At 64.8% G+C, this 47,562-nt stretch carries 42 protein-coding genes; 33 read left to right on the forward strand and 9 right to left on the reverse strand.

Annotation, left to right across the window (positions count from 1 at the left end):
• Positions 1 to 293: 293 nt before the first annotated feature.
• From cynS to PMI40_RS02835, 3 genes are all read left to right on the forward strand, one after another.
• Entirely contained in the window at positions 294 to 737 is a 444-nt protein-coding gene (gene cynS, locus PMI40_RS02825) for a cyanase (protein WP_008111906.1), read from the forward strand.
• A gap of 122 nt (positions 738 to 859) precedes the next feature.
• Positions 860 to 2,269, forward strand: a complete 1,410-nt coding sequence (locus PMI40_RS02830) for a TAXI family TRAP transporter solute-binding subunit (protein ID WP_008111907.1) — start codon at positions 860 to 862, stop codon at positions 2,267 to 2,269.
• Positions 2,270 to 2,382: 113 nt separating this feature from the next.
• Complete coding sequence (locus tag PMI40_RS02835; RefSeq protein WP_040501581.1) at positions 2,383 to 2,613, forward strand: hypothetical protein; 231 nt, start codon at positions 2,383 to 2,385, stop codon at positions 2,611 to 2,613.
• Positions 2,614 to 2,726: 113 nt separating this feature from the next.
• Here PMI40_RS02835 and PMI40_RS02840 read toward each other — a convergent pair whose 3' ends face one another.
• Positions 2,727 to 3,800, reverse strand: coding sequence for an ABC transporter ATP-binding protein (locus tag PMI40_RS02840; protein WP_008111909.1), 1,074 nt, complete (start codon positions 3,798 to 3,800; stop codon positions 2,727 to 2,729).
• Positions 3,801 to 3,883: 83 nt separating this feature from the next.
• Here PMI40_RS02840 and PMI40_RS02845 point away from each other — a divergent pair, with 83 nt between their 5' ends.
• On the forward strand, positions 3,884 to 5,497 hold the full coding sequence (locus PMI40_RS02845) for an iron ABC transporter permease (RefSeq protein WP_008111910.1): 1,614 nt from the start codon (positions 3,884 to 3,886) through the stop codon (positions 5,495 to 5,497).
• Positions 5,498 to 5,555: 58 nt separating this feature from the next.
• Positions 5,556 to 6,932 carry a glutathione-disulfide reductase gene (gorA, locus tag PMI40_RS02850; protein ID WP_008111911.1) on the forward strand — a complete coding sequence of 459 codons (1,377 nt, stop codon included), beginning with the start codon at positions 5,556 to 5,558 and terminating at the stop codon, positions 6,930 to 6,932.
• A 67-nt stretch (positions 6,933 to 6,999) separates the two neighbouring features.
• Here gorA and PMI40_RS02855 read toward each other — a convergent pair whose 3' ends face one another.
• On the reverse strand, positions 7,000 to 8,316 hold the full coding sequence (locus PMI40_RS02855; RefSeq protein ID WP_008111913.1) for a phospholipase A: 1,317 nt from the start codon (positions 8,314 to 8,316) through the stop codon (positions 7,000 to 7,002).
• 370 nt (positions 8,317 to 8,686) lie between these two features.
• Here PMI40_RS02855 and PMI40_RS02860 point away from each other — a divergent pair, with 370 nt between their 5' ends.
• Positions 8,687 to 10,834 carry a bifunctional diguanylate cyclase/phosphodiesterase gene (locus PMI40_RS02860; protein ID WP_040501598.1) on the forward strand — a complete coding sequence of 716 codons (2,148 nt, stop codon included), beginning with the start codon at positions 8,687 to 8,689 and terminating at the stop codon, positions 10,832 to 10,834.
• Positions 10,835 to 11,040: 206 nt separating this feature from the next.
• A complete protein-coding gene (locus PMI40_RS02865; protein ID WP_008111917.1) occupies positions 11,041 to 12,612 on the forward strand; it encodes a methyl-accepting chemotaxis protein in 1,572 nt (523 codons plus the stop codon).
• A gap of 66 nt (positions 12,613 to 12,678) precedes the next feature.
• On the opposite strand, the gene PMI40_RS02870 is transcribed toward PMI40_RS02865, so the two are convergent.
• Genes PMI40_RS02870 through PMI40_RS02885 form a run of 4 tightly spaced genes read right to left on the reverse strand, consistent with a single transcriptional unit; the run spans position 12,679 to position 16,354 of the window.
• Positions 12,679 to 14,100 carry an FAD-binding oxidoreductase gene (locus tag PMI40_RS02870; RefSeq protein WP_008111920.1) on the reverse strand — a complete coding sequence of 474 codons (1,422 nt, stop codon included), beginning with the start codon at positions 14,098 to 14,100 and terminating at the stop codon, positions 12,679 to 12,681.
• A gap of 15 nt (positions 14,101 to 14,115) precedes the next feature.
• Positions 14,116 to 14,511, reverse strand: coding sequence for a DUF2069 domain-containing protein (locus tag PMI40_RS02875; protein WP_008111923.1), 396 nt, complete (start codon positions 14,509 to 14,511; stop codon positions 14,116 to 14,118).
• Complete coding sequence (gene wrbA / locus PMI40_RS02880) at positions 14,508 to 15,143, reverse strand: NAD(P)H:quinone oxidoreductase (RefSeq protein WP_008111925.1); 636 nt, start codon at positions 15,141 to 15,143, stop codon at positions 14,508 to 14,510. Before wrbA ends, PMI40_RS02875 begins: the two co-directional genes overlap by 4 nt.
• Before the next feature lie 41 nt (positions 15,144 to 15,184).
• Positions 15,185 to 16,354 (reverse strand): branched-chain amino acid ABC transporter substrate-binding protein, encoded by a 1,170-nt coding sequence (locus PMI40_RS02885; protein ID WP_008111927.1) that lies wholly within the window; start codon positions 16,352 to 16,354, stop codon positions 15,185 to 15,187.
• Positions 16,355 to 16,686: 332 nt separating this feature from the next.
• On the opposite strand from PMI40_RS02885, the gene PMI40_RS02890 reads away from it, so the two are divergent.
• Positions 16,687 to 18,063, forward strand: coding sequence for a YihY family inner membrane protein (locus PMI40_RS02890; RefSeq protein ID WP_040501582.1), 1,377 nt, complete (start codon positions 16,687 to 16,689; stop codon positions 18,061 to 18,063).
• On the opposite strand, the gene PMI40_RS02895 is transcribed toward PMI40_RS02890, so the two are convergent.
• Positions 18,055 to 18,381, reverse strand: coding sequence for a DUF962 domain-containing protein (locus PMI40_RS02895; protein WP_008111931.1), 327 nt, complete (start codon positions 18,379 to 18,381; stop codon positions 18,055 to 18,057). The two genes, PMI40_RS02890 and PMI40_RS02895, sit on opposite strands and share 9 nt — an antisense overlap.
• A gap of 207 nt (positions 18,382 to 18,588) precedes the next feature.
• Between PMI40_RS02895 and PMI40_RS02900 the strand changes: the two genes are divergently transcribed.
• The 14 genes from PMI40_RS02900 (at position 18,589) to trpA (ending at position 35,058) form a co-directional block, all read left to right on the forward strand.
• Positions 18,589 to 19,041 carry a CBS domain-containing protein gene (locus PMI40_RS02900; protein ID WP_008111933.1) on the forward strand — a complete coding sequence of 151 codons (453 nt, stop codon included), beginning with the start codon at positions 18,589 to 18,591 and terminating at the stop codon, positions 19,039 to 19,041.
• An 83-nt stretch (positions 19,042 to 19,124) separates the two neighbouring features.
• Positions 19,125 to 21,014 carry an MFS transporter gene (locus PMI40_RS02905; protein WP_008111935.1) on the forward strand — a complete coding sequence of 630 codons (1,890 nt, stop codon included), beginning with the start codon at positions 19,125 to 19,127 and terminating at the stop codon, positions 21,012 to 21,014.
• 132 nt (positions 21,015 to 21,146) lie between these two features.
• Positions 21,147 to 22,235, forward strand: a complete 1,089-nt coding sequence (gene aroC, locus PMI40_RS02910) for a chorismate synthase (protein ID WP_008111937.1) — start codon at positions 21,147 to 21,149, stop codon at positions 22,233 to 22,235.
• A gap of 184 nt (positions 22,236 to 22,419) precedes the next feature.
• Positions 22,420 to 23,244 (forward strand): M48 family metallopeptidase, encoded by an 825-nt coding sequence (locus tag PMI40_RS02915; RefSeq protein WP_008111939.1) that lies wholly within the window; start codon positions 22,420 to 22,422, stop codon positions 23,242 to 23,244.
• A 191-nt stretch (positions 23,245 to 23,435) separates the two neighbouring features.
• A complete protein-coding gene (gene leuC, locus PMI40_RS02920; RefSeq protein WP_008111941.1) occupies positions 23,436 to 24,836 on the forward strand; it encodes a 3-isopropylmalate dehydratase large subunit in 1,401 nt (466 codons plus the stop codon).
• A 21-nt stretch (positions 24,837 to 24,857) separates the two neighbouring features.
• On the forward strand, positions 24,858 to 24,989 hold the full coding sequence (locus PMI40_RS02925) for an entericidin A/B family lipoprotein (protein WP_008111943.1): 132 nt from the start codon (positions 24,858 to 24,860) through the stop codon (positions 24,987 to 24,989).
• Between the two features lie 103 nt (positions 24,990 to 25,092).
• Positions 25,093 to 25,740, forward strand: coding sequence for a 3-isopropylmalate dehydratase small subunit (gene leuD / locus PMI40_RS02930; RefSeq protein WP_008111945.1), 648 nt, complete (start codon positions 25,093 to 25,095; stop codon positions 25,738 to 25,740).
• A gap of 76 nt (positions 25,741 to 25,816) precedes the next feature.
• A complete protein-coding gene (gene leuB / locus PMI40_RS02935) occupies positions 25,817 to 26,884 on the forward strand; it encodes a 3-isopropylmalate dehydrogenase (RefSeq protein WP_008111946.1) in 1,068 nt (355 codons plus the stop codon).
• A gap of 58 nt (positions 26,885 to 26,942) precedes the next feature.
• A complete protein-coding gene (gene asd, locus PMI40_RS02940; RefSeq protein WP_040501601.1) occupies positions 26,943 to 28,055 on the forward strand; it encodes an aspartate-semialdehyde dehydrogenase in 1,113 nt (370 codons plus the stop codon).
• A gap of 425 nt (positions 28,056 to 28,480) precedes the next feature.
• Positions 28,481 to 31,252: a FimV/HubP family polar landmark protein gene (locus PMI40_RS02945; RefSeq protein WP_008111948.1), complete on the forward strand. Its 2,772-nt coding sequence runs from the start codon at positions 28,481 to 28,483 to the stop codon at positions 31,250 to 31,252.
• A gap of 104 nt (positions 31,253 to 31,356) precedes the next feature.
• Positions 31,357 to 32,274, forward strand: a complete 918-nt coding sequence (locus PMI40_RS02950) for a tRNA pseudouridine(38-40) synthase TruA (protein WP_008111949.1) — start codon at positions 31,357 to 31,359, stop codon at positions 32,272 to 32,274.
• Positions 32,275 to 32,320: 46 nt separating this feature from the next.
• Positions 32,321 to 33,001 carry a phosphoribosylanthranilate isomerase gene (locus PMI40_RS02955; protein WP_008111950.1) on the forward strand — a complete coding sequence of 227 codons (681 nt, stop codon included), beginning with the start codon at positions 32,321 to 32,323 and terminating at the stop codon, positions 32,999 to 33,001.
• Between the two features lie 14 nt (positions 33,002 to 33,015).
• On the forward strand, positions 33,016 to 34,239 hold the full coding sequence (gene trpB / locus PMI40_RS02960; RefSeq protein WP_008111951.1) for a tryptophan synthase subunit beta: 1,224 nt from the start codon (positions 33,016 to 33,018) through the stop codon (positions 34,237 to 34,239).
• Positions 34,240 to 34,260: 21 nt separating this feature from the next.
• Positions 34,261 to 35,058 carry a tryptophan synthase subunit alpha gene (gene trpA, locus PMI40_RS02965; RefSeq protein WP_008111952.1) on the forward strand — a complete coding sequence of 266 codons (798 nt, stop codon included), beginning with the start codon at positions 34,261 to 34,263 and terminating at the stop codon, positions 35,056 to 35,058.
• Between the two features lie 70 nt (positions 35,059 to 35,128).
• Here the strand turns inward: trpA and PMI40_RS02970 are convergent, their stop codons facing one another.
• A complete protein-coding gene (locus tag PMI40_RS02970; protein WP_008111953.1) occupies positions 35,129 to 35,479 on the reverse strand; it encodes a NirD/YgiW/YdeI family stress tolerance protein in 351 nt (116 codons plus the stop codon).
• Positions 35,480 to 35,651: 172 nt separating this feature from the next.
• Here PMI40_RS02970 and accD point away from each other — a divergent pair, with 172 nt between their 5' ends.
• The 6 genes from accD (at position 35,652) to PMI40_RS03000 (ending at position 42,426) form a co-directional block, all read left to right on the forward strand.
• A complete protein-coding gene (gene accD / locus PMI40_RS02975) occupies positions 35,652 to 36,524 on the forward strand; it encodes an acetyl-CoA carboxylase, carboxyltransferase subunit beta (protein WP_008111954.1) in 873 nt (290 codons plus the stop codon).
• Positions 36,525 to 36,601: 77 nt separating this feature from the next.
• Positions 36,602 to 37,915: a bifunctional tetrahydrofolate synthase/dihydrofolate synthase gene (folC, locus tag PMI40_RS02980; protein ID WP_008111955.1), complete on the forward strand. Its 1,314-nt coding sequence runs from the start codon at positions 36,602 to 36,604 to the stop codon at positions 37,913 to 37,915.
• 111 nt (positions 37,916 to 38,026) lie between these two features.
• Complete coding sequence (locus PMI40_RS02985) at positions 38,027 to 38,965, forward strand: SPOR domain-containing protein (protein WP_008111957.1); 939 nt, start codon at positions 38,027 to 38,029, stop codon at positions 38,963 to 38,965.
• A gap of 34 nt (positions 38,966 to 38,999) precedes the next feature.
• Positions 39,000 to 39,500 carry a CvpA family protein gene (locus PMI40_RS02990; RefSeq protein WP_008111958.1) on the forward strand — a complete coding sequence of 167 codons (501 nt, stop codon included), beginning with the start codon at positions 39,000 to 39,002 and terminating at the stop codon, positions 39,498 to 39,500.
• 79 nt (positions 39,501 to 39,579) lie between these two features.
• A complete protein-coding gene (gene purF, locus PMI40_RS02995; protein WP_008111960.1) occupies positions 39,580 to 41,097 on the forward strand; it encodes an amidophosphoribosyltransferase in 1,518 nt (505 codons plus the stop codon).
• Between the two features lie 87 nt (positions 41,098 to 41,184).
• Positions 41,185 to 42,426, forward strand: coding sequence for a cystathionine gamma-synthase family protein (locus PMI40_RS03000; protein ID WP_008111962.1), 1,242 nt, complete (start codon positions 41,185 to 41,187; stop codon positions 42,424 to 42,426).
• Positions 42,427 to 42,530: 104 nt separating this feature from the next.
• Here the strand turns inward: PMI40_RS03000 and PMI40_RS03005 are convergent, their stop codons facing one another.
• Entirely contained in the window at positions 42,531 to 43,127 is a 597-nt protein-coding gene (locus PMI40_RS03005; protein WP_008111965.1) for a TIGR00730 family Rossman fold protein, read from the reverse strand.
• Positions 43,128 to 43,344: 217 nt separating this feature from the next.
• Between PMI40_RS03005 and PMI40_RS03010 the strand changes: the two genes are divergently transcribed.
• The 5 genes from PMI40_RS03010 to PMI40_RS03030 all read left to right on the forward strand — a co-directional run.
• On the forward strand, positions 43,345 to 44,364 hold the full coding sequence (locus PMI40_RS03010; protein WP_008111966.1) for a patatin-like phospholipase family protein: 1,020 nt from the start codon (positions 43,345 to 43,347) through the stop codon (positions 44,362 to 44,364).
• A 72-nt stretch (positions 44,365 to 44,436) separates the two neighbouring features.
• Positions 44,437 to 45,324 carry an alpha/beta fold hydrolase gene (locus PMI40_RS03015; protein WP_008111969.1) on the forward strand — a complete coding sequence of 296 codons (888 nt, stop codon included), beginning with the start codon at positions 44,437 to 44,439 and terminating at the stop codon, positions 45,322 to 45,324.
• 70 nt (positions 45,325 to 45,394) lie between these two features.
• Positions 45,395 to 46,237 (forward strand): 3',5'-nucleoside bisphosphate phosphatase, encoded by an 843-nt coding sequence (locus PMI40_RS03020; RefSeq protein ID WP_008111971.1) that lies wholly within the window; start codon positions 45,395 to 45,397, stop codon positions 46,235 to 46,237.
• Positions 46,238 to 46,340: 103 nt separating this feature from the next.
• Positions 46,341 to 47,216, forward strand: a complete 876-nt coding sequence (gene htpX, locus PMI40_RS03025) for a protease HtpX (RefSeq protein ID WP_008111972.1) — start codon at positions 46,341 to 46,343, stop codon at positions 47,214 to 47,216.
• 75 nt (positions 47,217 to 47,291) lie between these two features.
• Positions 47,292 to 47,562: Sua5/YciO/YrdC/YwlC family protein (locus PMI40_RS03030; RefSeq protein ID WP_008111975.1), on the forward strand; the 271-nt coding region annotated here is incomplete at its 3' end.

The following is a 47,562-nucleotide window of genomic DNA, read 5'->3' on the forward strand; positions in this document are numbered from 1 at the left end:
ACATTACTGTTCCATGCCGGGTTGATCATCCCGATAAGTGGCGGGGAGTGAGTTGGTCGGTTCCTCGACCAAGCAATTTTCGGTTGCCGCGGCATGACTCCGTAACCACCTGGTCGATTTCCTGGTGCATCGGTCGCGGCAGATCCAGGCCGCGCAGGCCGACGGCGCCCCGGTCCCGGCAACCCGCGTGGTCAGGCCGGGGCTGGAGCAGCCGTCACCGGCCAGCCCCCAGGCAGTGGCCTGATTCCATCGACTTCACCGTCGTTTCACCATCCCCATCCAAGGAGAGCAGCATGGACCGCAACCAAGTCACCCAGAAGATCATCAGCGCCAAGGTCAGCCAGCAACTGAGCTGGGCGCACATCGCCGAGCGCATCGGCCAGAGCAAGGAGTGGACCACCGCCGCCATGCTGGGCCAGATGACGCTGACCGCGCGCCAGGCCGCGGTGGCCCAGGAACTGTTCGCCCTGACCGACGAAGAGACGCTGTGGCTGCAGATCGTGCCCTACAAGGGCTCGCTGCCCACGCCGGTGCCGACCGACCCGCTGATCTACCGCTGGTACGAGATCGTCAGCGTCTACGGCAGCACCATCAAGGAACTGATCCATGAAGAGTTCGGCGACGGCATCATGAGCGCGATTGACTTCAAGATGGATATCCAGCGCCAGGCCGACCCCAACGGCGACCGCGTCAACGTGATGCTGTCGGGCAAGTTCCTGCCCTACAAGACCTATTGACGTCCGACGCTGCCCGCACCGGTGGCCGGCCAGGACGACCGGGTTGATGGATGCCTGCCCGCGCATGCCGGGTGGGGCGAAGGACCTGCGGCCAGGTGCTGCGGCACAGGTAGAATAGGCGCATGCCAAACGATCATAAACTTTCCGCCTACAAGCCCTCCGCGCAGCGTATCAAGGCGCGCTTCGTCGCTATCTCATGGCGTGACCTGGCCGTCAGTTTCGGCCCCTTCGTGTTGCTGGTGCTGGTCGGCGCCTGGCTGGCGGTATGGCTGATCCGGCCGGCGCCGCCGTCGTCGATCACCATCGCCGCCGGTCCCGCCGACAGCAATTTCTGGCGCGTGGCCGAGCGCTATCGCACCATCCTGGCGCGCGACGGCATCCAGCTCAAGCTGGTCGAGACCGGCGGCTCGCTGGACAACCTCAAGCGCCTGGCCGACCCCGAGCAGAAGGTCGATGTCGGCTTCGTGCAGGGCGGGCTGGCCGAGAGCGTCAAGGGCAGCGATGCCCTGGTGTCGCTGGGCAGCATCTCGTATGTGCCGGTGACGGTGTACTACCGCAGCGTGCCACGCGAGGATGGCCGGCCATCGCCGCCGCTGCGGCAATTGTCGGAGCTGGTCGGCAAGCGCATCGCCATCGGTGGCGATGGCAGCGGCTCCAGCGTACTGGCCGCTACCCTGTTGAAAGCCAACGGCGTGCAGCAGGGCGGGCGCACCGAGCTGCTCAACCTGGGCGGCGACGAGACCGCCCAGGCGCTGACCTCGGGCAAGATCGATGCCGCCTTCCTGATGGGCGATTCGGTCTCGCTGGCCACCATCGGCAAGCTGCTGCGCGCGCCCGGCGTGCGGCTGCTCGATTTCACCCAGGCCGATGCCTATGTGCGGCGCTTTCGCTACCTCAATGCGCTCAACATGCCCATGGGGGTGTTCGACCTGGCGCGCAACCTGCCGGCGCGCGACACCAAGCTGATCGCGCCGACGGCCGAACTGGTGGCGCGCGACGACTTGCACCCGGCCCTGTCGGACCTGCTCATCGAAGCCGCCCACGAGGTGCATGGCAAGGCCAGCGTGATGCAGAAGGCCGGTGAGTTCCCGGCGCCGCTGGAGCACGAGTACCGCATCAGCGACGATGCGGCGCGCTATTACAAGTCCGGCAAGACCCTGGTCTACCGCACCCTGCCGTTCTGGCTGGCCAGCCTGGTCGACCGCGCGCTGGTGATCGTGCTGCCGGTGATACTGCTGTTGATCCCGGGCATCCGGCTGGTGCCGATGCTGTATGGCTGGCGCATCCGCTCGCGTATCTATCGCTGGTATGGCGAACTGATCGCGCTCGAACGCGGACTGGCCCGCGACGGCGCCAACGAGCAGGCCGACACCCTGCAGCGACTCGACGAGATCGAAGTGGCGGTCAATCGCATGAAGATGCCGCTGGCCTTCGCCGACCAGTTCTATGTGCTGCGCGAGCATATCGGCTTCGTCCGGGCGCGGCTGGTGCCGCCACCGGCGGCATCGGTGGATGCGGCCGGGATTGCCTGAGGGCAAGCCGTCGCGGCAAAACCACTGTATGGAAAATACTGGGTATTTGTACAGTACCTGTGCTACAGTGAAGCCTCTTAACGACAAGAAGAGGAACCACTGCCATGCGCTCCATGACCCAGTTCGATCTCGCGTCCACCGCGCGTTTTGCCATCGCTTCGTCCAACCCGTCGTCGTTTTCCGTGCGCCTGGGCCGTCGCGAGATCTTCGTCTGCCGCGACAGTTACGTACGCCGCTACCGCGTCAATCCGGTGATCGAATGCAGCGCCGGCATCGAGCCGGGCCATGTCGAGATCCTGCTGCTGCGCCGCTGGCTGGTGGTATTGTCGAAAGCCCGCATTTGATGCGTCGTGCGCTCGACTGGCTGGTGGTGGATGGGCAAGGTCATGCCATCCCTATCGTGCCTTCCGATACCGTTTTATCGGCTGCAGTCGCGTCATCCGTGGGCGCCAGCGCTTCAGGCGTGCACATCCTCGGCCTCGAAGCTCACCAGGTGCTTGACCTCGAGGCGAATGCCGATCCACTCGCCGATGGCATGATCATGGTGCGACGGCACCAGTGACACCAGGCGCTGGCCGCCATCGAGCGCCAGCGTGTAGAGAAACGCCGCTCCCCTGAACGACTTGCGCACCACCTGCGCCTTGAACGGCGAATCGTCGTCGTGGATCACGTCGTCGGCACGCAGCAGCACCGAGACCGGGCCCACCCGAGCGTTGTCGCCCGGCGGCACGGCGACGCCGCGCAGTACCCCGGCGGCGGTGTCGACCTCGATATCATCGCCACGGCGTCGGGCCTGGCCTTGCACCAGCACGCCATGGCCGATGAAGTCGGCCACGAAGCGGGTAGCGGGGCGATGGTAGAGCGTGGTGGGGGTATCCCACTGCTGCAGGTTCCCATCGCGCATCACCCCCACGACGTCGCCCACGGCAAAGGCTTCCATCTGGTCGTGGGTCACCATCAGCGCCGTGGTACCCGTACGCTTGAGGATCTCGCGCACATCGGCCGCCAGGCGCTCGCGCAATTCCACATCCAGGCTCGAGAACGGCTCGTCCAGCAGCAGCAGGCGCGGCTGCGGCGCCAGCGCCCGGGCCAGCGCCACCCGTTGTTGCTGGCCGCCGGACAGCTGGTGGGGGTACTTGCGGTGGGCATCGGGCAAGCCGACCAGCGTCAACATCGCGTCCACCGTCCGGTGGCGCTCGGCACGTGCCTGGTGGCGCAGTCCGAAGGCCACGTTGGTGGCAATGTCCAGGTGCGGAAACAGCGCGAAATCCTGGAACACCATGCCGATGCGACGCGCTTCGGCCGCGACCCGCTGTCGGTCGCCGTCGAGCATGCGCCCATCGAGCAGGATGCGGCCGGCGGCGACCTGTTCCAATCCGGCGATGGCGCGCAGCAGGCTGGTCTTGCCGCTGCCGGATGGGCCGATCAGCACCCCCAGCGCGCCAGCCGGCAGTTGCAACGACAGGGCACACACGGCGGCGACCCGGGCACGGGGATAGCGGATGCTGACCTGATCGACTTCCAGAAACATGAGGGACTCACTCAAATGGTTACAATTCGCGTTCGCGTGAAGTTTAGCGCATGCCGCCCAACCCTCATCGTCATTGCCTGCCCATGCATCTCATCGGATTGCTCGCCGTACTCATCGCCTTGCCGCTGATCGGCATCCTGTCGGCCTGGCTGGGGCTGGACGCGGCCGGACTCGACGCCTTGCGCCAGCAGGCCGCGACGGTCCTGCCCGGTTACCTGGCCACGTCCGGCTGGCTGGCCTTGATGGTGACGCTGGGCGTGATCGCGGTCGGCGGCGCCACCGCCGTGACGGTGGCGCTGTTCGAGTTCCCCGGCAAGCGCCTGCTGTCGTGGGCGCTGTTGTTGCCCATGGCGATGCCGGCCTACGTCTCGGCCTACGCCTACACCGACTTCCTGCAGTACGCGGGCCTGGTGCAGTCCACGTTGCGCGGCTGGTGGCCCGGCTTCAGGTTCGACGTGCGCGGCCTGCCGGGGGCCATCTTCCTGTTCGTCTTCACGCTCTATCCGTATGCCTACCTGCTGGCGCGCAACGCGCTCGGCGAGCGCGGCATGCACCTGATGGAAGCGGCGCGCATGCTGGGCACGCCCCAGCACCTGCGCATCCTGCGGGTGGCGCTACCGCTGGCGCGCCCGGCACTGGTGGCAGGCGCCGCGCTGGCGCTGATGGAAACCCTGGCCGACTACGGCGTGGCCGCCTATTTCGGCTTGACCACCTTTACCACCGGCATCTACAAGGCCTGGATGGTCATGGACGACCGCCTGGCGGCGGCCCAGTACGCATCGGCGCTGCTGTTGTTCGTGGCCGGGCTGCTGTGGCTGGAGCGGCGCGAGCAACGCCGCATGCGTTTTGCCAGCACGCGTGGCCAGCGTGGCGGCGATGGCGCCGAGGCGCGCCTGCCGGCATTGACCGGGTCGCGCGCGATGCTGGCGTGGGCCATTTGCCTCTTGCCCATCCTGTTGGGTTTTGCGTTGCCGGTGGCGATCCTGCTGCAACTGTGGTGGGGCCAGGCCGAGGCCGTGCCCGGGGCCGGCGCCCGCTACCTGGCGTGGGTCTGGAACAGCTTTCGCTTCGGCGGTATCGCCGCCATCGTGGCGGTGGTGCTGGCACTGGCGCTGTGCTTCTCGCAGCGCGCCAGCGGCTTGCCGCGCCTGATGGCCGCGGCGCTGGCGTTCGTGGCGCGCCTGGCGGCGATGGGGTATGCGGTGCCCGGTTCGGTCGTCGCAGTCGGTATCCTGCTGCCGCTGGCCTGGTTGCAGGCGCGCTGGCCGGGCGTCGGTTGGGGCGTATTGCTCACGGCCAGTTCGGCCGGCGTGATCTACGCCTATCTGGTACGCTTCACGGCGGTCGCGGTGCAGTCGATCGACGCCGGATACACCCGTATCGCGCCCAGTATCGACGAGGCCGCACGCACCTTGGGCAGCCCGCGCCGTGTCATCGCCTGGCGCTTGCATGTGCCGCTGCTGTGGCGCTCGCTGGCCATCGCGGCGCTGATGGTGTTTGTCGACGTGGTCAAGGAGTTGCCGGCAACCCTGTTGCTGCGTCCCTTCGACACCGACACGCTGGCCGTGATTGCCCACAACCTGGCGCGGGACGAGCGGCTGGGCGAGGCGGCGCTGCCGTCGCTGTCCATCGTCGCCGTCGGCCTGGTGCCGGTGGTACTGGTGATGCGGGCACTGGACGGCCGTCGGCGCGCTTGAAAGCGCTGCCGGCAGGCCCACATGACACCCAACAATGAATGCAACCGTGGAGAACAGCATGAGCCAGTACGATTTCGACCTTTTTGTCATCGGCGGTGGATCCGGCGGGGTGCGCGCGGCGCGCTTTGCCGCCCAGGCCGGCGCCCGTGTCGGCCTGGCCGAGAGTGGCGACCTGGGCGGGACCTGCGTCAATGTCGGTTGCATTCCCAAGAAGCTGATGTCGTACAGCGCGCATTTCCACCAGGAGTTCCAGGATGCGGTCGGCTACGGCTGGAGCCTGCCGGCCAGGCCCGAATTCGACTGGAACCAGTTGATCGCCAACAAGGACCGCGAGATCAAGCACTTGAACGACATCTACCTGCGCCTGCTGGAGGGCGCCAAGGTGACGCTGCATCGCGGGTTTGCCACGCTGGTCGATGCCCATACGGTGGCGGTGGGCCAGGCGCGCCTGAGCGCGGAGCACATCCTGGTGGCCACCGGCGGCTATCCGCAGCGCCCTGACATCCCCGGCAAGGAACTGGGAATCGTGTCGGACGATTTCTTCCACCTCAAGGGCTTGCCCGCACGCTCGGTGGTGATGGGCGGTGGCTACATCGCAGTCGAACTGGCGTCCATCCTCAACGGCCTGGGCAGCGAAGTCACCCTGGTGTATCGCGGGCAGCGCCTGCTGCGCAGCATGGATGCCGATCTCGGCGTGTTCCTGGTCGACGAACTGGCCAAGAAGGGTATCAAGGTCATCTTCGAGGCCACCATCGACGCCATCGACGCCATCGAAGCCCCGTCCGATGGTCCGGCCGCGCTCAAGCAGGTCAGGTTGAGCAACGGCGACACGCTGCAGGCCGAGTGCGTGCTGTTCGCCACCGGGCGCGCGCCCAATACCGCCCGCCTGGGCCTGGAACAGGCGGGGGTGGCGCTGGCGGGCAACGGTGCGGTCAAGGTCAACGATGATTTCGAAAGCAGCGTGCCATCGATCCTGGCCGTGGGCGATGTGATCGACCGGGTGGCGTTGACACCGGTGGCGCTGGCCGAGGCCATGGCGGTGGTGTCGCGCCTGTTCGGCCAGGGCGAGCGGGTGATGTCCTACCGTAATATTCCCACTGCGGTATTCAGCCATCCCAATGTCGGCACGGTCGGCTTGACCGAGCAACAGGCGCGCCAGGAAGTGGGCCAGGTGAAGATCTTCAAGACCGACTTCAAGCCCCTCAAGAACACCCTGTCGGGCAACACCGAGCGTACGTTCATGAAACTGGTGGTCGATGCCGCCAGCGACCGGGTACTGGGCGTCCACATGGTCGGGCCGGACGCCGGCGAAGTGATCCAGGGTTTTGCGGTGGCCTTGCAGTGCGGCGCCACCAAGGCGCAGTTCGACCTGACCATCGGCATTCATCCGACCGGGGCCGAGGAATTCGTGACGATGCGCACGCCGGTGCCTTGACGCTGGTCGCTGTTGGCATGCAAAACGGGGAGGCATTGCCTCCCCGTTTTGCATTGGGTCGCAGCGCTCAACGCCAGAAGGCGTAACCGATGCGAAATTGTGCGCGCTCTTTCTGGTTGTAGGTCAGCAGGCTTTCGCCATAGCCGTAGAAATAGCTTGCCACCAGGTAGCCGGCGGTGCCCGGGATCAGGCGCGAGAGCGGATAAGACAATTGCGTATCGACGCTGCCGTAGTCGCTGCGGCGACCCTTGCGGATGGTGCTGGCCAGCTCCCAGCCATCGGGCTTGCCGTAGGCCAGCTTCAGGTCGAGGTGACCGCGATAGTCGCCGATGTCGCGATTGTCACGGGTCGGCCCCAGGTAGGCATAGGCCTTGGGCGAAATGCTCAGGTGGTAATCGTTGAGATTGCCGAAGTTGACCGTGGGCTGGACGAAATAGGTGTTGACGCTGCGCGACTGGAGGCCATCCTTGCCGTTGGATTCGTGTTCCAGGCCGGTGGCGATGCCCACCCGGCTGACCAGGCCGTTGCTGATGCCCAGGTCGGGCAGGTAGTAGAACAGGCTGGGACGATAGCTGGTATCGCGAAACGGTGCCGATGGCGCGCCCAGGTCCCACAGCGAGAACTGGGTATAGCCCAGGTACAGGTTGTCCAGCAGGCCGCGCGAGCGCGGGTCGTCCGGCATGAACAGCCGGAACTTGAGACTGAGCTGGAACTTGGCATTGGCATTGTCGCCGCTGTTGCCCACCGTAAAGAACATCGGCTCATGGAACGACAGCCGGTTGCCGTTGGACAGGATATCCTCGGCCGCCGGCGCCGTGGCGCTGGGCGCGGCATTGGTGCCGGGAGTCACGACCGAGGCCGACGGCGCGACCGGGGCGGTCTTGCTGCTGGAGTCGGCCAGCGGCGCATTGAGCAGGCTGGGACCCGGTTCCAGCGGCGGCTGGTTGGGGCCGGGGCGTACCACCGCCACCAGCACCGGCGAGGCGTCGATGCCGATCGGCTCGATGCGCACCATGCCGCGCAGCCGCTCGGGCAGGCTACCCTGGTAGCGCACCTTGCGGAACTCGCCCTTCTTCAGGGTGATGTCCTGGCTGCCGCTGCCTTCTACCCGGGTCAGGGCGATCTGCACCGGCGGGATCATGTCGGCCGAGGCGGCCACCAGCACCGTCGGCGGCAGCGTATAGGTGCGTTCGGGCTGTTCGTCCTCGCTCACCAGCAAGGTCAGTTCGAGCGGCTTGCTGGCATCGATGCGCTTGGGCGGTTGCAGTACCGAGATCGCCGCCTGCGACATCAGCGGCGTGACGACGGCCAGGCTGCACAGGGCAAGTGCCAGCGGGCGCGGGCGTAGTCGGGCAGCGGTAGAGAGAGACAGGGGGCGGCGCATGGTGTCCTTTTTCAGTAGTATTGTTTGGGCCGGTTGCGTCCGGGTGCGCGAGGCGTCGCGCGCCGGGGCGGCGGGGACGATGCGTGAACCGTCCCGCCATGGTGTTAAGAGATCGGTGCGCCGCGATAAAGTTGCCGCACTCGCATCCGGCCGGCAAGCTTATTTCGATATCGATCTGACAAGGGGTATTTCCTGATTGTCGCGGCAGGGCGCCCCCTATAAGCTCTGGTTGCCTCGCGCATCGTTCTCACGGGATGGGGCAGGTTCCCCGCCGGGATGGGGCACGATGATGGCACAGTTGGCATGGGGCCGGTGTGCCGCGGCACAGTTTTCATACAACGGAGGCTCCCGCTCCGACTCGGTCATGACCATGCTAAGCGCATCCTACGACAATTCATTGGTGGTGATTTCCCTGCTGGTGGCGATCCTGGCGTCCTTCACGGCGCTCGACATGGCCGAGCGGGTCAATACCACCGGGAGTGTCCACAATCGCGCCGGGCGTTACTGGCTGGCCGGAGGCGCGGTCGCCATGGGCATCGGCATCTGGTCGATGCATTTCGTGGGCATGCTGGCTTTTCGCCTGCCCATCGAACTGGGCTACGACGCTGCCATCACGCTGCTGTCATTGGCCATCGCCATCGCCGTCTCGGCCTACGCCCTGTGGTGCGTTTCCCAGCCCGAGCTGCCCTTGCGCAGGCTGTTGAACAGTGCCCTGGTGATGGGGGCCGGCATTGCCGCCATGCACTATACCGGCATGGCCGCCATGCGCATGAACCCGGGGATCGACTACGACCCGTTGCTATTGACGGTCTCGGTGGCCATTGCCATCCTGGCCTCGGCCGCCGCCTTGTGGATCGCCTTTCGGCTGCGGCGCGACACGCCGCACGTCAAGGCCGCCCGGGTCGGGGCCTCGATCATCATGGGCGTGGCCATCGTCGGCATGCACTACACCGGCATGGCCGCCGCCAATTTTCCGCTGGACTCGATCTGCATGGCCGCTCGCGGTGGCGTCAGCCCCGGCTGGCTGGCGATCCTGATCGTGGTGGTGACGCTGGCAGTGCTGTCGATCGCCCTGTTGACCTCGGTGCTGGACGCCCGGCTCGAGTCGCGCACGGCCAAGCTGGCGCGCTCGCTGGCGCAGGCCAACGAGGAGCTGACCCAGATGGTGTTGCACGATCACCTGACCAAGCTGCCCAATCGCTCGCTGCTGGATGATCGCCTGAGCCAGGCGATCAACAAGGCGGCCCGCAACAAGAGCTATTTTGCGCTGATGTTCATGGACCTGGACGGCTTCAAGACCATCAACGATTCGCTCGGCCATCATGTCGGCGACCGCCTGCTGGTGGGCGTGGCCACGCGCCTGGCCGACACCATGCGGGCGCACGACACGGTAGCGCGCCTTGGCGGCGACGAATTCGTGATCCTGGTCGACCTGGCCAAGCCGGACGACGCCATGGCGGTGGCCGAGAAGCTGGTCGAGACCATCAACCGGCCGTTCATGGTCGAGAAGTACGAACTGCGGGTGTCGGCCAGCATCGGCATCGCCATCTACCCCGACGATGGCAGTACCCGCCACGACCTGGTGATCAATGCCGATGCCGCCATGTATCACACCAAGCGCAGCGGGCGCAACGGCTACAACTTCTTCGAGCCGGCCATGAACGCCAACGCCCATCACCAGCTGCAATGGTTGCAGGACCTGCGGGTGGCGCTCGAGCGCAAGCAGTTCAAGCTGGTCTACCAACCCAAGTTCATCGCCCCCGCGGGGCCCGTGATCGGCGCCGAGGCCTTGCTGCGCTGGCAGCACCCGGTGCACGGCCTGGTGGGGCCGGACGACTTCATCGCGCTGGCCGAGCGGTCCGGCCTGATCATCCCCATCGGGGCCTGGGTACTGGACGAGGCCTGCGGCCAGATGCGCCAGTGGCTGGACCAGGGGCATGACGACTGGAAGATGGCGGTGAACCTGTCGGCCTTGCAGTTCAACGATCCACACCTGGTGCAGGTGGTGCAGGCGACGCTGCAGAAGCATCGCCTGCCGCCCGGTTGCCTGACCCTGGAGATCACCGAGTCGACCGCCATGCACGATACCGAGGCCAGCCTGCAGACCTTGCAGAAGATCGCCGACCTGGGGGTGGAAATCTCGATCGACGACTTCGGCACCGGTTATTCGAGCCTGCTGTACCTCAAGCGCCTGCCGGCCAACGAATTGAAGATCGATCGCGGTTTCGTGCGCGACCTGTCGGACGGCACCGAGGACGCCGCCATCGTCTCGGCCATCGTGGCCGTAGGCCGGGCGCTGAACCTGCGCATCGTCGCCGAAGGGGTCGAGACCGAGATGCAGCAGGACTTCCTGACCGCGGTCGGGTGCGACGCCATGCAGGGATACCTGATCGGGCGGCCGATGGCGCCCGACCAGTTCCTGCGGGCCGTCGACGCGCAATCGATGCCGTTGCAGCAGGCCCTGCAGGATCCGCAGCAGGCGCGGCTGGAGTCGGCGTCGCTGGCGCGCCAGGGGTGAATCGGCCGGGCCGCCCCAGCCGCTGGGAAAGAGCCGCGGCGACCGGCCTGCCGCCCTGGCTGGAGCGGGCTCATCCGTGAAATTGAGGGCGGGGTCCGTGGTTATTCCTTGGATAGCGCTGTCTTGCTTGATGCAAGATAGCAGCATCGCCTGGAGGGGCGGCGGCCGCATGGTCGTTCAATATCAATCAAGGAAAGTCGCTCAGCATGATTAGTATCGGCAACATGAAGATCGGGAACCGCTTGGCGCTGGGCTTCAGCATCATCCTGGGGCTGTCGGTGCTGATCGCCGGCGCCGGCATGTGGCGCCTGGTGTCGATGGCGCAGTCGATGCAGACCATGATGGACAAGCCCATTGCCAAGGAGCGCTACATCTCCGACTGGTACCTGCACGCCTATTCCGGCATCCGCCGCGCCACCGCCGTGGCCAAGAGCAGCGACCGTTCGCTCGGCCCATTCTTCCAGGCCGAGACCAACGAGGCCACGCGCATCTCCAGCGGCCTGCTCAAGCAGATCGAGCCGCTACTGGTGTCGGATGAAGAAAAGCAGCTGTTTGCCCGCATCGACACCCTGCGCAAGGCCTACCTGTCTAGCCGCGATGCGCTCTACAACGAACAGAAGAAGGAAAGCCCCGACGCGGCGCTGCTGCAGAAAATCTTCGAGACCGAATTCATTCCCGCAGCCAAGGCCTACACCGACGCCATCGCCGGGTTGATCGCGCTGCAGCGCAAGTCGCTCGATGCATTGGCCGTCGACAATACCGATATCGCGCGCCAGAGCGCGGTGATGCTGGCGGTGCTCGAGGCGCTGTTGCTGGCCTTCGGAGTGTCCTGTGCCTGGGTGTTGACGGTAGGCATCACCCGTCCCCTGGGAGCGGCCGTGAAGGTGTCGCGCCAGGTGGCCCAGGGCGACCTGAGCGCCGAGATCACCGTGCGCGGCAAGGACGAGACCGGCCAGTTGTTGCAGGCGCTGCAGGACATGAACCTGAACCTGCGCAATATCGTCGGCAACGTGCGCACCGGTACCGACACCATCAATACGGCATCCTCGGAGATCGCCAACGGCAACCTCGACCTGTCGGCCCGTACCGAACAGCAGGCCGGCGCCCTCGAAGAGACGGCCTCGGCCATGGAGCAACTGACGTCGACCGTCAGGCAGAACGCCGACAATGCGCGCCAGGCCAACCAGCTTGCGGCGTCGGCCTCGGAAGTGGCCGAGCAAGGCGGTGCGGTGGTCAGCCAGGTGGTGCAGACCATGGCCTCGATCAACGATTCCTCGCGCAAGATCGTCGACATCATCAGCGTGATCGACGGCATCGCGTTCCAGACCAATATCCTGGCCCTGAATGCGGCGGTCGAGGCGGCCCGCGCCGGCGAACAGGGGCGCGGTTTCGCCGTGGTGGCCTCGGAAGTGCGCTCGTTGGCCCAGCGCTCGGCGGCCGCCGCCAAGGAGATCAAGTCGCTCATCGACGACTCGGTGGTCAAGGTCGGTACCGGCAGCGAGCTGGTGTCCCAGGCCGGACGCACGATGGACGAAGTGGTGGCCAGCGTGCGCCGGGTCACCGACGTGATGGCCGAGATCACCGCCGCCAGCGCCGAGCAGAGCACCGGTATCGAAGAGGTCAACCGCGCCATCACGCAGATGGACGAGAACACCCAGCAGAATGCTGCCCTGGTGGAACAGGCGGCCGCCGCTGCGCAATCGCTGCAGGACCAGGCCGGCAAGCTGACCGAACTGGTCAGCGTGTTCAACCTGCAAGGTTACAAGCGACTCAATTGAAGACTTGAGGTAGTAGGGGGAAGGTTGGGCGAACCGTGTTGGCAGAGCATGGTTCGCCTTTTTTGTTCAAGATGGCGGCAGGTCGATCACCTTGCCGGGGTTCATCAGCCGCAGCGGGTCGAGCGCGGCCTTGATGGTCCGCATCAGCTCCAGTTCGACGGCCGATTTGTAGCGAGTGATCTCGTCGATCTTCAGGGCGCCCAGGCCATGCTCGGCCGAGATCGAACCGCCGAAGCGGTCGACGCTGTCGTACACCACCTGGTTGATGGCTTCCTGGCGCGCCAGGAAGTCGCCGTCGGCCACGCCCGGTGGCGGCGAGACGTTGTAATGCAGGTTGCCATCGCCCAGGTGGCCAAAGGTCACCATGCGAGCCCCGGGGGCCGCCTGTTGCACCAGGTCGTCGGTAAGTTCGATGAATTGGGCGATACGCGAAATCGGCACCGAGATATCGTGCTTGATGTTCTTGCCTTCGTGCGCCTGCGCCATCGAGATGCTTTCCCGCAGCTGCCATAACGCCTTCGATTGCGCCAGCGACGATGCGATCACGGCATCGTCGACCAGGCTCGCGTCGAGCGCGCTGGCGATCAGGTCTTCGAACAGCGAGCGGGCATGCGCTTCGGATTGGCTGTCCGACAGTTCCAGCAATACATACTGGGCATGGCGTTGCCCGAAGGGCAGGCGGTGCTGGGGAAAATGCTTGTGTACCAGTTGCAGGCACATGTCCGACATCAATTCGAAACCGGTCAGCGCGGCGCCGCAACGCGCCTGCGCCAGCTGCAGCAGTGCCAGCGCCTGGGCCGGCGTGGCCAGTGCGGCCAGCGCCGTGACCTGCGCCCGCGGCTGGGCAAAGAGCTTGAGCACCGCTGCGGTGATGACGCCCAGGGTACCCTCGGCGCCGATGAACAGGTCGCGCAGGTCGTATCCGGTGTTGTCCTTGCGCAGCCCGCGCAACGCGCTCATGACGTCGCCGCGCGCCGTCACCACTTCCAGCCCCAGGCACAATTCGCGCGCATTGCCGTAGCGCAGCACCCCGGTGCCGCCGGCATTGGTCGACAGGTTGCCGCCGATGGTGCAACTGCCTTCGGCCGCCAGCGACAGCGGGAACAGCCGATCGGCCGCCAGCGCCGCCTGCTGCACGTTTTGCAGGATGCAACCGGCCTCGACGGTGATGGTGTTGTTGAGCGGGTCGACGGCGCGGATGCGGTCCAGCCGACGCAGCGAAAGCACTACCGCATTGCCCACGGTATCGGGCACGCTGCCCAGCACCAGGCCGGTATTGCCGCCCTGCGGCACGATCGGTACCCGGTACTGCGCACACAGGCGCACCAGTGCCGCCACCTCGTCGGTGCTGCCGGGGCGCAGCGCGGCCAGCGCTCGGCCGGTGAAGCGGCCCCGCTGGTCGGTCAGGTAGGCGGCCGTGTCGGCCGGGTCGGTCAATACATGCGCGGTGCCGACGGCGGCACGGCAGGCCTGCAGGAAATCACTCATCACGCAGCGTGGCGGTCATTGCGAGGCCTTCTGGATCGCCTGGCGGGCGATCTCGCGGGCGGCCTTCTTGAACGGGTGCAGGTACAGCAGGGCGCAGGTGAAGTAGATACCGGCCAGCGCGACCTCGGCCCAGCCCAGCAACATCGAGGTGGACGAGGCGTCGCTGGTGGCGCGCACCAGGCCTTCGGCCAGGTAGACCAGCACCAGCATCGACGACCACTGCAGGGTGTAGACGTCGCGCTTGAGCACGCCACGCAGCGGCAGCAGCAGCGGGATCACCTTGAGCACCATCCACGAACCGCCCGGGCGCAACGGCGCCAGCACCAGTTCCCAGGCCAGGCTCAGCAGGATCAGGGCGACCAGGCTGGTCAGGGCTGCTGCATGGGTAGCGCGCGCGTGCTGGTTGTTCATGATGGTCTCCGTAATTGTTTGGCGGTTTCTGCCAGCCTTTTCCCCAGTGCGATGGCCAGGGTGCGCGAGTCGTCAGACAGCGGCTGGTTGCCGTTGACGCCGGCCCAGTGACTGGCGCCGTACGGGGTGCCGCCACTGTGGGTATTCATCAGTTCCGGATGGGTATACGGCAGGCCGACCAGCAGCATGCCGTGATGCAACAGCGGCAGCATCATCGTCAGCAGGGTCGATTCCTGCCCGCCGTGCATGCTGCCGGTCGAGGTGAAGACGGCGGCCGGCTTGCCCGCCAAAGTGCCCGAGAGCCATTGCGGCGCGGTGCCGTCCCAGAAATATTTCATGGCCGAGGCCATGTTGCCGAAGCGCGTCGGCGAGCCCAGCGCCAGGCCGTGGCATTGCAGCAGGTCGTCGCCATCGACGTAGGGCGCACCGCTGGCAGGCACCTCGGCCTCGACGGCCTCGGTCACGGTCGATACCGCCGGCACCGTGCGCAGCCGGGCGTCACAGCCGGCGACGCTTTCCACGCCTTGGGCGATCAGCTCGGCCAGCTTGCGGGTGGCGCCGTGGCGCGAGTAATACAGCACCAGGATGGTGGTGGCCGAAGAGGTCGGATCGAGAGGGGCGGCAGAGGTCATGCGACATATTATATTTCCGATTTTTCGTCGGTTGCAGGCTGTTATCTGTCGCCGATCGTTTGCTGGAATTGCCATTGCTGGCCGCGCAACGTATAGATGCTGAAGCTCGGCGCCTGCAGGTCGCCTTCGGCATTGAAGGCGATCGGCCCGGTGAGGCCGTTGAACCGGACCTCGTGCAGCGCTGCCACCACCTTGGCCGGATCCAGCGAATTGGCCTGGCGCACCGCGGCGATGAGGGCCTGGGCGGCATCGAAGGCAAACGGGGCATAGGGATCGATATAGGCGCCGAACTCCTTTTCGTAGCTGCGTTGGAAGTTCTTCCAGCCCTTGAGGCGCTCCATGGGCTGGCCGGCCTCGAGGGCGATGATGGTATTGGCCACGGGACCGGCCTTTTCGATGAATACCGGCCCGACCATGCCGTTGGCGCCGCTGATGAGGGGCATGGCCAGTTGCAGCCTTTGCATCGACTGCGCCAGCACGATGGCCTGGTCGTTGAGGCCGCCCCAGAAGATGGCATCGGGTTGATGGCTCCGGGCGCTATTGAGGATGCCGTTGAAGTCGGAGGTCTTGTCGCTGACCGAGTCGTGGCTCAGGATCTCGGCGCCCTGGGCGCGCGCGGCCTGCGCAAAGCGTTCGGCAAAGGCGCGTCCGGCCGGGGCGCCGTTGTCGATGACCACGATGCGTTTCATGCCGAGCGTACGGACCACATGCTGGCCCAGGTATTCGCCGCCACGATCGCTGTGACCGATGGTGCGAAACACGTTGGAATAGCCTTGCTGGGTGTAGGCGCGGCCGCTCGAGGAGGGCGATAGCAGTGCCACGTTGGCGCGGTGGTAGACCGCGGCGGCGGCCATGGTCGTGCCGGTATTGCCGTGCCCGATGACCCCCACCACGCCGCGCTTGACCAGGTAGTCGGCCACCAGTGGTGCGGTGCGCAGGTCGGAGCGGTCGTCCTGGGGCAACAGCCGAAAGGTGACCTCACGCCCATTGATCCTGGTCTTTTGCTGGTTGGCCGCATCGATGGCCAGCTGGACCGCCTGGCTCAGGCTCCGGGCAAAACGCACCGACGGCTCGAAGGCGCTGGTGAGCGGACCGGCGAAGCCGATCCAGGCTATCTCACCCTCTGCCTCGCTGGTCGCCAAGGCATTGCCGCACAGGCAGCATGACGACATGGCCACGATGGCGGCCATCAAACGGATGACGTGGCGCATAAATCCCCCGAAATATGCAACTGATGGAATGTGCCAGCTTGGTGCGGTGTCGCCCGTGTCTTGCCGGCGGCCCGCTGGCATCGTTGTTTAAACAGAGTTTAGCGGACCGACTAGAAACTGCGCTATTTTTTATTTGAGCTGTGTTGGGTAAAAGTAGCGATAATTGCGAGAAATGGGGATGATGAATGCTGCCGGCGCTGCCGGACAGCCCGAAGATATCCCGCAAACCGAGGCAGCAGGCGGAAGTCGCGCTTGCCGGGCGGGGCCGGCTCCGCGGGAACCTGGCCTGTGTCGCGTAGTCTGCTAGCGCTGTTCGTATTTGAAGTGGTCCGATGTCTCCTATTCGATTCTCCCTGTCCCGTATGCGTGGCCTGAACCGTCAGCAATTGCGCGATCTGTTCCGCTTTGCCATCACCCGCCTGGGTGAGGACCGCTTGCCGCAGGTGGCAGGCAGCCTGACCTTTACCACCATCCTGTCGCTGGTGCCGATGATCACCATCGCCTTGGCGTTGTTTACGGCCTTTCCGTTGTTCAGCACCTTCCGGGCATCGCTGGAAGCCTATTTCGTCGACAACCTCATGCCGCGCGGCGTGGCCAATACCATCCTTGGCTACCTGAACCAGTTCGCCTCGAAGTCGGCGCGCCTGTCGGCGGTGGGCGCGGCCGCGCTGATCGTGACCTCGGTGCTGACCATGTCGACCATCGAGAGCGTGTTCAACCAGATCTGGCGCGTCAAGAAGGCGCGTCCGCTGCTGCAGCGGGTGCTGGTGTACTGGGCCATCATCACGCTGGGGCCGCTGTTGATGGGCATATCGATCAGCGTGACGTCCTACCTGTCCACCGCCACCGGCGGGGCGGTCAAGAGCCTGCCGTTGCTGGGCGCCGGTTTCTATACGCTGGTGTCGGTGCTGATCTCGACGGCCGCCTATACCTTCCTCTACAGCAGCGTGCCCAACCAGACCGTGGACTGGCGCGACGCCGCCGCCGGTGGGCTGCTGGCGGCGGTCGGGGTCGAAATCGCCAAGCGCCTGTTCGCCATCTACATCCTCAAGTTCCCGACCTACACGATGGTCTATGGCGCCGTGGCGGTGCTGCCGATCTTTTTGTTGTGGATCTACATGATGTGGATGATCACGCTGTTGGGGGCCTTGCTGACGGCGGCGCTGCCGGTGGTGCGCTACGAGCGATGGTGGCATACCTCGTCGCCGGGGGCGGAATTCATCGACGCCATCGCCGTATTGCGTTTTCTCAACCAGGCGCGCGAAGGCGTGGAAACGGCGGTGGTCGACATGGATACCCTGCGCCGCGAAACCCGGCTCGGGCTGGGCGAACTGGATGACCTGCTGCGCCGCATGGGCGAGGCGGGCTGGGTGGCGTCGATCCGGCCCGAGACGTCGCGCCGTACCGGCTGGAACAAGCGCATCACCGATGGCATGGATCGCTGGGCACTGGTGGTCAATCCGGCCAACATCCAGCTGGCCGATGTCTATCGCCTGTTCGTCTTCGATAGTGCCACGCTGGCCGAAGCCGGCGAAGAGCACCTGGTGCAGCGGGTAGGGCAGGCGGTGGACCTGGCACTGCAGCAAACGCTGCAAGACTATTGCGGCCGCGCCCAGGACGGGGCCGGGCCGGTTTCGGCGATGGCGGCCATCTCCTACCAGCCGGTGCCGCTGGCGCAGCGCCGCAAGTTATGGGAACGGTCAGAATGACAGCTGGCCGGTCAGCATCTGCCAGTACATGACCCAGTCGCCGGCGAACGACCACAGCGGATGGCGGAAGGTGGTCGGCTGGTTCTTCTCGACGGCGAAATGGCCGAGCCAGGCGAAACCGTAGCCGCAGGCCAGCGCCACGGGCAGCCACCACCACTGGTGCGTCACCACCAGCAGCATCAGGCTCAGCAGGGCCAGCGTAGACCCCAGGAAATGCAGCTGGCGATTGATCCGATGCGAGTGTTCGCTCAGGTAGGCCGGATAGAACTCGGTAAAACTGGCAAACTCGCGCGGTTCGACGGTGGTGGCCACGATCATCTCCGGTGCGGACGATAATGACAGCTTAGTACACGGCGGCTGATAATCAATAAAATCGCGAGGCGGTTGCTCAAATGTCGCCATTGCTACTACCATGCTGGTTCAAAGGGCAAATGCGGGGCTCAAGGCGCATTGAAGCCCTCGATCGGTTCAACGCGCCGGCTTCGGCAACAGTCAAAACAGCAGCATCACATTTAGGATGACATCATGAAAGTCTCTGAAATCCTCAAGGTCAAGGGCAACATCCTCTTCACGGTCACGCCTGAGACCCCGATCCAGGAGGCGGTGGCCGCCATGGCAGAGAAAGACATCGGCTCGCTGGTCGTCATGGAATACGGTGACCTGGTCGGTATGTTGACCTTCCGCGAGGTGCTGCTGGCGTTGCACAAGAATGGCGGTGCGCTGGGCGGGGCGACGGTGCGCCGTCACATGAACGATGCCCCGATCACGGTCACGCCCGATACCGATCTCAACGAGGTGCGGCGCCTGATGCTCGAGCAGCATGCACGCTACGTGCCGGTGATGGAAGCCAAGACGGTACTGGGCGTGATGTCGTTCTACGACGTCGCCAAGGCGGTGCTGGATGCGCAGGGCTTCGAGAACAAGATGCTCAAGGCGTACATCCGCGACTGGCCCGCCGAGGAAGAAAACAATACCTGAGCGGCATTCGCCCGCGATCGAGCCGTTCCCCCGGGAACGGCTTTTTGTTGTCCGTCACGTCCGAACCGCCACCGAACAGTTCCATGCAAAAGAACAACCAGTTTTCGCTTTTCTCGCAGCGGCGCTTCGCGCCGTTCTTCTGGACCCAGTTCCTGGGCGCGCTCAACGACAATGTGTTCAAGACGGCGCTGCTGACGATCCTGACCTACGACGCGGTTTCCTGGACCACGATCGATACGGCATTGCTCAACAACCTGATCCCGGGCCTGTTCATCCTGCCGTTCTTCCTGTTCTCGGCCACCGCCGGCCAGCTGGCCGACAAGCTGGAGAAGGGGCGCGTGGCGCGCTGGGTCAAGCTGGTCGAGATCGTCATCATGGGCGTGGCGGCATTCGGCTGGATGACGCATCACCTGTGGCTGCTGGTGGCGGCGGTGGTGGGCATGGGCATCCACTCGACGCTGTTCGGGCCGGTCAAGTACGCCTACCTGCCGCAGCACCTCAAGCGCGAGGAACTGGTCGGCGGCAACGGGGTGGTCGAGATGGGGACCTTCGTGGGCATCCTGCTGGGCGAGATCATCGGCGCGGTACTGGTGGTGCAACGGCCGTGGGGCTTGCCGCTGGTGGCGATCACCACGCTGGCGCTGGCGGTGCTGGGCTGGCTGGCCAGCCTGCGCATTCCCCATTCACCGGCACCGGCGCCCGAACTCAGGATCAACTGGAACCCGTTTTCGGAGACGCTGCGCAACCTCGGTTTTTCGCGCCGCAACCGGCCGGTGTTCCTGTCGCTGCTGGGCAATTCGTGGTTCTGGTTCTACGGCGCCATCGTGCTGGCGCAGTTTCCGCTCTACGCCAAGAATTACCTGCTGGGCGACCATGGCGTGTTCGTGCTGCTGCTGGCCGTGTTCTCGGTGGGCATCGGCGCCGGTTCGCTGCTGTGCGAACGCCTGTCGGGCAACAAGGTCGAGATCGGGCTGGTGCCGTTCGGCTCGATCGGCCTGTCGGTGTTCGGACTCGAATTGTTCCTGGCCAGCCAGGCCTATGTGGTACCGGCGGCCACGGTCGACATCCCCGCTTTCCTGGGGCAAGGCGGCAGCTGGCGCATCCTGCTCGATTGCCTCGGTATCGGCATCTTCGGCGGACTCTACATCGTGCCCTTGTTCGCGCTGATCCAGACCCGCTGCGACCCGGCGCATGTTTCGCGCACCATCGCCGGCATGAACATCATGAATGCGCTGTTCATGGTCGCCGCGGCGCTGGTGGCGATGGTGCTGCTCAAGGCGGGCCTGACGATTCCCCAGATCTTCCTGGCCACGGCGATCCTCAATGCGGCGGTGGCGCTATACATCTTCTCGCTGGTGCCCGAGTTCCTGATGCGCTTTCTGGCCTGGCTGATGATCCACACCTTCTACCGGGTGCGCATCACCAACGGCGACGCCATCACGGCCCATGGGGCGGGCGTGCTGGTGTGCAACCATGTCAGTTATGTCGACGCCATCGTCATCATGGCCGCCAGCCCGCGACCGATCCGTTTCGTGATGGATCACCGCATCTTCCGCATGCCACTGCTGTCGTGGGTGTTTCGCACGGCGCGGGCGATCCCCATCGCGCCGGTCAAGGAAGACCCATGGCTGACCGAGAAGGCCTTCGTCGACATCGCCCAGGCCCTGCATGAGGGCGAACTGGTGTGCATCTTCCCCGAGGGGCGGCTGACCCGCGATGGCGAGCTCAGCGCCTTTCGTGGCGGCATCCAGAAGATCATCGAACGCAGCCCGGTGCCGGTGCTGCCCATGGCGTTGCGCGGACTGTGGGGCAGCCTGCTGTCGCGCGACCCGACCAATCCGTTTGCGCGCCGCTTCAAGCGCGGCCTGTTCTCGCGCCTGGAACTGGTGGTGGGCGAGCCGATCGCGGCCAGCGAAGTGACCCCGGCCCTGCTGCAGGAAAAGGTCGCGGCGCTGCGTGGCCACTGGAAGTGAGGCAGCCGCACCCGGCCGTGCGACCGACCGGGCGCTTCGGATGGCCGCGCCTGGCGCAAACCATAAACAGGTTCTCAGGCAGTGCGGGACTGGTAAAATCCTGCTTTTCCCGTCTTACTGCGCGAATCCATCATGTCCGGCAATACCCTAGGCACGCTCTTCACGGTTACCACTTTCGGCGAATCCCACGGTCCAGCCATCGGCTGCGTGGTCGACGGCTGTCCGCCGGGACTGGCGCTGTCGGTGGCCGACATCCAGCCCGAACTGGACCGCCGCCGGCCCGGTACCTCGCGCCACGTCACGCAGCGCCAGGAGCCGGACACGGTCGAGATCCTGTCGGGGCTCTACGAGGGGCGCACCACCGGCACCCCGATCGCGCTGCTGATCCGCAACCAGGACCAGCGCAGCAAGGACTATGGCGACATCCTCGACACCTTTCGCCCGGGCCACGCCGACTATACCTATTGGCAGAAGTACGGCATCCGCGACCCGCGCGGTGGCGGTCGCTCGTCGGCGCGCCTGACGGCGCCCCCGGTGGCGGCGGCGGCGATTGCCAAGAAATGGCTGTTCGAGCAATACGGCACCACCTTCGGCGGCTGCATGAGCCAGCTGGGTGAAATCGCGATTCCGTTCGAGTCGTGGGAGCACGTGCCCACCAATCCTTTCTTTGCCGCCAACGCCAGCATCATCGGCCAGCTCGAGGATTACATGGACGCCCTGCGCCGCGAAGGCGATTCGTGCGGTGCCCGGATCGACGTGGTGGCGCGCAATGTGCCGGTCGGCCTCGGCGAGCCGCTGTTCGACAAGCTCGACGCCGACATCGCCTATGCGCTCATGGGCATCAACGCGGTCAAGGGCGTCGAGATCGGTGCCGGTTTCGCCTCGGTCGCGCAAAAGGGCTCCGAGCATGGCGACGCCCTGACCCCAGGCGGCTTCGCGGGCAACAACGCCGGAGGCGTGCTGGGCGGCATCTCGACCGGCCAGGACATCACCGCCTCGATCGCCATCAAGCCGACCTCCAGCATCCGCAAGGCGCGCCCCTCGATCGACAAGGCCGGGCAGGCCATCGAGGTCGAGACCCACGGCCGTCACGATCCGTGCGTCGGCATTCGCGCCACGCCCATCGCCGAAGCCATGCTGGCGTTGGTATTGATGGATCACGCGTTGCGCCACCGGGCGCAGTGCGCCGACGTGCGGGTCGAGACGCCGCGCTTGCGCTGAATGCGAACCCGCGCGTGACCACGGCACCGCCTTGGTCGCCAAGTGCAGCCAGGCCGGCCATCGTCACGCGATCGCCGGCCTGATTTTTTGCGAACCATCCGACACGAGGGCTGGTCGAAAAACTCGCTCAGTGACGGATGAGGTGCCGTCACATCATTCGAAAACCAACGAGGAGGGTGGCGCAATGCGCATCAAACCGATCATCAAGAACAGCATCCTGGCCGCCGCGCTGGTCGGGGTGGTGGCGTGCGAAAGCGTGCAGACCACGCAAGGCGGGGCAGTGGGCGTCGACCGGCGCCAGCAGATGCTGGTGTCGTCACAGGAAATCGATGCCGCCGCCGCCAAGGAATATGCCCAGGTACTCGACGAGGCCAGGAAGAAGAACCTGCTCAATCGCAATGCGGCGCAGACCCAGCGGGTGCGCACCATCGCCAATCGCCTCATCCCGCAGACCGGCGTATTCCGTCCGGATGCGCTCAAGTGGCAATGGGAAATCAACGTACTGAACTCCGACGAGCCCAATGCCTGGTGCATGCCGGGCGGCAAGATCGCGGTCTATACCGGCCTGATCGACAAGTTGTCCATCACCGACGATGAGCTGGCCGCTGTCATGGGGCACGAGATCGCCCACGCCCTGCGTGAGCACGCGCGTGAACGGGCGTCCCAGCAAGCCGTGGCCGGTTCGGCCATTTCGATCGGCGCGTCGCTGCTGGGTATCGGCGACCTGGGCCAGCAGAGCGCGCAGTATGCCTACATGGGCTTGCTGGGCCTGCCCAATTCGCGGGCCAACGAGACCGAGGCAGACCGTATCGGCGTGGAGCTGGCTGCGCGTGCCGGCTATAACCCGCAGGCGGCGGTGAGCCTGTGGCAGAAGATGGCCAAGCTCGGCGGCCAGGAGCCGATGAAGTTCATGTCGACCCATCCATCGAGCTCGGAGCGCATCGCCGACCTGACCGTCTACGCCCAGCGCGTCGACCCGCTGTACCAACAAACCCGCAAGACCCGTTGAGCTGCATTTTCAAAATGTCGATTTTTCGGTGCTGGCAGATGGATGTGCGGTCTTGAGTGCAATTTGCAGCATTATTGACTGTTGTGACCGCACATCGAAAAATGTGTGAAGGAGGATGGGCCAGGGCGCTTTATGGCATAATCAAATGCTGTTTTCAACGATAAGTGCCCTTTTCCGCACGACATTGCATCATGCTCAAGACGCTCTACGACAAACTCTGGGAGTCGCACGTCGTCCATACAGAAGATGACGGTACCGCCATCCTGTATATCGACCGCCACCTGCTCCACGAAGTGACCAGCCCGCAAGCCTTCGAAGGCCTCAAGCTAGCCGGACGTCAACCTTGGCGTAATTCGGCCAATCTTGTCGTGGCGGACCATAACGTACCCACCACCGATCGTGCCCAGGGCATCGTCGACCCGGTCTCGCGGCTGCAGGTCGAGACGCTCGACGAAAACGCCAAGACCTACGGCCTGACCTATTTCGGCATGAACGACAAGCGCCAGGGCATCGTGCATGTGATCGGCCCCGAGCAGGGCGCCACCCTGCCGGGCATGACGGTGGTCTGCGGTGACTCGCACACCTCGACCCACGGCGCCTTCGCGGCGCTGGCGCATGGCATCGGCACCTCCGAGGTGGAACACGTGCTGGCCACCCAGACCCTGCTGGCGCGCAAGTCCAAGTCGCTGCTGGTGCAGGTCGACGGTGCCTTGCCCGCTGGCGTCACCGCCAAGGATATCGTGCTGGCCATCATCGGCAAGATCGGCACCGCCGGTGGCACCGGCTATGCCATCGAATTCGCCGGCTCGACCATCCGTTCGCTGTCCATGGAAGGCCGCATGACGGTCTGCAACATGGCCATCGAGGCCGGCGCGCGCGCTGGCATGGTGGCCTTCGACGACGTCACCCTCAATTACCTCAAGGGTCGTCCGTATTCGCCGTCCGGCCCGCACTGGGAACGCGCGGTAAGCTACTGGCGCACGCTGCATTCCGATCCGGGCGCCAAGTTCGACCTGGTGGTCACGCTCAATGCGGCCGAGATCAAGCCGCAGGTGACCTGGGGCACCTCGCCCGAGATGGTGGTGTCGATCGACGCCCGGGTGCCGGACCCCGACAAGGAAAAAGACCCGACCAAGCGCGACGGCATGGAAAAGGCGCTGGCCTACATGGCCTTGAAGCCCAATACGCCGATGGAGGATATCCGCATCGACAAGGTGTTCATCGGGTCCTGCACCAATTCGCGTATCGAAGACCTGCGCGAAGCCGCCGCAGTGGTGCGCGGCCGGTTCCGTGCCTCCAACGTCAAGCTGGCCATGGTGGTGCCCGGTTCCGGGCTGGTCAAGGAACAAGCCGAGCGCGAAGGCCTGGACCGCATCTTCCGCGATGCCGGTTTCGAGTGGCGCGAGCCGGGTTGCTCGATGTGCCTGGCCATGAATGCCGACCGGCTGGAGCCGGGCGAGCGCTGCGCCTCCACCTCCAACCGCAATTTCGAAGGCCGTCAGGGCGCCGGTGGCCGTACCCACCTGGTCAGCCCGGCGATGGCTGCGGCAGCCGGTATTGCCGGCCATTTCGTCGATATCCGTTCCCTTTAACTGTCAACTCGAGATCACATCATGAAAAAAATCACCGCTCTGGTTCTGTTGGTGGCTGCGCTGGGTGCACTGGCCGGCTGCAATACGGTCGACGGCTTCGGCAAGGATGTGCAGCACGTCGGCGAAAAGATGCAGGATTCTTCCAAGAAGTAAGCTGGCCGCGGGCGGCCGGGTCGATGACCTTGCCGCCGGCGCCCGTCGATCCGTAAAAAGGAAAGGAGCGAGCGGCAGGAGCCGTTGGCACCGACTCAGCACCATGAATAAATTCAATGTACACGAGGGTTTGGTCGCGCCGCTGGATCGCGCCAACGTCGATACCGACGCCATCATTCCCAAGCAATTCCTCAAGTCGATCAAGCGCAGCGGCTTCGGCCCCAACCTGTTCGACGAATGGCGTTATCTCGATCACGGCGAGCCCGGCATGGATAACTCCGTGCGTCCGCTGAACCCTGACTTCGTGCTCAACCAGGAGCGCTACCAGGGAGCGTCGATCCTGTTGGCGCGCAAGAACTTCGGTTGCGGCTCCTCGCGCGAGCACGCGCCATGGGCGCTGGACCAATATGGTTTCCGGGCGGTGATTGCGCCCAGCTTCGCCGACATCTTCTTCAACAACTGCTACAAGAACGGCCTGCTGCCGATCGTGTTGTCGGAGTCGCAGGTCGACCAGCTGTTCAACGAGGTCAAGGCGTTCCCCGGCTTTCGCCTGGTCGTCGACCTGGAAAAGCAGGTGGTGAGCACCACCAGCGGCAGCCAATCGTATCCTTTCGACATCAGCGAATTCCGCAAGTATTGCCTGTTGAATGGCTTCGACGACATCGGCCTGACGCTATTGCGCGCCGATACCATTCGCGCCTACGAAGAAAAACGGCTATATGAACAGCCCTGGTTGAGTAACACTATCTGACGATAGTCGATACACAGCAAAGGGCGGTCAGATGACCGCCCTTGTCTTTATACCCCCCTAGAAAAAAGAGAGTGCCATGAAGATTGCAATTCTGCCGGGTGACGGCATCGGTCCGGAAATCGTCGATCAGGCGGTTCGCGTCCTCAATTCGCTGGGCGAACAGTTCGAAATGGAAACCGCCCCGGTCGGCGGCGCCGGCTACGAGGCCCATGGCCACCCACTGCCCGATGGCACCCTCGAGCTGGCCAAGCAAGCCGACGCGATCCTGTTCGGTGCGGTCGGCGACTGGAAATACGACAAGCTCGAACGCGCGCTGCGTCCCGAGCAGGCGATCCTGGGATTGCGCAAGCACCTGCAACTGTTTGCCAACTTCCGTCCCGCGATTTGCTACCCGGAACTGACCGGCGCCTCCTCGCTCAAGCCCGAGCTGGTGGCCAACCTGGACATCCTGATCGTGCGCGAGCTCAATGGCGACATCTACTTCGGCCAGCCGCGCGGCATGCGTGAAGCGCCGGACGGCCCCTTCAAGGGGGCCCGCGAAGGATTCGACACGATGCGCTACAGCGAACCGGAGATCCGGCGCATTGCGCACGTGGCGTTCCAGGCCGCGGCCAAGCGCGGCAAGCGCCTGTGCAGCGTGGACAAGGCCAACGTGCTGGAAACCTTCCAGTTCTGGAAGGATGTGGTCAGCGATGTGGCCAAGCAATACCCCGAGGTCGAGCTGTCGCACATGTACGTCGACAATGCCGCCATGCAACTGGTCAAGGCGCCCAAGAACTTCGACGTCATCGTCACCGGCAACATGTTCGGCGACATCCTCTCGGACGCGGCGGCCATGCTGACCGGCTCGATCGGCATGCTGCCCTCGGCCTCGCTGGACGCCAACAACAAGGGCCTGTACGAGCCGTCGCACGGTTCGGCGCCGGACATCGCCGGCAAGGGCATCGCCAATCCGCTGGCTACCATCCTGTCGGCGGCGATGATGTTGCGCTTCTCGCTCAATCGCGCCGAGCAGGCCGATCGCATCGAGAACGCGGTCAAGAAAGTGCTTGCGCAAGGCCTGCGCACCGCCGATATTTACGAAGCGGGCACCACCAAGGTCAATACCCAGCAGATGGGCGATGCGGTGGTGAAGGCCCTCTGAGGCATAATGTCAGGCTCGATTGACTGATAACGATGGAAGTTCTACACAGGGAAAGATGATGAAACTGGTTGGTTTGGTAGGCTGGCGCGGTATGGTGGGTTCGGTCCTGATGCAACGCATGCAGGACGAGGGTGATTTCGATCACATCGAACCGGTATTTTTTTCGACCTCGAATGCAGGCGGCAAGGCGCCGTCGTTCGCCAAGACGGCAACGACGCTGAAAGATGCCAACAGCATTGAAGAGCTGAAAAAATGCGACATCATCATCACCGCGCAGGGCGGCGACTACACCAACGAGATCTTCCCCAAGCTGCGCGCGGCTGGCTGGGACGGCTACTGGATCGATGCGGCCTCGTCGCTGCGCATGAAGGACGATGCGGTCATCGTGCTGGACCCGGTCAACAACGACGTCATCAATGATGCGTTGGCGCGTGGCGTGAAGAACTACATCGGCGGCAACTGCACCAATTCGATCCTGCTCATGGGTGTGGGTGGCCTGTTCAAGCAAGGCCTGGTCGAGTGGGTCAGCTCGATGACCTACCAGGCCGCCTCCGGCGGCGGTGCCAACCACATGCGCGAGCTGTTGAAGGGCATGGGCGTGATCAACGCGGCCGTGGCCGATGAACTGGCCACGCCATCGTCGGCCATTCTCGACATCGATCGCAAGGTGGCCAGCACCATCCGCGAAGAAGTGCCGACCGAATTCTTCGGCGCACCGCTGGCGGGCGGCCTGATCCCCTGGATCGATGCCCAGCTCGAGAACGGCCAGTCCAAGGAAGAGTGGAAGGGCCAGGCCGAAGTCAACAAGATCCTCGGCAACCAGCAGGTCATCCCGGTCGACGGCCTGTGCGTGCGCATCGGCGCCATGCGTTGCCACAGCCTGGCGCTGACCATCAAGCTCAAGCGCGACCTGCCGCTGGCCGAGATCGAGGCGATCATTCGCGGCGGCAACCAGTGGGTCAAGTGGGTGCCCAACGAGCGTGCGGTCACGGTCAGGGAGCTGACGCCGGCGGCCATCACCGGTGGCCTGGAAATCGGCGTGGGCCGGGTGCGCAAGCTCAATCAGGGGCCGGAATACATCTCGGCCTTCGTGATCGGCGACCAGCTGCTGTGGGGCGCGGCCGAACCGCTGCGCCGCATGCTGCGCATCATTCTCGGCAACCTGAAATAATGCCGGGATTGCACGACCGTATGCGATAGGGGCTTGCCTTTGTCGTTGTCAGTCTGCAACAATAGCCCGCCCGTGACCATGCAGATGGTCGCGGGCGGGTTTTTATCGTCTTGAGAACTTGGTTACACTTGCGAGCGTAAGTTCTTGATGATAAGTTGAAAATCTGGGATTCTTCGCATAAACAAGATGCGGAGGGTTTCAAATTCATTTCATGAAAGCCAACATAATCGGGGCGCAACGGTGTCGCAGCGCCCCTGCATCGGTGTGCTGGCATTGATGAAATGGGTCTGTCGTGGGCTCTTCGCGCTTCGCGGGCGGATGTCCCGAAACTGCGGTTTCCGAGCAGCACATGCCCCAACACGGCTCACCACCCATAACGAGCGTGACGGGTTCTTTGCGGAACGTTTCATTACGCCATAAAAAACATGCCTCTGAACACCAAGCTCCCTCCGTCCCACACCCAGCAGATCAAGCACCTCAAGAAGCTCAGTGCCGCCGTGGCGCTGGCATTGGCCTTTCCGCTGGCGGCCCAGTCCGCCGCCTTGGGCAAGCTGACGGTGCTGTCGTCGCTGGGGCAGCCATTGCGTGCCGAGATCGAGGTCACGGCGGTGAGCGCCCAGGAAGCCGGCAAGCTGGCCGTGAAATTGGCGCCGGCCGAGGCATTCGCGCGCGCCAACGTCGAGTTCAACCCGGTGCTGTCGTCGCTCAGTTTCGCGGTCGAACAGCGGGCAGGGCGTCACTTCGTGCGCATCAGCTCGGCGCAGCCGGTGAGCGACCCATTCGTCGACCTGCTGCTCGAATTGTCCGCCGGCAATGCCAAGGCCGTGCGCGAATACACCTTCCTGCTGGACCCCGCCGATAGCCGCACCCCGCGCAACGCGCAAGTGACCCCCCTGACGCCGTCCCGCAGTACGGCACCTGCTACCACCACACCGGCACCGTCGTCGGCACCTGCTGCTGCCGTGACCGCGCCGGCAGCACCTGTCGCCGCAGCGCCTGCCGCAGTGGCATCTGCTGCTGCGCCTGAAGCACCGGCAGCACCGGCAGCACTGGCCAAACCATCGGAAACCGCGTCCACCGCACCGGCCAATGCAGCGACTCCCGCAGCGACTCCCGCAGCAACGCCGGCCGCCGCAGCGCCGGCTGCCGCAGTCGCCCCGATCCCGGTCAGCGGCGAAGAGCCGGTGTCCACGATCGTCCAGCGCCCGGCGCCGTCGGCGCTGGCCGAAGAACTGATTCGTCGCCAGCAGGCGGCCCCGGCCGATACACCTGCCGCGGCCAGTCCTGCCGACATGCCGGCCACGCAGAGTGCCAGCGGCAGCGTGACCCGGCCGGCGCCGGCCACCGCCGACGCGTCCGCACCAGCGGCGGCGGCGGCTGGCGGCAAGAGTGGCGACTATCGTGTCAAGCAAGGCGATACGCTGGCCGGCATCGCCGCCCGCAACAAGCAGACCGATGTCTCGCTGGACCAGATGCTGGTAGCGCTGTACCGCGCCAACCCGGAAGCCTTCGATGGCAACAACATCAATCGCCTGCGCGCCGGGCGCGTGCTGGCCATCCCCGACCAGCCGGCGGCGGCAGCGGTCGACCAGGGCGAGGCACGCGGCATCGTCGTGGCGCAGGCCCAGGATTTCAACGCCTACCGCAACAAGCTGGCCGCGCAGGTGGCCGATGGCCCCGCGCGCAGGCCTGGCGGCGCCAGCCAGAGCGGCGGCGGCAAGATTACCGCGCGGGTCGAAGAGCGCAACGCCAATGCCCAGGCGCGTGACCGGCTGGAGCTGTCGCGTGGCGGTCGCGCCAAGGGCGAGGCTGGCAATGCCGGTTCGGCCGAAGACCGCGCCGCTTCCGAACGTGCATTGGCCGAAGCCAATGATCGCGTCAAGGCGCTCGAAGAGAACGTCGGCAACCTGCAGAAGCTGCTGGAACTGAAGAACAAGACCATCGCCGAACTCAGCGAGCAGAAGGCACCAGCCGCTGCGGCGGCAACGCCGGCCGCGGCGCCGGTCGAAGCGGCCAAGACCGACGTCGCACCAACGGCCGAGGTCAAGCCGCAAGAACCGGCCGCAACGCCGGCACCGGCCGCTCCTGAACCAGCGCCTGCGCCTGCAGCCGCGCCAGCACCGGTAGTGGTGGCACCGCCGGCGGCCCAGGCCACCGATGCGCCGGCCGCCAAGGGTGGCTTTTTCGAGTCCCTGCAGCACAGTCCTTATACCTGGCCGGTGATCGGCGGCTTACTGGCGCTGCTGGTGGTGGGGGCGGGCGCCGTGATTGCCACCCGTCGCCGCAAGAAGAAGGCCGAAGAGCCAGCCGCCGAAGCCGCCGCCGAGCCCGAGCCTGCGCCCGCGGCACAGGCCGCTGCCGTCGCCGCGGTGGCCGAGGCCGAGCAGGTGGTCGAGCCCGAGCCGGTCGTTGAGCCCGTCGTCGAGGCGCCCGTCGACGCCCTTGCCGAAGCCGACATGTACATTGCCTACGGTCGCGACGAACAGGCCGAAGACATCCTCAAGCTGGCGTTGCAGACCGATCCTGAACGTCAGGCCCTGCACGGCAAGCTGCTCGAGATCTATGCCAAGCGGCAGGACGTCGACAGCTTCAACCGCACCGCACTCGAACTGCACCGCATCGATGGCGGCGTGGGCGAAGAATGGCAAAAGGCGGCGGCACTGGGCCTGGCGCTCGACCCCACCAATGTGCTGTATGGCGGCGCGCCCGAAGCGCCGCTGGTACCTGAGCCGGAAGAGCAGGGCCTGGACTTCGATCTCGACGACTTCAAGAGCGCCGAGATCCAGCCGGCCGCCGCCGCGCCGACGGCCGCGGTCGATCTCGGCCGCGATATCGATTTCGACCTCGATCTCGACAACGGCAGCAAGCCGGATGACGACGAGCCTATCCTGCCGGCGTCGACCTCGGCGTCGATGCTGCTCGACGATGGCGATGACGGCAAGCCGCCGGTAAGCCTGGCCGATCTCGATCTCGACCTGGACGCTGCCGCGCCGGCCACGCCGTCGGCGGTCAACCTGCTCGACGAGGACGAAGAGTCGGCTTTCGAAGCCGAGATGACCACCAAGCTCGACCTGGCTGCCGCCTATCAGGAAATCGGCGACAAGGAAGGTGCGCGCGAATTGCTGGAGGAAGTCATGCGTGGCGGCAACGATGCCCAGATCGCGCGCGCCAACGACATGCTGGCCAAGCTGTCCTGACCAAATCACCGGCGGCGCATACAATAGTGTTTTCTCGCGGGCACCTCGCATGAGGTGCCCGTCTTGTTTTTTGCCGCCCGCCGGCCCGTAACGCAGATATCGACATGAACCACACCACCGCTGCCGCCAATTCCGCTCACCCCGATGGCCCGGGCCTGCGGCGGGTGGTGCTGGGCGTGCAATACGACGGTTCGCAATGGCAGGGCTGGCAGACCCAGCCGCATCGGCAGACGGTGCAGGACCAGCTGGAGCAGGCACTGCACCGCTTCACGCTGCAGCGCATCGCCACCACCTGCGCCGGCCGTACCGATTCCGGGGTGCATGCGCTGGAGCAGGTGGTGCATTTCGACACCACGATCACGCGCGACCTTTTTTCGTGGGTGCGCGGCGTCAACGCCTTCCTGCCGCCCAGCATTGCGGTGCGCTGGTCGTGCGAGCAGCGCCATGTGGACGATGCCGCGGTGGCCGCGCAACTGTCGGGCCAGGCGGTCGCGCATGGCCACGCGCGCGCGGGCGTGGCCGCCGACTTCGGCTTTCACGCCCGGTTCTCGGCCACGGCCCGCACCTATCATTACGTGCTCTACAACCACCCGGTGCGCTCGCCGCTGCTGGCGGGCAAGGCCGGCTTCACGTTTCGTCCGCTGGACGCGGCGCGCATGCACGAGGCGGCACAGCAGTTGATCGGCGAGCACGACTTCACCAGCTTTCGCGCCGTCGAATGCCAGGCCAAGTCGCCGGTGCGGCACATGCAGAGCATCACCGTGCAACGCCAGGGTGACCTCATCATCTTCACGCTCAAGGCCAATGCCTTCCTGCACCACATGGTGCGCAACATCGTCGGTTCGCTGATCTTCGTGGGCACCGGCAACCAGGCGCCGCAGTGGATGGGACAGCTGCTGGCCCAGCGCGATCGCAGCCGGGCCGCACCGACCTTCATGCCGGACGGCCTGTACCTGGCACGGGTGGACTACCCCGATACCTGGATGCTGCCGCAGGAGAACCGCCCGTGGCCATGGCTATAAGATCGTTTATGATGGCGCAACGACAACTTTCCATAGGGCAATGAAGATGAGCCAACGTACCCGCATCAAGATCTGCGGCCTGACCCGCGAAGAAGACGTGGCCGCCGCCGTACAGGCCGGCGCTGACGCCATCGGTTTCGTGTTCTACCCCAAGAGCCCCCGTTTCGTGACACCTGCCCGCGCCGCCGAGCTGGTGCGCTCGCTGCCGCCCTTCGTCAGCAGCGTGGGATTGTTCGTCAATGCATCCCTGGAAGAGCTGCGGCAAGTGCTGATGCAGGTGCCGTTGTCGCTGCTGCAGTTCCATGGCGACGAGACTCCCGCGCAGTGTGCCGAGCTGGCCGCGGCCACGGTACGCCCGTTCGTGCGCGCCGCCCGCATCGGGGCCTCGACTACGCCCGCCGATTTGTTAGAATACGAACGTGCATATCGCTCTGCCAGTCCGTTCTTCTGCGGGCTGCTGCTCGACACCCTGGTCGAGCAGTATGGTGGTAGCGGAAAGGTCTTCGATTGGTCTCTAATCCCAAAAGAACTCGCGCCTCGGGCCGTTTTGAGTGGTGGCTTGAGCGTACTCAACGCCACTGAAGCGGTGGCGGGCGTTCGCCCTTACGCGGTCGACATCAGTAGCGGTGTCGAAGCGGCCAAGGGCATCAAGGATGCCGCAAAGATCAATGCCTTCATCGATGCGGTTCGCCTGGCCGACGCTGTGCCATTGCCAGCGTCCAACTGAATTCAGGATTTTCCATGACAGAATTGAACACGGCTGCCCCAGGGCAGGCTGCACCCTATGACCTGCCCGACGCACGTGGCCACTTCGGCCCCTACGGCGGCAGTTTCGTTGCCGAAACCCTGACCCTGGCGCTCGACGAGCTGCGCCAGGGTTATGAGCGGTACCAGAACGACCCCGACTTCCTGGCCGAATTCCATCACGAACTCAAGCATTTCGTCGGTCGGCCGAGTCCGGTGTATCACGCCAAGCGCTGGTCCGAGCAGGCCGGTGGCGCGCAGATCTACTTCAAGCGCGAAGACCTCAACCACACCGGCGCCCACAAGATCAACAACGTGATCGGGCAAGCGCTGCTGGCGCGGCGCATGGGCAAGAAACGCATCATCGCCGAAACCGGCGCCGGCCAGCACGGCGTGGCCACGGCCACCATCTGCGCCCGCTTCGGCATGGAGTGCATCGTCTACATGGGCAGCGAAGACGTCAAGCGCCAGTTGCAGAACGTCTATCGCATGAACCTGCTGGGCGCCAAGGTGATCCCGGTGGAGTCGGGCTCCAAGACGCTCAAGGATGCGCTCAACGAAGCCATGCGCGACTGGGTCACCAATGTCGAGTCGACCTTCTACATCATCGGCACCGTGGCCGGCCCGCATCCCTATCCGATGATGGTGCGCGACTTCCAGTCGGTGATCGGCAACGAATGCATCGTGCAGATGCCCGAGATCGCATCGCGCCAGCCGGACTACGTGGTCGCGGCAGTGGGCGGCGGCTCCAACGCCATGGGCATCTTCTATCCCTACATCGATTACCGCGATGTGCAGCTGGTGGGGGTAGAGGCCGCCGGCGACGGCCTGGACAGCGGGCGTCACTCGGCGTCGCTGACGCTGGGTTCGCCCGGGGTATTGCACGGCAACCGCACCTACCTGCTGCAGGACGAGAACGGCCAGATCATCGAGACCCACTCGGTCTCGGCCGGGCTCGACTACCCCGGCGTCGGTCCCGAGCACGCCTGGTTGAAGGACAGCGGCCGCGCCACCTATGCCTGCATCACCGATGACGAGGCGCTGGCGGCGTTCCATACCTGCTGTCGCATCGAAGGCATCATCCCGGCGCTGGAGTCGAGCCACGCACTGGCCTATGCGGCCAAGCTGGCGGCCACCCTGCCGCGTGACAAGATCGTGCTGGCCAACCTGTCCGGCCGGGGCGACAAGGACATGCACACCGTCCAGCAGCGCCTGGGTTGATCCGCCAACGAGACCGATATCATGTCCAGAATCCAACCGACTTTTTCCAAGCTGGCCGAGCACAAGCGCAAGGCCCTGATCACCTTCATCACCGCCGGCGATCCGTCGCCGGAGTTGACCGTGCCGCTGATGCATGCGCTGGTGGCCGGCGGCGTCGACATCCTCGAGCTCGGCGTGCCGTTCTCCGACCCGATGGCCGAGGGGCCGGTGATCCAGCGGGCCTGCGAACGCGCCCTCAAGTTCAATGTGTCCACCCGCGACGTGCTGGACCAGGTGCGCCAGTTCCGCCAGACCAACACCCATACCCCGGTGGTGCTGATGGGGTATGCCAACCCGATCGAGCGCTTCGGCGTGGATGCCTTCATCGCCGCGGCCAGTGAGGCCGGGGTCGATGGCACCATCGTGGTCGACTACCCGCCCGAAGAGTGCGAGGACTTCGCCCGCAAGATGCAGGCGCAAGGGCTCGATCCGATCTTCCTGCTGGCGCCGACTTCCACCGAGGAACGGATTCGCCAGGTGGCGCAGTTCAGCAGCGGCTTCTCGTACTACGTCTCGCTCAAGGGCGTCACCGGCGCCGGCAATATCGATACGGCCGAAGTGGCCGAGCGCATCGCCGCCATCCGCCGCCACGTCAAGCTGCCCATCGGCGTGGGCTTCGGCATTCGCGACGGCGCCACGGCCAAGGCGGTCGCGGCGGTGGCCGATGCCGTGGTGATCGGCAGCCGTATCATTGCCGAAATCGAGAACACGCCGCCGGCACAGGCATGCGCGGCGGTGCAGGCCTTCGTGGCCGATATTCGCCAGGCGCTGGATGCCTGACCCGGCGGATCGGCCCTCGAAAAAAAAGCCTTCCGGACCGGAAGGCTTTTTGTTTGGGCGCGAGCGTGGCCTATTGCAGCACGGTGACCTGCTTGACGTCGATGGTGGCATTGCTGCCGAAGTCCTTGTCGACCTCGCCTTGCAGGCGCACCCGCGTCTTCTCGCTCACCGGAGTGGTGGGAAAGCGCTTGTGGTCGATCTCGACCTCGATGGCACCGGTGTAGTCCTGGAAGATGTAATGCTCGTCGCGCACCTTCGACACCAGCAATCCCTCAAGCAGCACCTGGCTCTTGTCGGCTGACTTGCTGGCGCGCGCCACGTCGGTGATGGCCGGGTTTTGCGAGGGGCCGGTGTATTGCGCCACGGCCTGGCCGGCCAGCAGGACCAGCGTCATGCCCAGCAGGGCGGGTATTTTGATCATGGATTTCCTTGAGGTTGGGCTTGATGCTGCTTGAGTAGCGCACGGCCCATTTGGTTCGATATTTCCCATGCCAAGGGAAGTGTATTGCAGCCTGGAAACGAAACCGCGCCGGGCATGTAGCGGGGAATCGGCTCTGGTACAATTCGCCACCGGAAATTTGAAAGAGGATTCTATGAGCTGGCTTGAGAAGTTGTTGCCACCCCAGATTCAACGCAGTGGTTCCGCAAGTCGCAAGTCGATCCCGGAAGGCTTGTGGGTCAAGTGCCCCTCCTGCGAAGCCGTACTGTATCGTACCGACCTGGAGTCCAATCTCCATGTCTGCCCCAAGTGCAGCCACCACATGCGCATCCGCGCCCGCGCTCGTCTCGATGCCCTGCTCGACGAAGGCGGTCGCTACGAGATCGGCCAGGAGGCGCTGCCGATCGATACCCTCAAGTTCAAAGACAGCAAAAAGTACCCTGATCGTCTCAAGGACGCCATGGAATCCACCGGTGAAACCGACGCCATGGTAGTGCTGGGCGGCGCGATCATGACCTTGCCGGTGGTGGTGGCCTGCTTCGAATTCGAATTCATGGGTGGCTCGATGGGTTCGGTGGTGGGCGAGCGCTTCGCGCGCGGTGCCCAGGCCGCACTCGAGCAGAAAGTGCCGTTCATCTGCATTACCGCCACCGGCGGCGCCCGTATGCAGGAAGGCCTGCTGTCGCTGATGCAGATGGCCAAGACCACCTCGATGCTGACCAAGCTGGCCGAGAAGAAACTGCCCTTCATCAGCGTGCTGACCGACCCCACCATGGGCGGCGTGTCGGCCTCGTTTGCCTTCATGGGCGATGTCGTGATGGCCGAGCCGCGCGCCCTGATCGGGTTTGCCGGGCCGCGTGTCATCGAGAACACCGTACGCGAGAAGCTGCCGGAAGGCTTCCAGCGCGCCGAGTTCCTGTTGACCAAGGGTGCCATCGACATGATCGTCGACCGTCGCAAGATGCGCGAGGAAATCGCGCGCCTGCTGGCATTGCTGCAGAACCAGGCGGCCGAAACGGTTTCCTGAGCAGCGCATCCCATCGGGCCCGGATTTGCCGACCGGCAAGTCCGGGCCTTGTTTTTTCCCTCGACCCGAGCGGCGCCATGACATCGCAAGTACCCACTACCCCCACCACGCTCAACGAATGGCTGGCGCTGCTGGAGCAGCGACATTTCAAGCAGATAGACATGGGGCTGGAGCGCGTCGCCAAGGTCAAGCAGCGACTCGAACTGAACTTCGCCTGTCCGGTGATCATGGTCGCCGGCACCAACGGCAAGGGCTCCACCTGCGCCATGCTGGAATCGATCCTGATGCGCGCAGGCTATCGCGTCGGTCTCTACATCAAGCCGCATTTCCTGCACTTCAACGAGCGCGCGCGCATTGGTGGCGACATGGCCAGCGACGCCCAGCTGGTGGCCGCCTTCGACGCCGTCGAGGCGGTGCGCGGCGACATCTCGCTGACCTATTTCGAATTCACCACGCTGGCCATCATGAAGTTGCTGGCCGCGGCGCCCCTGGATGTGGTCATCCTCGAAGTGGGCCTGGGCGGCCGCCTGGATGCGGTCAATGTGATCGATGCCGACGTGGCCATCGTCACCAGCATCGATATCGACCACACCGAATACCTGGGCAACACGCGCGAAGAGATCGGCTTCGAAAAGGCCGGCATCTTCCGCGCCGGCAAGGTGGCCGTGTGCGGCGACCCGATGCCGCCGAAGTCGCTCATCGAGCACGCCGAGAAGATCGGCGCCGACCTGTGGCTGATGGGGCGCGACTTCAACTACCAGGGCGACAAGCAGCAGTGGGCTTACGGCGGGCGCGGCATGCGCCGCAACTCGCTGGCGTATCCCAGCTTGCGTGGCGCCAACCAGATCCTCAATGCCTCGGCCGCGCTGGCCGCGCTCGAAGCCTTGCGCGAAGTGTTGCCGGTGGGCGCGCAGGAAGTGCGCACAGGCCTGGCGACGGTCGAGTTGCCGGCGCGGTTCCAGGTGCTGCCAGGCCAGCCGGTGGTGATCCTGGACGTGGCGCATAACCCGCACGCGGCCGCCACGCTGGCGCAGAACCTGGACAACATGGGCTTTCATCCGTACACCTATGCGGTGTTCGGCTCCATGCTGGACAAGGATATCGAAGGCGTCATCGGTCACCTGAAGGACAGGATCGACCACTGGTGCGTGACCGACCTGCCGCTGCCGCGCGCGGCCAGCGCCGGGCAGTTGCGCGACGCCCTGCTGGAAGCCGGGGTGCAGCCCGAATTCAGGCGCGACGCGGCACGCAGCATCGAGACCTTCGACACGCCGGCCGCGGCCTATGCAAATGCCCTCGGCAGGGCAGGCGAGAATGATAGAATTGTGGTTTTTGGATCCTTCCTCACGGTGGCCGGTGTCATGCAGGCACGGCGACCCGGATTGCACTGATGTCGATCCTGGCCGCAGGCCGTGAGTCGCGCCTGAATAGCGCACGTGTGTTTTTCAGGAACCCCGGGGTTTGCGGGTTCTTGCCTTAAGATCAATCAACTTGACTGTCGCATGGGCTTGTTCTCGTTTTTCCGTAAAAACAAGCAGGAATCTGCTTCCGACCAAGGCGAATTCCGTTCGCGTTCCGCAGAGGAAACCTCGGTTCTGCGCAGCCGTACCAGTCGTGCCGCCAATACCAGCGGCCGCGGTCCCGCCCGGGGCAAGGCCGGCAAGGAAGGCGTCGATCCCCTGTTGCCCGAAAAGAAACGTGCGCGCCGCCGCCTCATCGGCGCCGTGGCGCTGGCCCTGGCGGTAGTGATCCTGTTGCCGATGATCCTCGATTCCGAGCCGCGCCCGCTCAACGACGATATCGCCATCCAGATCCCATCCAAGGACCAGGGCGCCAACAACACCTCCAGCGTGGCCCAGCCGGCCGCGGCGGCCAGCGAGCCGGCACGGGTGGCGTCCAGCGCGGCACTGGACCAGAAGGAAGAAATCGTCGAACCGTCGGCGGTGACGCCGGCACCGGTCACCGCACCGCCGGTGGCATCGGTCGCCCCGCCCAAGCCGGTCGAGAAGCCAGCCGCCAAGCCGGAAGAAAAGAAACCCGCCGTCGAGCACAAGGAAGAGCCCAGGAAGACCGCCAAGGTCGAGCCGCCCAAGCCCAAGGAAGCCCCCAAGCCGCATGCCACCGACAGTGGCGACGATGCGGCGCGGGCATTGGCCATCCTCGAAGGCAAGTCCTCCAACGCCGCGGCCGACAAGAAGCCGGCCGCCGCCGCTGGCAAGTTCGTCATCCAGGTGGCGGCGCTGGCCACCCAGGACAAGGTCAATGAACTGCGCAGCAAGCTCACCGGCGCCGGCATCCATTCGTACACCCAGAAGATATCGACCCAGGGCGGCGAGCGCACCCGCATCCGCGTCGGTCCCTTCACGGGACGTGACGACGCCGAACGCACGGCGGCCCGGATCAAGAAGCTCGGCTTGAACGCGACCATCGTCCCGGCTTGAATTTGAGACTATCTAGCTACATATTGTTGTCATCGTGACGATTTTTGACTACTTGGTGTTGCTGGTGGTGGTCTGTTCGGTAATCATCAGCACCTTGCGCGGACTGGTGCGCGAAGTATTGTCATTGGCCAGCTGGATCGTGGCCCTGGTGGTGGCCAATACCTACGGTGAAGCGCTGGCGGGGATGTTGCCCGAGCTGGTGCCGGGGCAATCGACCCGGCTGATCGTGGCCTTCATCGCCTTGTTCATCGGTACCAGGCTGTTGATGGCGCTGGTGTCGAGGACCTTGAGCGAAGTGATCAAGGTCAGCGGCCTGGGCATGCTCGACCGGGCGCTGGGCAGCGTGTTCGGCGTGGCGCGCGGGATCCTGGTCGTGCTGGCGGCGGTGTTGCTGTGCGGCACCACGTCCATCCCGCAGCAGCCGTTCTGGAAGGATGCAATACTGAGCCCCTGGGCTGAACAGGCAGCGCTGCAGGTGATGCAGTTCCTGCCGGGCAAGTTTGCCGAGCATATAAGTTTTTCCGCCCCGGCCTGACGTCGTGTTGGCGTCGCCGGGGTGTCAAGTAGCGCCTGGATTGTGGTTTTCGTCGTTTTCGTTTTGTTAGGAGTCCACCATGTGTGGCATCGTCGGTATCGTCTCTCATAGCCCCGTGAACCAGATGTTGTATGACGCGCTGCTGCTGCTGCAGCACCGCGGCCAGGACGCAGCGGGTATTGCAACCAACCACCAGCAGGGTTTCTCGATGCACAAGGCCAATGGCCTGGTGCGCGACGTGTTCCGTACCCGCAACATGCGTTCGCTGCCGGGTAATACCGGTATCGGCCAGGTACGCTACCCGACCGCCGGCTCGTCCAGCGAGGAAGAGGCGCAACCGTTCTATGTCAACGCACCGTTCGGCATCATCCTGGCCCACAACGGCAACCTGACCAATGCCGACCAGCTCAAGATCGAGATGTTCAAGAACGATCGGCGCCACCTCAACACCGACTCCGATACCGAAGTCCTGTTGAACGTGCTGGCCCACGAGCTGCAGCAGGCTACCACCGGCTATTCGCTCGATCCGGCGGCCCTGTTCAAGGCCGTGACCATGGTCCACAAGCGGGTGCGCGGTTCGTACGCGGTGGTGGCGCAGATCGCCGGCTACGGCTTGCTGGGTTTCCGCGATCCGTACGGCATCCGCCCGATGTGCCTGGGTTTCAACGAAAGCGAACGCGGCATCGAATACATGATGGCCAGCGAGTCGGTCGCACTCGAAGGCATGGGCTTCCGCTTCCTGCGCGACGTGATGCCGGGCGAGGCGATCTTCATCGATATCGATGGCAAGCTGTACAACCAGCAATGTGCCGAAAACCCGACCCTCAATCCCTGCGCCTTCGAGTACGTCTACCTGGCCCGTCCCGACTCGGTCATCGATGGCGCCTCGGTGTACGGCACGCGCCTGAAGATGGGCGAGTTCCTGGCCGACAAGATCCGCCGCGAATTCAAGTCGGGCGAAATCGACGTCGTCATGCCGATCCCCGATTCGTCCCGTCCGGCCGCCATGGAGCTGGCGCTGAAGTTGGGCATCGAGTACCGCGAGGGCTTCATCAAGAACCGCTACATCGGCCGTACCTTCATCATGCCCGGCCAGGCGCTGCGCAAGAAGTCGGTGCGCCAGAAGCTCAACGCCATCGTCAGCGAATTCAAGGGCAAGAACGTGCTGCTGGTGGATGACTCCATCGTGCGGGGTACCACCAGCCGCGAGATCGTCCAGATGGCGCGCGAATCGGGCGCCAAGAATGTGATCTTCGCCTCGGCCGCGCCACCGGTGATGTTCCCCAACGTGTACGGCATCGACATGCCGACCCGTGACGAACTGATCGCCTACGGCCGCAGCACCGAGGAAGTGTGCCGTGAAATCACCGCCGATGCCCTGGTGTACCAGGACGTCGAGGCGATGAAGCGCGCCATTTCCGAATGCAACCCTGCGCTCAAGAACTTCGAGGCTTCGTGCTTCGACGGCCAGTACATCACCGGCGACATCACCCAGGAATACCTGGACCGCATCGAACTGGCGCGCAAGAACCCGCAGCCGATGCTGGAGGATGTGGTGCGCTCGCAGCTGAACCTGAACCTGGCGCGCGTGGAGTGATGCCAGGCCGCGCCTGACCCGTACCTGCCAACGCCGGCTGCCCGAACGCAGTCGGCGTTTGTCTATCTGCACTTTTAAATTTTCGCGATGAACGATAAAAAGACCTACGGCTTCACCACCACCATCCTGCACGGCGATCGTCAGAAGGACATCGAGCATGGCTCGCTGCACAAGCCTATCCATACCTCGGTGGCCTTCGGCTACAAGGACGCACGCCAACTGGCCGATGTGTTCCAGGGCAAGCAGCCGGGCTACCGCTACGGGCGCCAGGGCAATCCCACGGTGTCGGCGCTGGAAGACAAGATCACCGCCATGGAAGGCGGCCGGTCGAGCATCTGCTTTTCCACCGGCATGGCCGCCATCGGCGCCATCGTGCAAGGCTTGCTGCGCGAAGGCGACCACGTGGTGTCGTCGGCCTTCCTGTTCGGCAATACCAACAGCCTGTGGATGACGGTAGGCGCGCAGGGCGCCGAGGTGAGCATGGTCGACGCCACCGACGCGGCCAATGTCGAGGCCGCATTGAAGCCCAACACGCGCCTGGTGTTCGTCGAGACCATCGCCAACCCGCGTACCCAGATCGCCGACCTGAAGCGTATCGGCGAGCTGTGCCGCGCGCGCGGCATCCTGTACGTGGTGGACAACACCATGACCTCGCCCTACCTGTTCCGGCCCAAGGCGGTAGGTGCCGGGCTGGTGGTCAATTCGCTGACCAAGTCGATCGCCGGCCACGGCAATGCGCTGGGTGGCGCGCTGACCGATACCGGCGAATACGACTGGACCCGCTATCCGCACATCGCCGAGAACTACAAGCGCAACCCGGCGCCGCAATGGGGCATGGCGCAGATCCGCGCCAAGGCCTTGCGCGACTTCGGCGCCTCACTGGGCCCGGAGGCGGCGCACCACATCGCGGTCGGTGCCGAGACCATCGCGCTGCGCCTGGAGCGCGAGTGTCGCAATGCGCTGGCCCTGGCCCAGATGCTGGAGGCCGATGATCGCGTCGCTGCCGTCTACTACCCGGGCCTGGCGTCGCATCCGCAGCACGCCCTGGCCAGCGAGCTGTTCCGCTCGTACGGCAGCCTGCTGTCGTTCGAATTGAAGGATGGCATCGATTGCTTCGACTACCTGAACCGGATGCAACTGGCGGTCGCTTCCAGCAACCTGGGCGACACCCGTACGCTGGTGATCCCGGTGTCGCATACCATCTTCTACGAAATGGGGCGCGAGCGACGCGCGGCGATGGGCATCGCCGAGTCGCTCATCCGGGTGTCGGTCGGACTGGAAGACACCGACGACCTGGTGCACGACTTCCGCCAGGCACTGGATGCCTGATGCCTGATGCCGTGATGGTGCGAGGCGGCCGGTAGCCATGGACATGCCTGCGACTCCAGGAGCCGCAGGCATTTTTCATTGGATCGCCGTAGCGGCGCCGGGGATCAGGGCAGCAGGTTGGCCACTGCCTCGCGATCGGCCCACTTGGTCTTGTAGCTGGGGGTGAAGGTCTTGAAGCGCTCGATCAGGCGCGCCGGATCGGATTCGTGCATCATCAGGCCCGACTGGTCGCTGCTCACGAAGCGCTGCGACACCAGGTGGTCGACGAAAGCGATCAGGTTGTCATAGAAGCCCTCGGTGTTGTATAGGCTGATGGGCTTGTAGTGAAAGCCCAGCTGGGCCCAGGTCAGCACCTCGAACAATTCTTCCAGCGTACCCATGCCGCCCGGCATGGCCACGAAGCCGTCGGCCAGCTCGGCCATCATGGCCTTGCGCTCGTGCATGTCCTTGACGATGTGCAGGCGGGTCAGGCCATGGTGGCCCAGTTCCTTGTCCAGCAGGGCCTTGGGGATCACCCCGGTGGCTTCGCCCCCCAGTTGCATGATCTCGGTGGCGATGATGCCCATCAGGCCCACATTGCCACCGCCGTACACCAGCGCGATATTGTTCTTGACCATTTCACGGGCCAACTGGCGGGCCGCGTCGGCATAGGCCGGCGATGCGCCAGGGGAAGAGCCGCAATAAACGCAAATCGATTTCATGAGTCCTCTGCAATAACCATCGCTACAATGCCCCGGGAATGTCACGGCCGATGCGGGCAGGGCAGCGGAATGAAAATGTTGTCTCGACGTTGATTTCCGGGCCAAGACCACATTCATGTTATACCATGTTCGTGGTGCGGTGCAGCATAAGGTGCCCCGATGACAACCCGGTGACAGCAATGATAACGGCAGGGCCCAGGCCCGGCAAAAGGACATCATGGCCAACAAGATCGTCAGTCTCGCCCTGCAGGGTGGTGGTTCCCACGGCGCCTTTACCTGGGGCGTGCTGGATCGGCTGCTGGAAGACGCGCGGCTGGATATCGAAGGCATCAGCGGCGCCTCGGCCGGTGCCATGAATGCAGCGATCCTGGCCCAGGGCTATGCCCAGGATGGACGCGACGGCGCCCGGGCGGCGCTGGAGCGGTTCTGGAGCAGCCTGTCCACGCGCGAACCCTTCGGCCTGGACCAGCCCGACTTTGGTGGCGCGGCGGTGACCAATCCGGCCACCATGCCCGGCATGCAGGCCTTGTTGGCGATGACGCGCTTTTTCACGCCGGCCCAGTTGAACCCGCTCGATATCAATCCGCTGCGCGACATCCTCAACGAACAGATCGATTTCGAGCGGCTGCGCCAGCAGCGCGAGATTGGCCTGTTCATCGCGGCCACCCAGGTCAGCACCGGCACGCTGAAGATCTTCCGCAACGCCGATCTGTCGGCCGACGTGTTGCTGGCGTCGGCCTGCCTGCCGTCGCTGCATCGGCCCATCGAGATCGATGGCGAGGCCTACTGGGATGGTGGGCTGACCGCCAATCCCCCGATCTTCCCGCTGCTGCAGGCCTGCGCCTCGCCTGATGTGATGGTGGTGCTGCTGCATCCCAGCCGGCGCCCGGTCACGCCCACCACCAGCGACGAGATCGGCCAGCGGCTGTCGGAGATCAGTTTCAGTTCGGCCTTCTTCACCGAGTTGACCGGGCTGGCGATGGTCAAGCGCGAAGCCGAGAATGCCAGCTTCGCGTTCGGCTCGCTGGAGCGTCGCCTGCGCCGGCTCAACATGCACCTGATCGACGCCGACGAACTGATGGGGCAACTGACCAACATGAGCAAGCTCAACACCCAGGGCAGCTTCATCCGCAGCCTGCACCAGCAGGGGCGGCAACGGGCCGGCGAATGGCTGCAACAGCACTTCGACAGCATCGGCCGGCGCTCGACCTTCGATCTGGGGCGTTTTTTGCCCTGAATGCGCCGGGATTGCGCACGGTCGTTCGGTTTTGACTATACTTGCCGGCTCGATCCTCCACCGCACAGCGCCATGACCCAGCCCGGCAAGCCCTTCCGTTCCGAATACCTGACCCTGCGCGGCCTGCGGTCCCACATCCGCCATTGGGGCGACGACGGTGCGCCCAAGCTGTTCATGCTGCATGGCTGGATGGATGTCTCGGCGTCGTTCCAGTTCGTGGTCGACGCCTTGCAACGCGACTGGCATGTGATCGCGCCCGACTGGCGCGGCTTCGGCCTGTCGGCGCGCAGCGGCGCCGATACCTACTGGTTTCCCGACTACCTGGCCGACCTCGATGCCATCCTGGCCCATTACGCCGGCGACGACGCCGTCAACCTGCTGGGTCACAGCATGGGCGGCAACATCGCCAGCCTGTATGCCGGCGTGCGTCCGGCACGGGTGGCGCGGCTGATCAACCTGGAAGGGGTGGGGCTGCCACCGACGCGTCCCGAGCAGGCTCCGGATCGGTTTGCCGAATGGCTCGACAGCTTGCGCAAGGTACCACTCATGCGTGGCTACGATAGCGTCGACCAGGTGGCCGCGCGGCTACAGAAGAACAATGCCCGCCTCACCGACGCGCGCGCCGCGTTCCTGGCGCAGCACTGGGCCCGGCCCGACGCCCATGGCCAGTGGCAGATACTGGGCGACCCGGCCCACAAGCAGGTCAGCCCCTTGCTGTATCGCGCCGACGAGATGACCGCCTGCCTGGCCCGCATCACCGCGCCGGTGCTGTGGGTGGAGGCGCGCCAGAGCGAGCTGTGGCGGTTCTTCGGTTCCAACGAACTGGTGCGCGAAGAGATCGACCGCCGCATTGCGTTCATTGACAAGGTACAGGTCGAGATGATCGAGGATGCCGGCCACATGCTGCACCACGACCAGCCCGAACGGCTGGCGCAGCTCATCGAGCGCTTCATCGGGTAGCCGGCAAGGGCCGCCGATGCGGCGTACAATGGCATTCGGTTGCAGCTTGCATCCGACTCCACCCGATCCTATGTCTCAACTCAAGTTCGACCTGCATTGCCACTCCAATGTCTCCGACGGCCTGCTGCCGCCGGAACAGGTCGCCGCGCGCGCGCACGCCCATGGTGTAGGTGTGTGGGCCCTGACCGACCATGACGAGCTGGGCGGTGTGGCCCGTGCCCGCGCCGCCGCCCAGGCACTGGGCATGCACCATGTGGGTGGGGTCGAGATCTCGGTGACCTGGGCCGGCCAGACGGTGCACGTGGTGGGCCTGCGGGTCGACGAAACCAATCCCGCGCTGATCGCCGGCCTGGCGGCGACCCGCAACGGACGCGAGCGGCGCGCCCGCGAGATTGCCGACGAACTCGACAAGGTCGGCATCTGCGGCGCCTACGAAGGTGCCTTGCAGCACGTGGGCAATCCCGACCTGATCTCGCGCACGCACTTTGCCCGCCACATGGTCGAGCGCGGTCATTGCGGCGACACCAAGGAAGTGTTCGCCAACTACCTCACCGAGGGCAAGCCCGGCTATGTGCCCCATCGCTGGGCAACGCTCGATGAGGCAGTGGCCTGGATACGCGGCGCCGGCGGGGTCGCGGTGATCGCCCACCCCGGCCGCTACAAGTACAGCCCGCTGCAGTTCGGCGCGCTGTTCGACCAATTCAAGCAACTGGGCGGGGCGGCCATCGAAGTCACCACCGGCAGCCATTCCCCGGAACAATACGAAGAATATGCCCAGGTTGCGCGTCACTACGGTTTCCTGGCGTCGATGGGCTCCGACTTCCATGGACCCGGCGAATCGCGGGTCGACCTAGGTGAATTGCCGCCCCTGTCGCGCGGGCTGACCCCGGTCTGGCACGACTGGGGTTTCTAGCACTGCCACGACCGCGCCCGGTGCCGGCCGGCCACGGTCGCGCTCTTGAATTCGGCCGCGGCAATCCTATCTACCAGCCAGTTCCCCCGATAGGAGTGTTCCGATGAAACGCATCTTGCTGTTTATTGCTACCAACATTGCCGTGCTGGTCGTGATGAGCGTCATTTTGTCGCTGTTGGGTGTCGACCGTTTCCTCACCAATGCCGGCCTGAACCTGCCCATGCTGCTGGTGTTTTCGCTGGTGGTCGGTTTCACCGGCTCGATCATCTCCTTGCTGATGAGCAAGAGCATGGCCAAGTGGTCCACCGGCGCGCGCGTCATTGAAACGCCGGTCAACGGCACCGAAGCCTGGCTGCTGCAGACCGTCGGCAGGCTGGCCCAGCGCGCCGGTATCGGCATGCCCGAAGTGGCGGTGTACGAGGGCGAACCGAACGCGTTCGCCACCGGCGCCTTTCGCGACTCGGCCCTGGTGGCGGTGTCGACCGGCCTGTTGCAGGGCATGACCCAGGAAGAAGTCGAGGCCGTGCTGGGACACGAAGTGGCCCACATCGCCAATGGCGACATGGTCACCATGACCTTGATCCAGGGCGTGGTGAATACCTTCGTGGTATTCCTGTCGCGGGTGGTCGGCTATTTCGTCGACTCGGCCCTGCGTCGCAACAACGACGAGTCCGGCCCCGGCATCGGCTACATGGTGACGGTGATGGTGTGCCAGGTCGTGTTCGGTATCGGCGCCTCGATGATCGTGGCCTGGTTCTCGCGCCATCGCGAGTTCCGCGCCGATGCCGGCGCGGCGCGGCTGATGGGCTCGCCCCAGCCGATGATCCATGCGCTGGCGCGCCTGGGCGGTTTTTCGGCAGCAGGCTTGCCCAACTCGATGGCCGCGCTGGGCATCAGCGACAAGCCCGGCATCATGGAGCTGTTCTCGACGCACCCGCCACTGGAGCAGCGCATCGCGGCATTGCGCGGGCAGCGCTGAGCGCACCGGGTATCCGTTTGGCGGCGGTGGCGACACCGCCGCTTTGCATTGAATGAACCGAATACGGAAGCAGTCATGAGTCAATTCTTCGAGATCCATCCCGACAACCCGCAACTGCGCCTGATCAAGCAGGCGGCCCAGATCATCCACAAGGGTGGCCTGGTGGCCTTGCCGACCGACTCCTGTTATGCGCTGGTGTGCCAGCTCGACAATAAGGACGCGGTCGAGCGGGTGCGCCGCATCCGCGGCGTCGACGACAAGCACCATTTGACGCTGCTGTGCCGCGACCTCTCCGAGATCGCCGTCTATGCCAAGGTCGACAACCGCCAGTACCGGCTGGTCAAGG

This window comes from Herbaspirillum sp. YR522, assembly GCF_000282575.1.
Classification (GTDB): Bacteria; Pseudomonadota; Gammaproteobacteria; order Burkholderiales; family Burkholderiaceae_D; genus Herbaspirillum.

Coding starts and splice junctions, on each gene's coding strand:
- asd (WP_040501601.1), top strand. CDS start 26,943: ATGAAACTGGTTGGTTTGGTAGGCTGGCGCGGTATGGTGGGTTCGGTC.
- PMI40_RS02890 (WP_040501582.1), top strand. CDS start 16,687: ATGTCTCCTATTCGATTCTCCCTGTCCCGTATGCGTGGCCTGAACCGT.
- PMI40_RS02895 (WP_008111931.1), bottom strand. CDS start 18,381: ATGATCGTGGCCACCACCGTCGAACCGCGCGAGTTTGCCAGTTTTACC.
- PMI40_RS02915 (WP_008111939.1), top strand. CDS start 22,420: ATGCGCATCAAACCGATCATCAAGAACAGCATCCTGGCCGCCGCGCTG.
- PMI40_RS02970 (WP_008111953.1), bottom strand. CDS start 35,479: ATGATCAAAATACCCGCCCTGCTGGGCATGACGCTGGTCCTGCTGGCC.
- trpB (WP_008111951.1), top strand. CDS start 33,016: ATGACAGAATTGAACACGGCTGCCCCAGGGCAGGCTGCACCCTATGAC.
- PMI40_RS02955 (WP_008111950.1), top strand. CDS start 32,321: ATGAGCCAACGTACCCGCATCAAGATCTGCGGCCTGACCCGCGAAGAA.
- accD (WP_008111954.1), top strand. CDS start 35,652: ATGAGCTGGCTTGAGAAGTTGTTGCCACCCCAGATTCAACGCAGTGGT.
- PMI40_RS02900 (WP_008111933.1), top strand. CDS start 18,589: ATGAAAGTCTCTGAAATCCTCAAGGTCAAGGGCAACATCCTCTTCACG.
- purF (WP_008111960.1), top strand. CDS start 39,580: ATGTGTGGCATCGTCGGTATCGTCTCTCATAGCCCCGTGAACCAGATG.
- PMI40_RS02875 (WP_008111923.1), bottom strand. CDS start 14,511: ATGAACAACCAGCACGCGCGCGCTACCCATGCAGCAGCCCTGACCAGC.
- leuB (WP_008111946.1), top strand. CDS start 25,817: ATGAAGATTGCAATTCTGCCGGGTGACGGCATCGGTCCGGAAATCGTC.
- PMI40_RS02835 (WP_040501581.1), top strand. CDS start 2,383: ATGACCCAGTTCGATCTCGCGTCCACCGCGCGTTTTGCCATCGCTTCG.
- PMI40_RS03005 (WP_008111965.1), bottom strand. CDS start 43,127: ATGAAATCGATTTGCGTTTATTGCGGCTCTTCCCCTGGCGCATCGCCG.
- PMI40_RS02845 (WP_008111910.1), top strand. CDS start 3,884: ATGCATCTCATCGGATTGCTCGCCGTACTCATCGCCTTGCCGCTGATC.
- PMI40_RS02830 (WP_008111907.1), top strand. CDS start 860: ATGCCAAACGATCATAAACTTTCCGCCTACAAGCCCTCCGCGCAGCGT.
- trpA (WP_008111952.1), top strand. CDS start 34,261: ATGTCCAGAATCCAACCGACTTTTTCCAAGCTGGCCGAGCACAAGCGC.
- PMI40_RS02945 (WP_008111948.1), top strand. CDS start 28,481: ATGCCTCTGAACACCAAGCTCCCTCCGTCCCACACCCAGCAGATCAAG.
- PMI40_RS02865 (WP_008111917.1), top strand. CDS start 11,041: ATGATTAGTATCGGCAACATGAAGATCGGGAACCGCTTGGCGCTGGGC.
- PMI40_RS02905 (WP_008111935.1), top strand. CDS start 19,125: ATGCAAAAGAACAACCAGTTTTCGCTTTTCTCGCAGCGGCGCTTCGCG.
- PMI40_RS02985 (WP_008111957.1), top strand. CDS start 38,027: ATGGGCTTGTTCTCGTTTTTCCGTAAAAACAAGCAGGAATCTGCTTCC.
- PMI40_RS02885 (WP_008111927.1), bottom strand. CDS start 16,354: ATGCGCCACGTCATCCGTTTGATGGCCGCCATCGTGGCCATGTCGTCA.
- leuC (WP_008111941.1), top strand. CDS start 23,436: ATGCTCAAGACGCTCTACGACAAACTCTGGGAGTCGCACGTCGTCCAT.
- leuD (WP_008111945.1), top strand. CDS start 25,093: ATGAATAAATTCAATGTACACGAGGGTTTGGTCGCGCCGCTGGATCGC.
- gorA (WP_008111911.1), top strand. CDS start 5,556: ATGAGCCAGTACGATTTCGACCTTTTTGTCATCGGCGGTGGATCCGGC.
- PMI40_RS02860 (WP_040501598.1), top strand. CDS start 8,687: ATGCTAAGCGCATCCTACGACAATTCATTGGTGGTGATTTCCCTGCTG.
- PMI40_RS03020 (WP_008111971.1), top strand. CDS start 45,395: ATGTCTCAACTCAAGTTCGACCTGCATTGCCACTCCAATGTCTCCGAC.
- PMI40_RS02870 (WP_008111920.1), bottom strand. CDS start 14,100: ATGAGTGATTTCCTGCAGGCCTGCCGTGCCGCCGTCGGCACCGCGCAT.
- folC (WP_008111955.1), top strand. CDS start 36,602: ATGACATCGCAAGTACCCACTACCCCCACCACGCTCAACGAATGGCTG.
- PMI40_RS02855 (WP_008111913.1), bottom strand. CDS start 8,316: ATGCGCCGCCCCCTGTCTCTCTCTACCGCTGCCCGACTACGCCCGCGC.
- PMI40_RS02925 (WP_008111943.1), top strand. CDS start 24,858: ATGAAAAAAATCACCGCTCTGGTTCTGTTGGTGGCTGCGCTGGGTGCA.
- PMI40_RS03010 (WP_008111966.1), top strand. CDS start 43,345: ATGGCCAACAAGATCGTCAGTCTCGCCCTGCAGGGTGGTGGTTCCCAC.
- htpX (WP_008111972.1), top strand. CDS start 46,341: ATGAAACGCATCTTGCTGTTTATTGCTACCAACATTGCCGTGCTGGTC.
- PMI40_RS02950 (WP_008111949.1), top strand. CDS start 31,357: ATGAACCACACCACCGCTGCCGCCAATTCCGCTCACCCCGATGGCCCG.
- cynS (WP_008111906.1), top strand. CDS start 294: ATGGACCGCAACCAAGTCACCCAGAAGATCATCAGCGCCAAGGTCAGC.
- PMI40_RS03000 (WP_008111962.1), top strand. CDS start 41,185: ATGAACGATAAAAAGACCTACGGCTTCACCACCACCATCCTGCACGGC.
- wrbA (WP_008111925.1), bottom strand. CDS start 15,143: ATGACCTCTGCCGCCCCTCTCGATCCGACCTCTTCGGCCACCACCATC.
- aroC (WP_008111937.1), top strand. CDS start 21,147: ATGTCCGGCAATACCCTAGGCACGCTCTTCACGGTTACCACTTTCGGC.
- PMI40_RS03015 (WP_008111969.1), top strand. CDS start 44,437: ATGACCCAGCCCGGCAAGCCCTTCCGTTCCGAATACCTGACCCTGCGC.
- PMI40_RS02840 (WP_008111909.1), bottom strand. CDS start 3,800: ATGTTTCTGGAAGTCGATCAGGTCAGCATCCGCTATCCCCGTGCCCGG.